This is a genomic window from Paenibacillus sp. XY044 (assembly GCF_002257645.1).
Classification (GTDB): Bacteria; Bacillota; Bacilli; order Paenibacillales; family Paenibacillaceae; genus Paenibacillus_AQ.
On the sequence record NZ_NQMO01000002.1, the window covers coordinates 566,132 to 623,802 of the forward strand.

Below are 57,671 nucleotides of genomic sequence, written 5' to 3' on the forward strand. Positions count from 1 at the left end.
AATTTTTTGGCGTCTTCCTTCACTTTGGAGTTTTCGGAGACGAACATGCCGACGCCTACGCCGCCGACCCAATCGTTAATGCTGCCTTTGCCGCCGTCGATGGTCGGGAATTTAAAGAAGCCGATTTTGTCCTTGAACTCCTGCGGGATGTCCGGATTGGTCGTGTAGTTCGGCACTTCCCACGTTCCCATGGCGTACATCGCGGTTTTTTCGTTCATGAATTCGGATTTGGCCTCATCGTTGGACAGGCCGTTGAAGCCTTTGACGAACGCATTGCTCTTCACCAGATCCTGGGCTTCCTTGGCGGCCTGAATCAGGCTTGGGTCGCTGAACGTGCTGCTGGCCACCGCCTGATCCTGCACGTCCGGGCCGCCAAGCCGGTCGGCCAGATACATATACCAGAAGGAGCCGGTCCAGGCGTCCTTCGACCCTAGCGCGATCGGGGTGACTTTGTTGCCGTTAAGCGTTTTGATGATATTTTTGAATTCGTCGTACGTCTTTGGAGGCTGCAGATTGTATTTGGCAAAAATCTCTTTGTTGTAGTAAACCGGCACGATGTTCAGTTCCACCGGCAGCGCATACGTTTTGCCGTCTACGGCATAAGCTTCCGTCGTTCCCGGGACGAACTTGTCCTTCAAATCGCCTTGGAGCAGGTCGTCGAGCGGAGCGAACATGCTGCCCTTGACGTAGGGCTCCAAAAATCCGGCAGCCCATGTAAAGCCGACATCCGGCAGGCTGTTGGAGGCGGAGAGGACCTTCAGCTTATTTTTGTACTGCTCGTTCTCCAGCACTTCCGTTTCGATTTTGACGTTCGGGTTGGCCTGTTCGTACTCGCCGATGATTTGCTTCACCAGCTTGTTTTGCGCGGAGTTGCTGCCGTCCGGCCACAGGTGCATCATTTTGATCGTGACTTTATCGCCGGATCCGCCGGATGCGCTTCCTCCGCCGGCGGCCGTCTTGCCGTCGTCCGAACTATTCTTGCTTCCGCCGCAGGCAGACAGCACGAGTGTTAACGCCAGCAGCAGCATGGATGCGGATAACCATTTCTTTTTCATAAATGCCCGTTTCCCCCTTCGTTTCATCGCGAGAGATGTATGCGCTTTCCCTCTGAAGCCAAGTGTAGCACTCCGCCTGGGGAGGACATAAGGGCACAGCGTTTGGGTATAGTTCCATTTTATTTGGATGCTGCATGACCGCCTTTGCGGTAGACACCGGGGCTTGCCCCCTCGTAGTCCTTGAAGACTTTGTTAAAATACTTGGTTGTCTGATAGCCGACGCGTTCGGCGATTTCCGCGACCGGCAGCTTCGTCTGCAGCAGGAGTTCCTTGGCTTTCTGGATTCGGAGCCGGGTGACATATTCGATAAAGGTCATCTCCATCTGCTCCTTAAAGAGGACGCTGAAATAGCTGGGGTTCAAATGGACATGATCGGCCACTTCCCGCAGGCCAAAGCCTTGATCCAAATGCTGCGAGACGTACTGCAGCGCTTCTTGGACCGGCTCCGCAAGCGTATTGACGTCCCCGGTGGCCTCAAGGAGCTTGCTGTCCACCATCCGCTGAATCTTGCTCATCCGCGAGCGTTCTTCCTGAACCTGGAGCGCCTTCTCCACGGCATCGAACAGCTTGTCCTTGCGGATCGGCTTGAGCAAATAATTGACGACGCCCAGCTGGATCGCCTGCTGCGCATAATCGAATTCGGCATAACCGGAGATCAGGATAATGGCCGGCTCTAAGGCCGAAGATCTGGATTCCAGCTGCTGCAACAGATTCAGTCCGCTGATCTCCGGCATGCGGATATCGGTAATGAGCAGATCAACCGCTTCGCGTTGCAGCAGATCCAGGGCGTCGCGGCCGTTGTCCGCCGAAATGACGCTGCACGCGCCGTTCCCCCAAGTTTCCAGCATGCGGGTTAATCCTTGTCTCGTACGGGGTTCGTCATCTACGACCAAAATCGTTTTCGATTTAACCATCGTTACATCTCTCCTATCTGGATCCCTGTCTGGATCGGAATGGTTAAGCTCACTCGGGTTCCCTGGTGGATTCGGCTGTCAATGGTCAGCCCGGATTCATCCGGCCGGTCTCCGCCGTAATAGAGCTTGATCCGCTGCTGGACGTTAAAAATGCCCATGCCGGAGCCTTTGGCGGACGGTGTCATTCCGGTCCGGAGCGCGTTGACGATCCGGCGGAGGCTGTCCTCGTCCATGCCTTTTCCGTCGTCGGCCACGGTGACGACCAGATGCATCTGGTCTGCGGACAGGGAGGCGTCGACCGACACCTTGCCCGGGCCGATTCGGCCTTCGACGCCGTGCAGGATGGCGTTCTCCACCAGGGGCTGGATCAGCAGCTTGGGCATCGGGACGGATGCCAATGCCGGCGCCGACGTGATCGACCAGGACAGACGGTCCCCGAGCCGCATCTTCATGATGAGCAGGTAGCGCTCGATATGCTCGAGCTCATCCTCCAGCCGGACCCATTCCGCCTTGCCCGGTCCGGTGATCGTGTAGCGGAACAGGTCAGCCATCGCTACGACATATTCGGCAAGCTCGTCTTCATCCTTTTCCATGAGAGACCAGTATAGCGCCTCAAGCGTGTTGAACAGGAAATGTGGATGAATTTGGGCCTGCAGCGCTTTCAATTCCGTGCGGCTCTGCAAAATTTCTTTCTCGTAGACGAGCCCGATCAGCTCGTTCATATGCCCAACCATTTGGTTGTAAGAGTGATTGAGCTCGTTGATTTCAATCGTGGACGAAATTTGCGCCGTCGGCTTCAGACCGCTGAGCCGGGCGCTGCGCATCGTCTTGATCAGGCGGAAGACCGGGCGCGTGATCAGGGTCGACAGCAGGAAGGACAGCAGGATGAACAAGATGCTGCCGATGCCCGCCGAGACCAGGATCGCGGTGCGCAGCACGGATATGCCGCTCGTGATGGCGCTGATCGGCGTCAGAATCAGCAGCGTCCATCCGGTCAAGGCGGACTGTTGTTTGACGAGCATGTACTTTTGTCCGCCGATGGTGACGACCGCATCGGGCGTATCCACCAGGGGCTTGATACCCCAGGGCATGACCTGGTCGTCGTTCACGGCGATAAGGCTGTAGTTCCGGTCGGCAAGCAGCATCGTTTCGCGGCCGCCATCCCCCCCCAGCGCCTCGTCGATTTGAAAAACCTCCCGGTTCATCCGGATCAGGAGATATCCGCCCGGCCTGAACCATTGGTCCATCAGGCTGACGCTGCGGATGGCCAGCACGGAGTCTGGATTGAGCGGATCGATTCCGATCCAGACGATGCGTCCTTTTTCCTCGCGGGCAGTGTCGATCCATTTCTGGCTGATTCTGCTGTTCAGATCGCCTTCATCCAGCGGGAACAGCCTGCGCTTGCTGCCGCTGTACAGCTCGACCGAGTTGACGCCGTCGGCGTAGGTCTGGACGATTTTGATGCTGTTCAGCAAGGATTGGCGCTCCGAGAATGTCGCGTGTTTGCCTGCCGACTCATCCAGCAGCACCTGCTGTACGTACGTATTGGTGGCAACCTGGGTGGTCAGGGAATCGATTTGATTCAGAACGGCCTCCAGCCTCCCGCTCGCCTGAACGGCCGTTTGTTGAATATGCTTCTCCGCATTGTTTTTCAGCAGCCTGGAGACCGTATCGAAGTTCACGATCCCCACGACCGTTAAAATAATGAGCATCACAAACAGAAAGCCGAAGAGCATTTGGTTCCGGAGCGTGTTGAACCGGTTCAGTTTCGTTCGCATAGGGGTCAACCTTTCTGAACTGATGGTGGTTTGGACGGGGATTGACATAGTTGAAATGTAACCCAACACAGCGGTTCCTGTCATTATCCTTTTTCAGGCGGACATGGGGCAAAGATGCAGGAAAGAGAACGGTTTCTTTTTTGCGGTCCTTTTGCTAAAATCAGGCTTACTTAGAAGGTTATAGAGGATCACCTCCCATACACAACCAAGTGAATGCGCTTACAATGAAGGCGGGGTCAAGGAGGTAAGGAGCGAGCGATATGTTGAACGTTCTTTTGGTGGACGATGAACCGTGGGTGCTTGAGGGTCTCCGGACGATGATCAATTGGAACAAATACGGTTTTCAGGTTTGCGGGGAGGCTCAGAACGGTCCGGACGCCCTCCGGTTCATTCAGGAGTATCATCCGGAGCTGGTAGTGACCGACATCAACATGCCGGTGCTGAGCGGCATTGAACTGATCGAGCAGTCGAATCAGCTGCTTGCCAAACCTCCCAAATTCGTCGTGCTGAGCGGATATGACGATTTTTCGTACGCGCAGGCGGCGATGCGGCAGCGGGTGGCTGAATACCTGCTTAAACCGGTGGATGACGAGGAGATGGGCGAGCTTCTCGTCAAGCTCGGCCGGAAGATCGGCGATGAAATCGAGGCGGAGCATCATCAGGCGAAAAAGGAGCTTTTTGCCGTCAGTCATATGATGAACCGTCTGATTCAGGGAGAGTACGGCGAAGAGATGGAGGAGCAGATCACGCGCTCCCTGAGGCTGGAGGGCAATACAGAACTGCAGTGCTTGCTGATATGGATGGAAAACGTATTCGATACCACTGCGGTAAAAGCGCTGCTTACCCGAGGCTTCGAGGGAGAAACGGGCTGTCTTTTCCAGGACGGGTACGGAAGAATGGGGTTTGTCGTACAGTCCGGCGCCTCAGTTTCGGGCCGCCTGCAGGATGCCGCGATCCAGATTCACCGGGAGCTGTCCGATCAGCTCGACGGGCCAGTTATTATCGCCGTCAGTGAGCCGAAGCGCGGTCTGCGCTCGATCCGGGAATTGTATGCCCAAACGGTGGAGGTCGGGGAGCAGAAGCGCTGCCTGGGAAAAAGCGGGGTGTTCTTCTATCAGGAGTGCATCCGGCCGGTGAGCCGGGAACGGTTCCTGCAACAATTCAAGACGCTTCTGGAGGTGGTGCAGGAAGGGGAATCGGAAGGCATCGCCGCTTGTGTCAAGGATTCCTTCGCCTGGTTTGCCGGTGGTCCGCTGGAGCTGGAATGGGTGAAGACCTATGTGGCGGATATGGAATGGTCCATCTGCGGCCTGATCAAGGATCTGAACGGCGAACCGGCCGCTTGGATGAAGGCGCTGGAAAGGCAGCTTGGCACGCTCGGCGAAATCAGGGATTACCGGGCGCTTCAGGGCTATGTGGAGCGTCTCTGCCTTCAGGCGGGGGCCATTCTCGCCGAACTGAAGCTGAGCAACGAAGGCAATACCATTTACCAGGTCGTGCAATACGTCGACCGCGAATTCCGCGGCAGGCTGCAGCTGCAGGATTTGGCCCGGCATTTTCATATGAACGCGACTTACTTGGGCCAGCTGTTCAAGAAAACAACAGGAAAACCGTTTAACGAATACCTCAATGACAAGCGGATTGAAGAGGCGAAAAGGCTGCTCAAACGCTCCCCGCTTAAAATTTCCGACGTGGCGCTCCAAGTGGGTTACCCGAATACAGACTATTTTATTAACAAATTCAAGCTGAAAACCGGCATGCTGCCTTCAGCCTATAAGCAGGACGCCGGAAATCCGCACGATGGACCGATGGGGGAGCGTAGGAGATGATGCCCAAACGCAAATTCAAACTCAGGAAGATCGTCAACGATATTCCGCTCAATTATAAATTTTTTCTCATTTTTATCGTCGGCGTGCTGCTCCCAGTGATCGTCATCAACCTGGTGGTGACGGACCGCTTGTCGGACCTGATCAAAGCGCGGGAGGAACAGAACCTCGATATCTCGATCGAACGGGCGAGAAAGGACATTCACGATTACATCGACGGCGGGGTGGCGGTCAGCCATGCCTTAAGCAGCGATAAGACGCTGTATGAAATGCTCGACCGGAAATACGCGAGCCAGATCGATTTTTATGACGCCTTTGACGAGCAGCTGCGTAACCGGGTGATCAGCTACATTCCGGTGAACAACCAAATCGAGCGCATCAGCATTTTCACGGATAATCCAACGATCGTCGATGGGGGGAATTACCATGTGATCGATGACGAGGTCCGGGCGAGCGACTGGTATAAATGGTGGAAGAGCTCGCAGAATCCGGTGTTCATCGCGGCGTACCGGGCCAACCAAGCCAACAGCAGCGTGTTTACGGCTCCTTATTTGAGCGTGATCGAGCGGATGGATTATTTTGATAACTACGACCACTATCAGAAGCTGCTGCGAATCGACATCGACCTGAACAAAATCTATGACGTGATCGTACGAGAAAAAGATTACCTGGACCTTTACCTGGTCAATGAGCGGAACCAAATCATTATGTCGGCCCAGAACGGGTACCAGACCGGCACGGCCGATGTGTATCCGGTGTTCAAATTGTCTGCCGAGGACAAGGAACAGGACGTCCATTCCGTCAACATCGGCACCGCCAAATACGTTAAAGGATGGCGTCTGATCGGGGTTACCCAGGGCGTGCGCATTTCCAAGGCGATGAACGAAATGAGAATATACATCGGGATCATCGCAGCCGGGATCACCCTGTTTACGACCGGTTTCATTTTCATCATGCTGAGATCCTACAACTACCGCGTGAAGCGGCTGTCGCGGCATATGCAGAAGGTGACGAATGAGAAGTTCGACCTGATCCAGATTGACGAGGGACGCGACGAAATCGGCGGACTCATCCGCAATTTCAACATGATGACCGGCCGGATCAAGTTCCTGATCAATAACGTCTATAAGCTTGAAATCCAGAAGAAAAACCTGGAGATGGAGCGGGTGCGGGCCGAACTGAACTTTTTGCAGAGCCAGATGAACCCCCATTTTCTGTTCAATACGCTAAATGCGATCCTCGTTGTCTGCACGAAAAACCACTACACGGACGTTACTGACATCGTCAAAAGCCTCTCCAAGCTGCTGCGGCGGCTCCTCAGCTGGAAGGAAGACATCGTGACACTGGAGGAAGAAATCCTGTTTATCGACATGTATCTCAAAATCGAGAAGTTCCGGTTCCGGGACAAATTCGAATACCGCTTCGATATCGATCCGGACGCGCTTCAGTATAAAATCCCCAAAATGAGTATTCAACCGCTCGTGGAAAATGCCTGCAAGCATGGGCTTCAGGCGATCGACGGACAGGGTATCGTGACGGTCAGCGCGTACGTTACCGACGAGCGGCTGCGCATCGTTATCGCGGATAACGGCAAAGGCATGGAGCTGGGACGGCTCAAGGAAATTAAAAAGGCGGTGCAGACCGAAGACGAGACCGGCGCCAACATCGGCATCCGCAATGTGTACCGGAGACTCGAGCTGTATTATCACGATCAGGTGCGTTTTGATATCGTAAGCAGCCCGCAGCAGGGCACGACCGTATTTTTTGAAATTCCGATCAAGTTTCTGAACGGAATGGCAGGCTGATCGATCCGTTATACAGGAGGGGAACCATGGCATTTAAAGTGTTGTTGATCGACGACGAACCCGCCGCATTGGAGGGACTGGAGCTGTGGATCGACTGGGAGGAGCTGGGCTTTGAGATATGCGGCAGCGGGAGCAACGGAGCGGAAGGGCTGCGCATGATCAGGGAGCTTGAGCCGGACCTGGTCATCACCGACGTCCGGATGCCGCTGATGGACGGGCTGGAAATGATCGAGGCGTGGAGCCGGGAGGGGACAAAGCCGGTCAAATTCGCCATCGTCAGCGGGTACGGCGAATTCAAATACGCCCAGAAGGCGCTGCGATATGGTGTCAATGCTTACCTGCTGAAGCCGGTCATTCCGGAGGAGGCGGCTGATCAGATCCGGGACATCCGGCAGGAGCTGGAGCGCGAGCGGGAGGAACGCAGCCTGACGAAGATGGCGTCCTACGAAGAGGCGGTCATGCTGATCAAAGAGCTGCTGGATGGGGGTCCGGACGCCTTGGGCGGCATGGAAGAGGAGGCAAACCGCCTGTCGGATGCCATGCCGGCATGGAACATGTGCCTGGTGCAGGCGGACCCGGAAAACCTTGCCCGGCTGTGGGCTAAGGCTGCCGCTATGGCAGGTAAAGGGGAATACATATTTCTGGTCGATCTGGAGGTGCACGGTTTCGGGATCGTTTACGGTTTGAACCTTGCTGAAGATAACGAGCCGGCGGCAGCCGCGATGGCAGAGGAGCTGCTGGCCGGAGGCATAGGTGACCGACGGGTGTTCATGGCGGTCGGGCAGGCGGAGAGCAGCCTTCTTCGGATCGGCCGCTGCTGCAAGACGGCGAAGAGGGCTATACGGTATGCATTTTACCGTGATCAGAACCCGGGCTTGATCCGATACGATCAGGTGAGGCATTTCAAGTTTGAGGATCATTTCGAACGGCTGGATCTGTTTGAAGAGATGCTTCAAGCCGTATTGCTGCTGGACAAGCCGGCTTTGCAAAAGGCGCTTCAGTCAGCGGATTCCAGCCTGCGGGAGTCTAAGCCGAACCCGGATTTTGTCAAAAAAATCGCCATCCATGTCATGTACCAAATCATGAGCCATATGCGGGAAACCGCCGGCCCGGTGGCGGAGCCCTGGATCGAAAAGTACGACATTCCCCGGATATCCGGAACCGTGATGACGCTGGGTGATGTGATGGACGATTTGCTGTCCTGCGCCGAAGGCTGCATCGATTTGTTCATGCAGGAGCAGCAGCGGCAGTCTCAGGGCATTGCCCAGGAAATTACCGACTATGTCCGGGAGCATTACCGGAAGCCGCTGACGATCCGCAAGCTGGCCGAGGTCTTTTACCTGCATCCGGTTTATCTCGGTCAGCTGCTGCTGAAGAAGAACGGCATCAGCTTCAACGAAATGCTGCATAACCTGCGGATTGAGGAAGCCGTCCGCCTGCTGGAAAACAGCAGGCTGAAGAACAGCGAAATCGCGGAGCGCATCGGATACGGCCATTACGGCCAGTTCCTCAAGCAGTTCGAAGCGAGGCATGCGATGTCCCCCAATGAATACAAAAAAAGGATGTTCTAAAGTTTTGAAGGTGACTCCTTTAATTCCGATATAGTTTCGGCTATGGCAGCGCTTTTACAATAAAGACAGTTACATGAAAAGGCTTACAAAAGGCTTGGTGTGGCTAAAATTTGACGGAGGTGCTTTACATGGGGGGAAGGTTTAAACCGCTGTTTCGACTCGGCATACTCATGGCGATGACGTTCAGCGTGATCCTGTCGGGATGCGGCGGAGGCAAAGATAACAGTACGGACATCGCTGGCAGCGCAACCGGACAGACAGCGACCGATACCGGTAGCGGTAACAGCAGCGGCGACGGAAAAGTGGAGCCGTTTAACGTGAGCGTCTTCATCGGGGAAGCCGGACAGCAGCCCACTCCGGACAACAAGATTTACAAGAAAATCAAAGAAGAGACGGGAGCCACGTTTAATTTTGAATTTTTGGCAGGGGACATTAACCAGAAGCTGGGCGTAATGATCGCCGGCTCCGACTACCCGGATCTGATGACCGGGAACACAAAGCTGACAGCGGCAGGCGCTTATATTCCGCTGGAGGATTTGATCGAGAAGTACGCGCCGAACCTGAAAAAGCATTATGAAGCCTACTGGAACATGATGAAGGACCCGAACGACGGGCACATTTATATTTTGCCGAACTACGGAGTTTTTAACGGCAAGTTGAACAGCACCTGGTACTCTGGTCCGGCGTTCTGGGTTCAGAAGGACGTGCTGGCTGAAGCCGGGTATCCGAAAGTGAAAACGTTGGACGAATACTTCGACCTGATCGCCAAGTACAAGGAGAAGCATCCGACCGTCGACGGCAGCCCGACGATCGGCTTTGAAATTTTGAACTACGACTGGAGAAACTGGGGACTCTTTAACGCGCCGCAGCATCTGATCGGTCATCCGAACGACGGCGGCGTGGTCGTGAACAACGGCGTAGCCGAAATTTTTGCAGATAAGGATTACGCCAAGCAGTATTACCAGAAGCTGAACCAAATGAACCAGACGGGACTGATCGATAAAGAGACGTTCGTACAGAACTATGACCAGTACCTGGCGAAACTGTCCAGCGGCGCGGTGCTCGGCATGTTCGACCAGCACTGGAACTTCCAGAACGCCGAGAACTCCCTGATCACCCAGAAAAAGTTTAACCGGACATATGTGGGCCTTCCGCTCGTGTATGACGAGAGCACGAAGGATTACTACCGCGACCGCGCGCCGCTTAACCTGAACAACGGCTTCGGCATCAGCGTGAACGCTAAGGATCCGGTGAAGATCATTAAGCTGCTGGACACCCTGATCACAGAGGACTGGCAGAAAACATTCACTTGGGGCATCGAGGGCGAGGATTATATCGTCAATGAACAGGGCCGATTCATGAGAACGCAGGAACAGCGCGATAAGCAGTCGGATGGAACATGGAAACTGGCAAATAAGGCCGATTCCCTTTTCGGATTCCTACCGAAAATGGAAGGAAGCTTCAGCGACGGCAACTCCACCGACGCCGCTGCACAGCCGGAAGAATACAAAGCCGGACTGAACGAATACGACAAAAAATTCCTGGAATCCTACGGCTTTGACAGCTACGTCGATTTCTTCAGCGAGCCGCCGGAGAATCCGATCTATTACCCGGCTTGGTCGATCGATTTGGTCGAAGGATCGGAAGCCAAAGTAGCGAACACGAAGCTGAACGATCTGTCCACCAAGTATTTGCCGAAAGCGATTTTGGCGAACCCGTCCGATTTCGATTCGGTATGGAACGAGTATACTTCGCAGATTCACAAGGTTGATGTCAAGGCGTACGAAGGCAAGATCAACGAGCAAATCAAGTGGAGAATCGATAATTGGAGCAAATAAGGGTTCACAGAAAGTGGGAGGCGCGAAAGAGCGCCTTCCGCTTTATAGAAACCCGCTCCGGAAATTGAATATGGTGAGGAGAGCAAACGTATGGCTGTGACTGTTACCAAAAAGAAAGCTGTCCGGAAACCAGAGAAGAAGCGGACGCTGACCTGGGCTGTGCTGAAGAGCCAGCAGCAGTTGATCTGGATGTCCGTGCCTTTGACGCTGTATATTATTCTGTTTGCCTACGTTCCGATCTGGGGCTGGACGATGGCGTTCCAGAACTACAAGCCGGCGCGTTCCTTCAGCCAGCAGGACTGGGTCGGGTTCAAGCAGTTTAAATTTTTGTTTACCGACGATGATTTCATGCGGGTACTGCGCAATACGATCGGCATGAGCTTTATTAATCTGGTGCTTGGCTTTGTGACGGCGATCGTGCTCGCATTGCTGCTGAATGAAATCCGCAAGGTCGTTTGGAAAAGGACCGTACAGACGATTTCCTATCTGCCGCACTTTTTGTCATGGGTCATCGTGACCGGGATTGTGGCTACCTCATTGGCTTTTGACGGCATTATCAACGATGTGCTGATGAAGCTGCATCTGATCAAGGAACCGATTTTATGGCTTAGCGAAGGAAAGTATTTTTGGGGCATCGTTGGTGCCTCCCATGTGTGGAAAGAAGTCGGTTGGAATACGATCATCTATCTGGCCGCCATGGCGTCGATCGATCCCGCGCTGTATGAAGCGGCGGAGATGGACGGAGCCAGCCGCTACCGCAAGATGTTTCATGTGACCCTGCCGGGGATCAAGTCCACGATTGTCATTTTGCTGATTATGTCCATCGGCCATATTTTGGACGCGGGCTTTGAGGTTCAGTACCTGCTCGGCAACGGGCTTGTCGTGGACTGGGCCGAAACGATCGATATTTTTGTCCTGAAATACGGGATCGCTCAAGGAAACTATTCGCTTGCCACCGCCGGCGGGATCTTTAAAACGGTCGTGAGCGTCGCACTGCTTCTGGTGGCGAACTGGACCGCGAAGCGGCTTGGGGAAGAGAGGCTGTTATGAGTATGGAAAATCATCAACTCAGCCCGCGGCAAGCGGCTGGTGTTACGATAAGCAAAGGCATGCGCTCGAGCCGGATCGAACCGGTGTTGTTCAATACGTTTAATGCCATATTTATGATTATTCTTGTCATTGTTACGATGTATCCGTTTTTGAACACGATCGTGGTTTCGTTTAATGCGGGCAACGATACGATCCGCGGCGGCATTTATTTATGGCCGAGACAGTGGACGCTGCAAAACTATAAGGCGGTATTTGCGTCGGGTACGATTTATGACGCGTTTTGGATCTCCGTGGCACGGACCGTGCTGTCCACGGTGCTGAACATCTTTCTGACGACGATGCTGTCGTATACGCTGAGCCGGAAGGAGTACGTATTCCGCAAGCCGATCACCGTCATTTTCGTACTGACGATGTACTTCAGCGCCGGTCTGATCCCCGGGTACTTCCTGATCAAGGACCTGCACCTGCTGAACAGCTTCTGGGTGTACATTTTCCCGTCCATGATCAGCGCGTTCAACATGATCGTCATCCGTACCTATATCGGAACGATTCCGGACAGCCTGGTCGAATCGGCCAAAATCGACGGCGCCGGGGATTTCAAAATCTTCATGCGCATCATTTTTCCGCTGTGTACGCCAGTGCTCGCCACCATCGCGCTGTTCGTGGCCGTCGGCGCGTGGAACTCCTGGTTTGACGCATTTCTCTACACGTCCTCGAAGCAGGAACTTAGTACGCTGCAGTATGAGCTGATGAAGCTGCTGTCGTCGAGTATGAACTCCAACAACAATCCGAACGTGGCGGCCGGTGTCGGCATGACGCAGGAATCGGCGGTATCGATGGTGACGCCGCTCTCGATCCGGGCCGCGGTAACGATTGTGGCTTCGGTCCCGATTCTGGTGGTTTATCCGTTCCTGCAAAAGTATTTTGTGGTCGGGCTGAACGTCGGAAGCGTGAAAGAGTAAGAGATTTGAAATGGGGAGCGGACGTTGGTTGCCCGAAACCCAAGAGAACCCCATAGCGGTCCTTTGATGGCCTTCGAAGCGGTCTTCGCGATGGTCACTGAACTTCACCAAAGTCAAAGTTAACGCCCATATGCAGGAGGGAGTCTGTCATGAATTCAACGGGAACGCGTACGGAGCAGGCGCTGAAGGATCTCCTCGCGCAGCATTTCCGGATCGGGGCGGCGGTCAATCCCCGGACGATCCGGTCCCAGGAGCAGCTGCTGGCACACCATTTTAACAGCATTACTGCGGAAAACGAAATGAAGTTTGTCAGCGTGCACCCGGAGGAAGGCGTGTATACGTTTGAGAACGCCGATCTGCTGGCTGATTTCGCCGGAAAGCACCAGATGGCTATGCGCGGGCATACGCTCGTCTGGCACAATCAGACCCCGGACTGGCTGTTCGAGGACAGTCAGGGACAGCCGGCAAGCAAGGCCTTATTGCTTGGGCGGCTTCGCTCGCATATCGATTCGGTAGTGGGGCGGTACAAGGGCCGCCTCTATGCCTGGGACGTGGTCAACGAGGTCATTGCCGACGAAGGGGAGGCGCTGCTGCGCCCGTCGAAGTGGCTGGACATCGCCGGGCCGGAGTTTATCGCCAGGGCGTTCGAATACGCCCATGATGCCGATCCGGACGCCCTGCTCTTTTACAATGACTACAACGAGTCACATCCTGCCAAGCGGGATAAAATTTACACGCTGGTGAAGTCCTTGCTGGAGCAAGGCGTGCCGATCCACGGCATCGGCCTGCAGGCGCATTGGAACCTCTTCGATCCGTCCCTGGATGATATCCGCACCGCGATCGAGAAGTATGCTTCGCTCGGCCTGCAGTTGCAGCTCACCGAGCTGGACGTGTCGGTTTTCCGCTTCGACGACAGGCGAACCGATCTGGCTTCACCGGAGCCGGGCATGCTCGAGCGTCAGGCGGAGCTGTACGAAGCGGTGTTCCGCCTGCTGAAGGAGTACCGCGACGTCATCAGCGGGGTGACGTTCTGGGGTGCGGCCGACGACTACACGTGGCTGGACGATTTTCCGGTGCGCGGCCGCAAAAACTGGCCGATGCTGTTCGACGCGCAGCACCAGCCGAAGCCGGCGTACGACCGGATCGCCGGGCTGTTTGCGGAATAGCTGGATCGCAGAACGAGTGAAGTAAGTTACCTTACTTTGAAGGGATAAAAGCTCGCAATTTCTTGCAGTCATCAGTTGATACTAATTACAGCAACGTCGTAACTGTTGCCACCATTCTTCACTAATAATTCTGCCTTTTCCGCACTACATATTGCTAGCATTAACACAGCTACCTCGATTAATAAGGCAGTTGGAGTAAAATTCCGCCACACGACATGCTGTACCGTCATATAACTCTACTGCCGTTATGTAGCTGTTACCAAGTAACTGCTGCATCAAAGCAAAAGAGCATCTTCCTATCCAAGGAAGGTGCTCTTTCGCTTTATCATGGAGCATCTACAAGCTCTAGGTCAAAACCAAATCTTACTTACTAACCGTTCCCGCCACCGACACCGTCTGCCGTCTGCGCTCCTGCATATAGACGGCCAGCACGATCAGGAAGGCGAGCCCGACAAGCAGGGCGCCGATCCAAGGCAAGGAGGTGAGGCCCATCTCGTCGATGACCCATCCGCCGAAGAAGGCGCCGAACGCGTTGCCGAGGTTGCCGGCCGAGTGGTTGGAGGTTGAGGCAAGCGCGGGCGCTTCCTGCGCCAGGTTCATGATTTTTACCTGAATGCCCGGCATGACCGCAAACGAAGCAGCCCCCCACAGGAAAATGGTGACGACTGCTCCAACAGGGCTTTTGACGGTAAAGGTGAAAATCGTCAGCAGCACGCAGATGGAGAGGAAGATGCCCAGGAGCGCCGGCATCAGCTTCCAATCGGCGAGCTTGCCGCCCACCATGTTGCCGACCGTGACCCCGATGCCGAACAGGACGAGAATCCAGGTGACGCTGCTTTCATGGAATCCGGTCACCTGCTCGAGCAAAGGCGCGATGTAGGTGAAGACGGCGAACAAGCTGGAGTTGCCGACGGCGCAGGCCAAGAGGATGATCAGCAGCTTGGGCTGGGCTACCGCCCTGAACTGCTTGCCCAGGCTGGCCGACTCATCGCGGCGGATCCGCGGAATGAACAGGACGATGCCGATCAGGGCCACGATCCCCATTATCATGATGGCGCCGAAGGAGGCGCGCCAGCCCAGGTGCTGGCCGACAAAGGTGCCCACCGGTACGCCGATAATGTTGGCGATCGTCAGGCCCGCCATCATGATGGACACGGCACCAGCCCGCTTATGCGGCTTGACGAGGCCTGAAGCGATGACGGCGCCCACGCCAAAGAAGGTACCGTGGCACAGCGCCGTAATCAGGCGGGCCGCCATCAGCACCGTATAGTTCGGTGCAATGACGGCAATGCCGTTGCCGAGAATGAACAGCGCCATCAGCAGGCAGAGCAGCAGCTTCTGCGGAAGCCGGTGGGTCAGAATGGTCAGGATCGGGGCGCCGACCGCCACACCCAGCGCGTAGCTGGTGATCAGCTGCCCGGCTGTGGAAATGCTGACGTTCAGATCCTCGGCTACGTTTGGCAGAATGCCCATGATCACGAATTCGGTCATGCCGATCGCAAAGGCGCCCACCGTCAGCGACAGAAGGGAGACAGGGAAGGGTTCCTTGCCCATTGCCGATGTGCTCGGATGCAAATCTGGTGTAGTAGAAGAATTCATGCTGCAGCTTCAACCTTTCTGGAACCAGACGGTCTCCGTCCGGGTGATATTCTTCCTCCATAGTAACAGGAAAACAAGAAACTTTCAGAAAAAATTTCACGAATGCGGGTCTAATAGGAGGCTGAGATAGGGCAGTAACGGCCGAATCTTTGAAAATAAAATATGACAACAAGTGTTATGGTAAGCGGTTTAATTGGTATTTTTATTGAAAACGGAGTTCTGAAAATTTGCATTTCATTCAACTGAACTTCCTCAAAAACGGAAATTCAGACGAATTTCGACAAAAACATGACATATATATTGACACGAAATCTCAATTCTATTAAAGTTCAATTAATAACATCACTGGAGAAATTATAAGACCAAAGTCGGACACCGATTCGGGTGATTATCCCTAAATGCCGAGTTTGAATCCACTATATTCCACTTTTCTACCAAGATTTTCTCCATAGGTGAAATTAATTAAAATGGAGGACCGTCTCCGATGCAGAAGCACGATCAGGATTATATCCGGAGGAAAAACAGAAGTACGGTGTTTGAGCTGATCCGCAAGCGCTCGCCACTGTCCCGTGCCGAAATCGCCAGACTGACAGGAATGAGTCCCACGACAGTCAGCCGGATCGTTTCTGAGCTGTATCAGCAGGATTTTATGCATGAAATCGAGCAGACGACGACAGGCGTCGGGCGGAAAGCCGTGATGCTGCATGTGAATCCTGGCTCGGTGCTCTCCGTCGGTGTTGAAATCGACCGCAACGGCATCCGGATCGGCATTGTGGATCTGGATGGCAAGGTGGTCCACAACACGCAGGTGATGCGTGATTCCCGTGAAACGCCGGAGGCAACGCTGCAGCGTATCGCCTTGGCCATGGAGGAGCTGATCGAGACGGAGGACATCGACCGCCGCAAGGTCGTCGGTATCGGCGTGGGAATGCCGGGCATCGTCGATTATGCCGGGGGCAGCGTAGTGCTGTCCGCGCAGCTCGGCTGGAAGCAGATCGACATCGCCGCGGAGCTCCGGCGGCTGACCGGATTTGAAGTGGCCGTGGATAACGAGCTGAAGGTCAGAGCCCTGGCTGAGCACCAATATGGCTCGGCGAGAGGATCGAGCCGCTCGGTGCTGATCGGCTTCGGCAGCGGGGTCGGCTCCTCCTTGATCATCGATGGGGAAATCTATCGAGGGGAGACGAACAGTGCCGGGGAAATCGGGCATACGGTGGTAGACCCGGGAGGTCTTCTATGCGAGTGCGGCAAGGTCGGCTGCCTGCAGACCTATATCGCCGAAGCGTCGCTTGTCGAGCAGGCCAACAAAATCAAACCGATCGGCTCGCTGGAGGAATTGTTCCAGGCGAAGAAGGACGGGGAGTTTTGGGCGGCGAGCATTTTGGACCGGGCCATGACATTCGTAGCGGTCACGGTCAGCAACATCGCCTGCGTATACAATCCGGATACAGTGATTCTGACCGGCAAGCTGGTGGAAAGCTTCCCTGAAGTCAGAAACTTCATTTCGGATAAATGCATGGATCAATTCGTGTGGGAGCCGCTGCGCGGAACCTTCCAGATCGTCTACTCAGCGCTGGAGAGCGACGGCGTAGTGATCGGATCGGGCATTCTGGCCCAAAACCTGTTCCTGGACATCGACAGACAGATGGAGCAGGCAGAACAAATTTAACGAAGCGGGTGTTGACGTATGAAATTGGAACCGTTGGTGGAGGAATACCGCGGCGGCGTGCTGGAGAACGTGCATCTCGGCGTGCTGTGCGGCGTATCGGATCAAGGAAAAGTCATCTATGAGGTGGGCGATGCGGAGCATATGACCTTCCTGCGTTCGGCGGCCAAGCCGTTCCAGGCGATTCCGGTCATGAAGCAGAACATCGCGGAAAAATACGGGCTGACGGATGCGGAAGCCGCCATGTTCGCCGCCTCTCACCGGGGCGAAACGTATCATATCGAAGCATTGGAATCCATTATGGCAAAAACCGGTCTCCAAGAAGAGCAGCTGCTGTGCTGCCCGACCTATCCGCTGAACGACGAGCCGAAGTTCGCCCTTATGCGGGAAGGCAAGCCGCCGCGCAAGCTGTATCATAACTGCTCCGGCAAGCACCTCGGCATTCTGGCCGCGGCGAGGGAGATGGGCTTGCCGACCGAGACATACTGGCAGTCGTCGCATCCGCTGCAGCAGGACATTCTCCACACTTTGGCGGACATGGCCGAATATCCGGTCGATCAGATCAAGGTGGGCGTTGATGGCTGCGGATTTCCGATCTTTGCGCTGCCGCTGAAATCGATCGCCACGGCATACCTGAAGCTGGCCTGCCCTGAGCTGATCCGAGATGCCGAGACGCGGGAAGCTGTGCAGCGCATGGTCCACTATATGCACGCGGCGCCGGACAGCATCGCGAGCCATCAATTCATCTGCTCGGAGCTGCTGCGGGACGACAACATCGTCGCCAAGGGAGGAGCCAAAGGCGTTTACTGTTTCTCTTTAATTCGGGAACGCGTCGCTTTTGCGTTGAAAGTAATCGACGGCTCGGAGACGCCATGGCCGATCGCCGTCGCTTCAATACTGGAGCAGATCGGCTACAGCAACAAGGCCACGATTGACCGTCTGTATACGGTGGTCCCGAAGGAAATCAAGAACGACAACCACCTTGTAGTCGGCGAGCGCAGAGCCGCATTTAGCCTGGCAGGTAAGTGAACGCAAGCTTCAATAAGTAATGCTCTCTTTTTTAAAAAACTTCTTCATAACTACGAACCGAGTACTTCGACAGTAACGAAAAGAGGAAGCAGGAGAGACCAAGCACCTGATTGCAATTGACACGCAGTACCGGAAGTTCTTCGAGCATGAATGAGCACAAGAGATTCGGATTCACCCGCGGCTTTCTTCGGAAACGGCGGTGCAATCATACATTCACAAAGGGGACATAAAGGAGTGGGACATGCAATGAAAAGGAAAAAGGTAAGCTTGCTGGCGACGCTGCTCGTCGTATCGGCCATTTTCACAGGATGCTCGTTCAGCGGCGGCGACAGTAAAGGCGCGAGCTCGGGTACGACAGGAGATGCGGGCAGCAGCACGCAAACGGCGTCCAAAGAGCTGAGATTGTCCGTAGAAAGCGAAATTAAAGACCTGAATCAATGGGCGGCATCCGATGACGTATCGTTTACGGTGCTGAACAATATTGGAGAAGGGCTGTATCGCCTCGATCCGAAGAACGAGCCGCAGCCGGCTATGGCGGAAAGCTCGGAGCTGTCCGAAGACAAGCTGACGTATACGTTCAAACTGCGCGCTGACGCCAAATGGAGCGACGGATCGCCGGTAACGGCCGCCGACTTCAAGTTCGCCTGGCTGCGTGAAATGGATCCGAAAACCGGAACCAACGGTTACTCCTTCATCATGACGGACTACATCGTGGGTGCATCCGAGTATGCAGAGGGTGGTTCGGCGGACAAAGTCGGCATCGAAGCCAAGGATGACAAGACGCTGGTCGTTCATTTGAAGCAGCCGACGCCTTACTTCCTGAGACTGACTTCGCTGGCTCCGTACTTCCCGATGAAAGAGGAATTCGTGAAGTCCCAAGGCGAAAGCTATGCGCTGAGCCCGCAAAACATGCTGTTCAACGGTCCTTACACGCTGACTTCGGTCGATGCGGCCAGCGGTGCGGTGCTCGAGAAGAATGCCGGCTACTGGGACGCTGCCAACGTTAAGGTGGACAAAGTGGACCTGAAAGTCATCAAGGAAAAGAGCACGGCGCTGAACGCCTACAAAGCCGGACAGCTTGACCGCGTGCTTCTGCAATCTTCCGATGTCAATGCATCCAAGTCCGACCCTGGATTCGGAACAGGCATCAACTTCAGAACGACGTACCTGCAGTTCAACCTGAAGGCGGACGGCGTCAGCAACATCAACATCCGCAAAGCGCTGGAATACAGCTTCGACTCCAAGCTGCTGGCGGACCAGGTGCTGAACAACGGTTCCAAAGCCGCTACAGGACTGATTCCGGACCAAATGAGCGCAACAGGAGGCAAAAGCTTCCGCGAAATGCAGGGCGACCTGATCACGCCGGATGCGGCAAAAGCCAAATCCTATTGGGAGCAAGGGGTCAAAGAGCTGGGTAATGCGCCTAAAATTACGATGCTCGTAGCGGACACCTCCGAAACGAAGGACGTCGCTACCTTTATGCAGAGCGAGTTCAAGAAAAACCTCGGCATCGACGTGGCCATCGACACCAAAACGGCCAAGGCTCGCGGACAGCTGATGGACAACAGCCAATATCAGATGGCGATTACCGCATGGGGCGCCGATTATGATGATGCCATGACGTATCTGGATCTGTGGGCAAACCACACACCGTACCGCGGTAATTATGAAAATCCGAAATACGACACGCTGATCACTGACGCCAAGAAAGAAACCGACGAAGCAAGACGGATCGACATGCTGCTGACCGCCGAGAAAATTTTGACGGCGGAAGACGTCGTCGTTGTTCCGATCTACTTTGGCGGATACTCCTACCTGCTGAGCGATAAAGTCGAAGGACTGGACTACCATCCATACGGCAACCCGGTTGACTTTAAATATGCAAGCATCAAGTAATGCCGCATCACATGGGCATGTAACAGGAGAGGAGAGAAGCTTGGCTTCTCTCTTTCTCTTTCCTGGATCAAGCTCCGGGACGAAATGAAAAATTTTGAAGGCCCCGCGTATTGGGAGGTGCAACATTGAAACGGTATATCGGCATCCGGATCGTATACTTATTTACGACCTTGTTTATTATTACGACCGCCACCTTTTTCCTGATGAAAGCACTGCCCGGCACTCCGTTCGATGAAGAGAAGCTTCAACAGCTGCCGCAGGAACAAAGACAGATGATTTATGCCAGCTACGGCCTGGACAAGCCGGTTGGCGTGCAGTACGTGAACTATTTAAAAAATATTGTCAAAGGCGATTTGGGAACGTCGTTTTTTTACACCGGACAACCTGTGAAGGACATTATCATGAACCGGATCGGACCTTCGGCCTTGATCGGTCTGCAAGCGGTTCTGCTGGGGCTGGCCATCGGCATGATCCTGGGGATCGTCGCCGCTTACCGGCATAACTCCGGCTGGGACTACGTCACCATGATTATCGCCGTTCTCGGCGTATCGGTGCCCAATTTCGTGCTTGCGGCGCTGCTGCAGTATTTTGTTGGGCTCAAATGGGGACTCCTACCGGTTGCGTTCTGGGAGAGCTATCCCAGCTCCATCCTGCCGTCCATTGCGCTTTGCGTCGGCGTTATCGCCCTGATCGCCCGGTTCGTGCGGACGGAAATGCTGGAGGTGCTTGAGCAGGATTACGTCACGACGGCCAAAGCCAAGGGGCTCGGGTTCGTGCGCATCATGTTCCAGCATGTGATCCGCAACTCGCTCATTTCGGTCATCACGATTCTCGGTCCGATCGTTGTCAATTTACTGACAGGTTCGCTCGTCATTGAGAATATTTTTGGGATTCCGGGGATCGGGAGCCTGTTCGTCGATTCGATCAAAATGAACGATTATTCCACGATTATGGGGATCACGATTTTTTACAGCGCCTTCTACGTGCTGGTTATGCTGATCGTTGATCTGCTGTACGGTCTGGTGGATCCGCGGATCCGTCTGGCATCGGGAAAGGAGTGAGGACATGACGCAAATGGATAACGGGGATGCACTGTTCAAGCCGGCCGCCGTAAGGCCGGACGAACGGGAGAAGATCGCAGGCAAATCATTGACGGCTTTTCAGGACAGCTGGAGGCGGCTGCGTCAAAATAAAGCGGCCATCGTCAGCTTGATCATCCTGATCATCATGCTGCTGCTGGCGATTGTCGGTCCGTGGATCGGACATCACGACTACTACACCACGGATTATAATGCCGTCTATCAGAAACCGAACGCTGATCATTGGTTCGGCACCGATAAATTCGGCCGGGACCAGTGGGCCCGTGTATGGCAGGGAACGCGCGTTTCGCTCCTGATCGCCGTGCTCGCCGCTGCGCTCGACCTCGTCATCGGGGTTGCGTATGGCGCGATCTCTGCGCTGTTCGGCGGAAGAGTCGATAACGTGATGCAGCGGATCGTCGAAATTTTGACCGGGATTCCGAGTCTGATCATTATCATCCTGCTGATGATGGTGATGAAGCCGGGGATCGTGACCATCATGGTGGCGATGTCCATTACGGGCTGGGTCAATATGGCCCGGCTGGTCCGAGCTCACATCATGAAGCTGAAATCGCAGGAATTCGTCCTGGCAGCCCGTACGCTGGGCACGTCCACCGGGCGTATTATTACGAAGCATTTGATTCCGAACACGATCGGCATTATCGTCATCAACACGATGTTTACGATTCCGTCGGCGATCTTTACCGAAGCGTTCCTGAGCTTTATCGGCCTTGGACTTCAGTCGCCGATGTCTTCGCTCGGGGTGCTGATCAACGATGGCTTTGCATCCTTGAATACGCAGGCATATCTGCTGCTGTACCCTTCCATTGTCATCGTCCTCATTATGGTAACGTTCAACATTCTGGGTGACGGGCTGCGGGATGCGCTGGATCCGAGAATGCGGAAATAGGGGGAAGAGAGAATGGACAATTTGCTCGAAGTGCAGGATTTGCAGGTCAGCTTTTTCACATATGCGGGCGAAGTGCAGGCCGTGCGCGGCGTCGGCTTTTCCCTGGGCCGCGGCGAGACGCTGGCGATCGTGGGGGAATCCGGCTCCGGCAAATCGGTTACTTCCAAAAGCATCATGAGGCTGCTGGCGAAGTCCGCGAAAATTAAACACGGCTCGATCCGCTTTGAAGGCAAGGATATCGCGTCGCTGCCGGAAAAGCAGATGCAGGATATCCGGGGGCGGGAAATCTCGATGATCTTTCAGGACCCGATGACGTCGCTGAACCCGACGATGACGATCGGCAAGCAGATCACCGAGGTACTGAAGAAGCACCGCAAGCTCGGCGGCGCGGAAGCCAACCGGCGGGCAGTGGAGCTTCTGGATCAGGTTGGCATCCCGAATCCGGACAAGCGGCTGAAGCAGTACCCGCACCAGCTGTCCGGAGGCATGCGCCAGCGCGTAGTCATCGCGATTGCACTGGCGTGCAACCCGAAGGTGCTGATCGCCGACGAGCCGACGACCGCGCTCGACGTGACGATCCAGGCGCAAATTTTGGAGCTGATGAAGCAGCTCCAGCAGGACCTGGACACGTCCATCGTGCTGATCACGCACGATTTGGGCGTAGTCGCGAACATGGCGTCCCGCGTGGCGGTCATGTACGCCGGCAAAATCGTGGAAACCGGTACGGTGGATGAAATCTTTTACGAAGGCAAGCATCCGTACACCTGGGGGCTGCTTGCTTCCATGCCGAAGCTGCACGAGAAATCGGAAGAGCTGATGGCCATTCCCGGCACGCCGCCGGACCTCAGCGATCCGCCCAAGGGATGTCCGTTTGCGGCTCGCTGTCCGTACGCGATGGAAATTTGCCATGAATATATGCCAGAATATACAGAGCACTCAGAGACGCACCGCGCGGCCTGCTGGCTGCAGGACAGCCGTGCGCCGAAAGTGCAGAGTCCGCTTGCGGGAGGTGATCGGCCATGAAGCACGAGAAGGGGACAAAACCGCTAGTCGAGGTCAAGCATTTGAAGAAGCATTTTGACGTGGGCCGCGGACAGATTCTAAAAGCGGTGGACGACGTCTCGTTCGACATTTATCCGGGGGAGACCTTCGGTCTTGTCGGCGAGTCCGGCTGCGGAAAGTCGACGCTGGGCCGCACGCTGATCCGTCTATATGATGCGACAGAAGGGACGGTCAGCTTTGACGGCGAGGAAGTGCACGGCCGCAAGTCCAATGCCGAGCGGAAGAAACTGAGCCGGAGCATCCAGATGATCTTCCAGGATCCCTACGCGTCGCTGAACCAGCGGATGACGGTGACGGACATCATCGCCGAGGGCATTGACGCCCACGGCATCGCCAAGAACCGCAAGGAGCGCCAGCAGATGGTCTACGACCTGCTGGAAACGGTCGGACTCAACCGGAGCCACGCCGAGCGGTTCCCGCATGAATTCTCCGGCGGCCAGCGCCAGCGGATCGGCATCGCCCGGGCGCTTGCGGTTCATCCGCGGTTCGTGATCGCCGATGAGCCGATTTCGGCGCTGGACGTTTCCATCCAGGCACAGGTCGTGAACCTGATGAAGAAGCTGCAGCAGGAGCTGGGATTGACGTATTTGTTCATCGCCCATGACCTGTCGATGGTGAAGCATATCAGCGACCGCATCGGGGTGATGTACCTCGGAGGCATGGTGGAGCTTACGAGCAGCGACGAGTTGTTCGAGAATCCGCTGCATCCATACACCAAAACGCTGCTTTCGGCGATCCCGATTCCCGATCCGAAGCTGGAGCGCGGCCGGGAGCGCCTGGTGCTGCAGGGTGACCTGCCAAGCCCGATCAATCCGCCGAGCGGATGCCGTTTCCGGACGCGCTGCCCGTTTGCCACGGAGCTGTGCGCTGCGGAAACGCCGGTATGGCAGGAAGCGGAAAAAGGACACTGGGTGGCCTGCCATCTGTATAATCCAAGCAAAAATATGACTTTAAATAAGGAGGGAGCCGGCGCATGAGCTGGTATGAAATGGCCGAAGAGCGGGAAGAGGCCTTGATTGAGGATCTGTCCGGACTTCTGAGAATCGACAGCGTCTATGATCCGGACACCAGCGGCCCCGGGCAGCCGATGGGTCAAGGTGTCGCGGAGGCGCTGCAATATATGCTGGACCTGTGCGCGGCCGAAGGCTTCCGGGTCCGGAACCTGGACGGATATGCAGGTTATGCCGAATACGGTCCCGAATCGGCCGAGCATTATGTGGCCGTTCTGAGCCATCTGGACGTCGTTCCGGCATCCGGGAAATGGACGACCCCTCCGTTCGAGCCGTCTGTCCGGGGCGGCAAAATTTTTGCGCGCGGCGCCGAGGACGACAAAGGTCCGGCAATGGCGGCGTTTTACGGACTCAAAATCGTCAAAGACATGGGGCTTCCGCTAAAGCACCGGATCCGTCTCATTTTTGGAACGGACGAAGAGCGGACAGGGAAGTGCATGCAGAAATATAATGAGCTGGAGCCTGCACCGATTTGCGGATTTACGCCGGATGCCGATTTTCCGATCGTTCGGGCCGAGAAGGGGCAGGTCAATACGAGGCTGCTCTTTAAGCCGATTGAGGACAGCGATTCGTCCGGGTTCGAGTACCGGTTGCGTTTGTTTGCTGCCGGCGAGGTGGCCAACAGCGTACCTGAGGGCGCGCGCGCCGAGGTAGCGGGAGACGCAGGCAGCCTGAATGCGATGCAGAAAGCCTATGAGGATTACTGCGCGTCGGAAGGACTGAAGGGAAGCTTGGAGATCGATGCTGACGGGCAGGCGGCAAGCCTGTCGCTGACCGGTAAGACGGCACATGGCATGGAGCCGCAGCTCGGCATTAACGCGGGTCTTAAGCTGATCCATTTTCTGAAGGAGTTTTCCTTCCCTTCCGGTGCGGAGCATTATCTCCATACGGTCGATACGCTGATGTACGGCGATATCCACGGGCGCGCCTTCGGCATTGCGATGGAAGATAAAATCACCGGACCATTGACGGTCAACGCGGGTTTGCTGCAGTACGATCCGGAAGGCGAATCCTATTTCCACATCAACCTGAGATATCCGGTTTGCGGTAACCATGCGGATATTTTGGAGAACATCGGGGTCCGGGCTTCGGCTTGCGGCCTTGAGATCGAACCGCCGAGCCTGAAACATCCGCACTGCGTGCCAGATGATCATCCGATGATCGAAGCGCTGCAGCGGGTCTATGAGGCGGAGACCGGACAGCCGGCCGAGCTGCTGTCAACCGGCGGCGGAACCTATGCGGCGTATATCGCAAACGGCGTCGCTTTCGGCCCGGTATTTCCGGGCATGGCCAATTCGGCACATCAACGGAACGAACATATCGACATCGATGCACTGATTCGCTCGACGGCCATCTACGCCCGGGCGATGCATGAGCTGGCCAATCTGAACCTATAATCTGCGGCTTAACCAAAATTCTTGTAAAGGAATGTACAGCGGATGGAATTGATATCAGGAACAGGGCAACCGGCGGATGTAACGATCTATCCGGTGTTTGAGGACAGCGAAGGCGAAGCCTCCGGGCTCACCCTTCGCGAAGGGATGGGCAGCCGCGGTGCTGTCCATTGGTTTTACGGCCGCCATGGGGAGCAGGATATCCTCGTCGTCGGTCTGGGCAGCCGGGACAAATTCGGTATGGAGGCGCTGCGGGAAGCCGCCGGCGGGGCTGGCCGAGAAATCCGCAAGGCGTCCTTAAGAACCGCGTCGATCGACGGTACGGCCCTCCGTGAGGCTTTTGGAGAAGGCGAATGGCCTGAGCAGGCGGCCGTAGCCTGGGTCGAAGGATGGCATCTTGGCACGTATGTGTTCGATAAATATACATCGCGCCACAAGAAGGCGCAGGTGGATTGGATTCGGATCGAGTCCGCCGCCGAGCGAAGCTATGCGGAGGCGGCCTGGCTTGGACGCGCTCGGGCCGAAGCGGTCGCCTTGGCCCGGGACCTGTGCAACGAGGCACCGAATGATCTTCATCCGGTCAGCTTCGTGCAGCGGATCAAGACGGTCTTCGCCGGCAGGAACGTGAAGCTTCACATATACCAGGGCGAGGAGCTGAAGCAGCGGCAGATGAACGGCCTGCTGGCCGTCGGAAGCGGGAGCAAGCATCCACCGGCCATGGTGGAAATCGAATATCTGGGCGATTCAAACGCCCCGCATCTGGCGCTGATCGGCAAGGGGATCACGTTTGACATGGGCGGCATGAACCTGAAGGTTGCCCGGGATCTGAGCGACGCCCGCTTCGATATGGGCGGAGCCGCGGCTGTTATCGGCGCGATGGACCTGCTCACCCGGCTGGAAGTAAAGGCGAGAATCACGGCGCTGATTCCGATCGCAGAAAACGTGCCGGATGCGGACGCCATCCTGCCGTCGCATGTGATCCGCTATCCGAACGGATTGTCCGTGCAGGTGGTTAATACGGATGCCGAAGGCCGGCTGATCCTGGCCGACGCCATCCTGCATGCCACCCGGAGCGGGGCCGAGCGGATCATCGACATCGCGACGCTGACCGGTGCGGTCGGACACGCGCTGGGACTGCGGGTGGCCGGCATATGGGGCGACGCCGGGTTTGCCGAGCAGCTGATGCGGATCGGCAGCAAGAACGGTGACCCGATTTGGCGCCTACCGCTCGTCGATGAGGATGAAGAGCTCTTGAGCAGCCCGTACGCCGACTTGGCCAACCTGGCCTCAAGCCCCTACGGGGGAGCCAATATGGCGGCCCTGTTCCTGCGGCGGTTTGTGCCCTCTAAGGCGCGCTGGTGCCATATCGACATGGCCAATACGTCCCAAGTCCCCGCGGACCGGGGGTATAAAGCTGCAGGGGCTACCGGTTACGGAGTCCGGCTGCTGGCCGATTTCGTGACGGAACAGGCCAATTCTGGAAATGGAGGCACTGCGGAGTGAAGCTGGAAGTAATCGCAACCAATTTGTACGACGCGCTCGTCGCCGAGAATGCGGGAGCGGACCGCCTGGAGCTGGTGACGGGCATTATAGAAGGCGGATTGACGCCGGGTCCGGGAATGATCCGCAAGGTCGTCGGCTTGATGGGCATCCCGGTCCATGTCATGGTCCGGCCGCACAGCCAGTCGTTCGTCTACGACCAATACGACCTGCTGACGATGCGCGAGGATATTGCCTTTATCAAAGAGTGCGGAGCGGCGGGGATCGTGCTTGGAACGCTTAAGCCGGACCGCACGATCGATACCGAAGCGCTGGAGATGCTGCTGAAGGAGGCTGACGGCCTGAACGTCACGTTCCACCGGGCATTCGACGAGATCGACGATCAGATCGGCGCGCTCCGGACGTTGTCGGCATATCCGCAGATTAACCGGATTCTGACTTCCGGAGGGCCGCGGCCAGCGCCGGAGTCGACGGACCGCATCAAAGCGCTGGTCGAGGCATCGGCCGGAACCGGTATCCGTATCTTGGCTGGATACGGTTTGACGGTGCCGGGGCTTTCGGAGTTCGCCCAGAAGACGGGCGTGCCGGAGGTGCATTTCGGTTCGGCGCTGAGAGCGGAAGGGAATTACCTGCTGCCTCTTGATTCCGAACGGGTGAAGACGGCGGCGCAGACGGTGAAATCCATCGCAATGTCAGCAGGGTAACAACAAAATACTCGATTACTGTGGTGAAATCATTGGACAAACAACCTAAGATGATCGTCGGGGTTGATCTCGGCGGAACGAAAATCGCAACAGGGCTTTTGGACGCCAGCGGACGGATGCTGGCCCGAAGCCAGAAGGCGACCGCAGGGCTGAAAAGCTCGGATGAGGTCATTCAGGCGATCGTAGATACGATAACGGAAGTGAGTGGAGAACACGAAATCGCCGGTGTCGGCCTAGCCTCTCCGGGGGCGGTCGACACCCGCCGGGGGATCATCCGCAACGGGGTGAACCTGCCCGGATGGAACGGCATTTCGCTGCAGGCGGAGCTGGAGAAGCGGCTGCAGGTGCCGGCCAAGCTGATCAATGACGCGAACGCGGCGGCATGGGGAGAATACGTGTACGGAGCAGGCCGCGGAGCGCAAAGCATGGTGTATGTCACGCTGAGCACCGGTATCGGCTCGGGGCTGGTTCTTGACGGAAGGCTGTACCTGGGAACCAGCTCCTTCGCCGGCGAACTTGGCCATACGGTGGTCGACCCGAACGGGGCGCTGTGCGGCTGCGGACAACGGGGCTGCTGGGAGACTTATGCCTCCGGGACGGCCATTGCCCGCCAGGCGTCCGAGGCGGCAGCCGCGGCGCCGGAAGGCATGACGCAGATGACCGCGCTGGCCGAGGCGGAAGGCGTGCCGCTGGGCGCCAAGCATGTGTTTCAAGCTGCGGCTATGAACGACAAGCTGGCCCAAGAGACGCTGGAGCAGGTCATTCATTACACGGGCCTGGGGCTGATGAACATCATTCACAGCTTCAATCCGGATTGCATCGTCATTGGCGGCGGCGTCAGCCGCGCCGGGGATGCTTTCTTCGGGCCGTTGCGCGAGAAAACCGGGGAGCTGGTCATGGAGCCTTACAAGGGCTCCTACGCCATTAAGCCTGCGGAGCTCAAGGACGATGTGGGCATTATCGGAGCGGCAGCTCTGTTCGTGGAATAAACGGCTGAATAATGAAACGCAATCTTGGTAATCATGCGTATATTTTAGATCAGGCAAAATTGATATGAGCTAAAAAGGGCAAATCCATAGCATCTCTATGGATTTGCCCTTTTTTGGGTTCAGTTGTTGAGTTCGAAAATGCTGCTTTGATCCTATTTGGGGGCGCTGATTTGCAATTTTTCATCAAATTAATGATTGAATATTTCAATGTATTGCAATATAATGCCAATAGAAACAACCGCTATACTATCAATATTATGAGATCGGGGTGGATATTCATTGGCACAGACACAAGGCGTACTGACGTATCCAGAGATCGGCGGACAATCCGAAGCGCTTGCGGCTGCCTGGAAGCAGCTCGAGGCGCAGCAGGAATGGATCTCCCAATTTATCGGCAATCCTTCGTTCGATGAAGTTATTTTTATCGGGTCAGGAACTTCCTATTATTTGGCGCAGACCGCCGCGTCCACGTTCCGCAAATGGACGGGACGAAGCGGTGCAGCCTATCCGTCCTCGGAAATCTTTTTGTTCCGGGAGCAGGCGGTACCCCCAGGAAAACGTGTACTGCTCGTTGGGATCTCCCGTTCGGGAGAATCGACCGAAGTCATTCTCGCGCTCGAATCGGTAAAAGATTTGCAGGATTGGACGATCTGCAGCATTACCTGCGATGAGGAGAGCACGATGGCGAAGCTCGCTCCATACTTGTTGTCGCCGCTCGGCAAGGAGAAAAGCACCGTCATGACGAAGTCTTTTAGCAGTATGACCTTTATGCTTCAAGCGTCGATGGCGCGTGCCGCCGGCCGGACCGAGCAGCTGAAGGAACTTCAGGAAGCCGCGGAGCTCAGCGCTGGCGTGGTGGCCAAGGCGGACGAAACCGCCAAGGAGCTGATTTCCGGTCATCCGGAGCTAAATAAATTTATATACTTAGGCATGGGAGCCTATTATGGACTTGCCCAGGAAGCCTGCCTGAAGATCAAGGAAATGTCCTGCGTATGGACGGAAAGCTTCGGTACGATGGAATTCCGGCACGGGCCGAAATCGGTCGTCGAGCCGGGAACGCTGGTCTGCCTGCTGCTGTCGGAAACCGCAAGGGACTATGAGATCAAGGTAGCGCAGGAAATGAAAGACTACGGCGCGCATGTCGTCATCATTACTGCGGACAAGGGTGAAGACACCGGCTTTGCCGACCTCGTGTTCGAGATCGAGGGCCGCGAGCTGTCCGATGAGGCGAGAGCGGTGCTGTACATGCCGCTGGTTCAATATATCGGGTATTACACGGCACTGCGGGAGGGGAGAAATCCGGACAGCCCGCGGAATTTGACCCAGGTGGTCAAAATTTGACATAAGGAGAGAATGGCTTTGAGTGAACGAAATGGATCGAAAGAAGAACGCCGGGAACAGATATTGGACTACATCCTGCAGCACGGCTCTATTTCCCTTCAGGAGGTGACGTCGCGGTTCAAGTGCTCTGAGGCTACGGCACGCAGGGATTTGGAGGCGCTTGAGAAATCGGGGCGGGTTATCCGCACGATGGGCGGAGGCGCCAAATCCGCGGGAATCACGGCCGGAAGGGAGATTCCATTTCACGAGAAGCAGAACAAGCTCTATCAGGAAAAGGAAAAAATCGCCGCCATGGCGGCTTCCCTCGTGGAAGAAGGGGACGTGGTCGGCCTGACGGGCGGAACCACGACGTATCTGATTGCGAGGGCACTCAAAAACCGCCGCAATATTACGGTGGTGACCAATGCCGTCAATATTGCGATGGAGCTGTCGGAGAACGAAGATCTTCAGGTCGTGCTGACCGGCGGCATGCTGCGCAGCAAAAACTTCGAGCTGTGCGGCCCGCTCGCCGAGCGGACGCTGGAGGCGATCAACATTCACACGATGTTTATGGGGATCGACGGTTTTTCGGCGGAACAGGGGGCAAGCACCTACTCTGAGCTTGAAGCGAATACGGCGATGCTCATGATGAAGCGGACCAACCGTACCATCGCCGTGTTTGACCATACGAAGCACGGCCGCAATTCCCTGTTCCAGGTGGCGCCGGTGGCGGCGCTGCACGGAATCATTACGGATGAGGATCCCGGAGAGGAGCTCCGCGGCCGGTTGAAAGAAACCGGAGTGCAGGTGCATGTCGCGCATTAACATTCTGTGAAATAAGGGCAGGTGCTCAGCATGGAAGTGTTTGCGGGAGTCGATGTCGGCGGAACGAACATCGTATGCGGTCTGGTATCTTCCGCCGGACAAGTGGTTCATAAGCTGAAGCGGCCGACGGAAGCCGGACGCGGTCCGGATGCGGTACTGGAGAAAATCGCCGCAATGATCGAGGAGGCGGTCGCCTCGTACCGCGGGGAGGACGGCCAGCCTGTAACCGTCGCGGCAGCGGGAGTCGGACTGCCGGGGCTGGTCGATCCCGAGGAAGGCATCGCCAAGTTCGCCGGCAATCTCGGCTGGCGCGACCTTCCGGCCGCCAGCCGCCTGAAGGCGAAGCTGCAGATGCCGGTATTTATCGATAACGATGTCAGAACGTATGTGTTTGGCGAGGCGCTGTATGGAGCCGGTGCAGGCACCGGCCATGTCATTGGCGTGACGATCGGAACGGGTATTGCCTCTGCCATGGTGAATGAGGGGAAGCTGTTTTACGGCTTCCGCCATATGTCCGGGGAGCTGGGGCATATCGTCATGGAGGGGCTGAGCGATCCTTGCCCCTGCGGCCTGACGGGCTGCCTGGAGACATATGCTTCCGCTTCCGGGATGGTGCGGCAGGCCCGAAAATCGATCGAGGCCGGAGAGCCGACCGTGCTCAGCGACTGGTTTCCGGGCGACCGCATCTCGGAACTGACCGCCGCGGATTTGTCGCGGGCGTACGATCAGGGAGATCCGTTGGCCGTCTCCATTCTGGAGCGGGCGGGTTCGCTGCTCGGACGGGCGTTGTCCTACGCCGTTTCGCTGAACAGCCCGGAGATGATCATTATCGGCGGCGGCGGGGCGCTGGCGGGGGAGCGGATTATCAAGCCGCTGGAGCGGGAACTGATGAGCCGGATCCTGCCCGATTACCGCGACCAGCTCAAGATCGTTACCGCCATGTACAACGACGATGCCGGCGTAACCGGGAGCGCCATGTACGCCAAGCATAAATATACCGTATTGACCGAATTAACACAGGACAGCAAGGCATAACAAACGGGAAGGGGAAAACACCATGTCACTCGTTTCGTCTACGTCTTTACTGCAAGAAGCAAGGGCCAAACAGTACGCCATCGGGGCATTTAACGTGCATACGCTGGAAATGCTGCAGGCCGTGGTCGAAGCGGCCGAAGAAGCACAGTCGCCGCTCATTATCCAGTCAACGGTCGGAACCGTCAAGCACTTGGGAGCTGAGTATATCGCTGCGGCTGCCCGTGTGGCGGCGGACCACGCCAGCGTGCCTATCGCACTTCATTTGGATCATTGCAACGATTTTTCCGTCATTATCAGCTGTATCCGGGCGGGGTATACGTCCGTCATGATCGATGCGTCCCATTCCCCTTTTGAGGAAAATGTGGCCATGACCCAGAAGGTGGTCGAAGCCGCCAACGCCGTTGGCATCAACGTGGAGGCGGAGCTTGGCAAGGTCGGCGGCGTGGAGGACGACATCATCGTTGATGAGCGCGACGCCCTGCTCGCCGATCCGAAGGAATGCGCCGAATTCGTGGAGCGCACCGGCGTGCATACGCTCGCCCCTGCGATCGGCACCGCCCACGGCATCTACAAGGGAACGCCGAATATCGATTTCGACCGGATCGGGCGCATTGCCGAAGCCGTTGATGTTCCGCTCGTCCTGCATGGAGGCTCCGGCATTCCGGAGGAGCAGGTGAAGCGGGCGGTCAGTCTCGGCATGGCCAAAATGAACGTGGCTACCGAACTGCGCATCCTGTTCTCCGACGCCATCAAACACGTCTTTGCCGAGAATCCGGAAGAGAACGATCCGCGGAAATACATGGTTCCCGCCAAGAAAGCGCTGAAGGCGGCCGTGATTGAGAAAATGCGGCTGTGCGGATGCGCCGGACGAGCGGGAGACTTTTAAACGAAAGTCAATCGCAGAACAAACGAAACAAGCCTGCTTAGGCCCGGAGATCGGGGAAGCAGGCTTTTTTGAGTTTCTGGGATTATAAGGTAATGTTTCAGCTAGGCTGCAAAATGAAGTTGCTGCAAGAAGCTCCAACAGCATGAGGCAGTCTTCTATGAGTGTACGTCGACTACGGTTCCGGAGTCACGCTGGTGGAGGAGGCAGTCCCCGGGTTCCGCAAAAATTCCAGAAACATCCGCTTCAGCAGAGCCAGCTGGACGTCCGCGCTGACAATGGACTCAAACATCACGATGCTGCGCTGCAGCGACAGCTTTTTCGAGAAAATGCCGAACGCATTGACCACGGTGGACAGGGTTTCCTCCATGGGGAGATCCGAGCGCACCGATCCGTCCCGGATGCAGCTGGCAATGATTTCGGCGAACGCTTCGGAAACCTTGCGGTGGACGTCATTGTACCGCTGAATATCCTCCAGCGGCTCGGCCTGCTGGGCGGCATAGCTCTCAAACGCCTCAAGGAACCGGCTGCGGCTGCTCGATTCAGGCAGTTGGAGATTCAGGAAATGATCCAGCAGTGCCTCGAGTTTTTCGATGCCCGTCACCGGTTTGGCGGCAATCGTCCGAAACGCCTCTTCCTCCAGGCTGATCATATGCGTGGCGACCGCGACGATCAGCTTGTCTTTCTTGGGAAAATAACGGAACACCGTGGCAATGCCTACGTTGTCTTCCGCAGCGATATCCCGCATCGTCGCCTTGTCGATCCCTTTGCGGTTAAAGACCCGCTCCGCCGCCTCTATAATGCTGCTCTCGCGAGCCTTTTTACCTTCCAGCCGTTCCTGTTCCCATCTTGTCTTCGGATCCATAATTGTGAGTCAACTCGCCTTCCGGATGTAAAGATAAAATCGTAAAAATGCTATCAAAACCGCCCGGAGAAGTCAACGCGGTCCAGGTATATAGAGGATTGCCGGGGGAAGGATTGTGGGGAAAAACAAACGGTGATATAATTGATATTGTCATGATAGTCACACTATCATGTCCTTCGATTTTACAAGGTGACGCCCGCCAAACAGGGTACGGATGTTACCGTTGTCGTTATCATAATAGATTCAATAGGGGAAGGGAGTCTTAACAATATGGGCAGAGTACAAGGGAAAATAGCGATCGTTACCGGAGCAGCCGGGGGCATGGGCAAGGCGGATGCCGTCCTGCTGGCACAGGAAGGGGCAAAGGTGGTCGTTACCGACATTCAGGAGGACAAAATCCAGGCCGTCGTGGAGGAGATCAAACAGCAGGGCGGAGAGGCCATCGGCTTCCGTCATAACGTAACCTCCGAGGAGGAATGGCAGCATATCGTGGACGAAACGGTCAAAACGTTCGGCACGATCGACGTCCTCGTCAACAATGCCGGCATCTCGCTTGCCAAATCGTTGGTGGACACGTCTATGCAGGATTGGGACAAGGTCATGTCCATCAACCTGACCGGCGGCTTTCTCGGTTTGAAGTATGTTATCCCGGTCATGCAGCGCGGGGGCGGAGGCTCCATCATCAACATTTCTTCGATCGCCGGGCTGACGGGTAGCAACGGAGCAGGGCCTTACACCGCAAGCAAGGGCGCCGTCCGGATGCTGACCAAGGCGGTGGCCGTGGATTACGGCAAGGATAACATCCGCTGCAATTCGATCCATCCGGGGTACATTGAAACTCCGATGACGGAAGGATTGTTTGCCAATGACCAGATGACTGGCTGGTTCCGTTCCAAAACGCCGCTGCCTCGCCTGGGCAAACCGGAGAACATTGCGGCCGGCGTGCTGTTCTTGGCATCCGACGAGTCTTCCTTTATTACCGGAGCAGAGATCGCCATCGACGGTGGCGTATCCGCAACCTGATTTTTTGATCTGACAAATAAATAAGCATGGAATGAAGCGTAAAAGAAGCCTTCCGGGTGGTACACCGGAGGGCTTTTTTGGCTTTTTTGAATGTACATCCAAAGACTTTTTCTTCTTTTGCTCCGCAACCTTCGGAGCCTTCCTGACGTTAGATAGGAAAATATAAAAATTTTTCCATTTCTGAGGAGGAATGAAGTATGCGTACATGGGGGTCATGGCTTGCTGCATTCATATTAGTCATTCTTTTGGTGACCGGCTGCTCGTCCGGGAGCTCGCAGGACAAAGCCGGCAGCGGCGACGGCGGGACCGTTGAAAGCGCCGCCGCTTCGGATCAGGCGGCGAATACCGCTGCGGTTCAGGTCGAGCAGGGCTCAGCGGCATCGACGGCTGAGCAGAAGTCGTCGTTGGCGACGGAGGCTGAGCATGCACAGGCTGATGCCATCAAGGCGTCGGAGGTAGATTCCGCGCCGGATGCGGGATTCACCGCTCAGGATGTGGCCGGCGGGTTAAACAAGAAGCTCATCTATAAGGCGCATCTGGTGATGGAAATTCAGGATTATGCCCAGGCACAGACCGAAGTGAGAAATATGGTGACGCTGTCGGGCGGTTATATCGTCAATTTTTCCGAAACGGATTCGGCCAGTGAACGGGGTGGAACCTTCATCCTCAAGGTGCCTGCATCGGGCTTTTCGTCCTTTCTGAACCGGCTTGAGCAGATGAAGCATGACTCCCTCCAGCGCAGCATTGAAGGCCAGGACGTGTCCGAGGAATACGTGGATTTGCAGGCAAGGCTCAAAGCCAAGCAGATTATGGAAGAGCAGTATATCGCTTTTATGAAAAAGGCCACGAAGACCAGTGACCTCGTGTCGTTTGCGAAAGAGCTTGAGAGAGTTCAGGAAGAAATCGAGCAGATCAAAGGCCGCATGCGCTATATCGATCAGAATGTGGCTTATTCCACCGTGGAGCTGCGCATCTACCAGCCCGAGAAGACGCTGCCCAAAGCCGAACCCGATCGGCAGCAGGCACCCCTAGGTAAGCGGGCGGGTGATGCTCTTCAGGGAAGCATGGACGTGCTGACGCAGATGGGGCAGTGGATCATCGTCATCCTGTCAGGGGCCGTTCCTGTCCTGATTCTTGCTGCGATTGTGCTCTTTATCGTTTGGATCGTCCGCAGAGGTGGGAAGCAGCGGCGTGCTGATGCCGCCGAGCGGAGGAAAGCGTGGAGAGAGGAACAGCAAAAGATGGCAGGACCCAATGAAGCGGAGCAGGAAGGCACGGATCATACCCATACGGTTCGAAGCGGGTCTGATCCAAAGGAACCGGATTCCGACTCCGACGCGGACTCCGTCCCCCATAAATAACGTTATCCGTGGAGGGAAAGAATTGAGCCGGGCGCACTTGGTTGCGCCCGGTATCTTTTTGGGTATATACCTCTTGATATTGACGCAAGATGAAATCAATTGATTTAACGAAAGCGTTGCACTATGATGAGAAGGAGAGTGCTGTCATGTTATATACAGCCGATCACACGAACCAAATCGCGGCATTTACCGGCAAGCTGTTAAGGGACAGGTTTGGCAAAGGTCCGGAGTCGGTGCATGTATCCGTCGGAAACTACGGGATCGCACTCCACATCCGCAATTTTATCGGACCTGTCGAGCGGTTCCTTTTAAACAAAGAAGAAGAGAAGGCGTTTCGGTATACCCGCGAACTGCTGATGGAGTCTCTGCTTCCCGAATTGAAGGCGTATCTGGAGAAGGAAATGGACATCCGCCTGGAAGAGGTTTACTATGACTGGGGATTACATAACGCTTCGGGGATCATTGTCGGGCTTACGACCGCCCAAACCATCGAAGCCGAGGATTATGCGGGGCGTGATGAGCTACATAACGAAATCGTCCGGGTAACCGGCATTGTCCAGAAGGTTCCCCGGAAAGTGTACTCTTGGTGGATGAATTCCAAAACCTTAATTGTCGTTCGGGAAGGATTATTGCTTCTGATCGAGAAGGAATTAATTCATACCGGATTTGATGAAGTGCTGCGGACAACGAAGCGAAAGCTCGAGAAGCGACATTTTGAGGAAGATACCCAGCTGGGTCAAATTCTCGGCCGAAAGATGGCCAATTTATACGTGGACTGGGATTTTGATAAGGATAAAAGCGTGATTGCCTGCACATTCCAGGATTAGGCGGTCACCGGGCGGTAATGGGTCAGACATGGATCGATCATGAGCTGAACATGAGCCAAAGAAGGAGCTGGAACGCTCCTTCTTTGGCTTTTTTTCATGGTAGGAGGTTTAATGATGAAGAGCAATTATCACATTTTATGCGTGGAGGACAACGGAATAAACATGGCTCTCATGCGGCATATTTTCAAAAAAATTCCTAACGCCACCATGTGGGAGGCAAGTACCGGGGAGGAAGCCGTAGAACTCGCCACGGCCAGATGCCCTGATCTGATCATCATGGATATTCAGCTGCCCGGAATGAATGGATACGATGCTCTGGCGTACCTTCAGGCCAACGAGAAGACACGGGCCATCCCGGTGGTGGCCGTCAGTTCTTATGCAATGGAGGCGGATATCGCCAAAGGGAAACAGGCAGGTTTTATCGAATATATTACGAAACCGTTCCACATTAAGTACTTTATTCAGGTGATCGATTCCATTCTCCGGCGACGGCCATTTTGAAAAAACCACATAACTTTGCATCGGGTGTGGCATATTACGTTATAGCTTGTAGTGTCCATAAACCAATGCAGGGGGAAATTTCAAGATGAAGCGTTTTGCGTTTGCTGCGGTTGCCGCATTGTTACTGTGCTGCGGTTTTTTCCCAGAGAAAGCTGCTGCGGACAGCCCATTTCATTTCGGCTTTAAAAAAAGCAGGAACGGTCAGCTTCCTTCCATCAACGAAGAAGGCTTTAAGGACATTCTGCAAAAGAACGGCGCGATTTTTCTGGGGGATACATCGCAGAAAGAGCTGTATCTGACGTTTGATAACGGATATGAAAACGGGTTCACGCCTAGAATTTTGGACGTTTTGAAAGAGAAGAAGGTGCCGGCGATCTTTTTCCTGACAGGACATTATGTGAAGGACAAGCCGGAATTGGTAACCCGGATGGTCACTGAGGGCCATCTGGTGGGCAATCACTCTTGGACGCATCCGGATATGACCCAGATTTCCGACGCTCAGCTCAGGGAAGAGCTGGATAAGGTCAAGCAGAGCGTTGCCGGAACTACCCGCCAGAAGGCGATGGCTTATGTCCGTCCTCCCCGGGGAATTTTCAGCGATCGTACGCTTGCAGCATCACGTACCGAAGGTTATACGACGGTATTCTGGTCCGTTGCTTATAAAGACTGGGATGTGAACGACCAAAGAGGAGGCGAGTATGCCTACCGTCAAGTGATGGCGCAGCTGCATCCGGGAGCGGTCATCCTGCTGCACTCGATTTCGAAGGATAACACGGAGGCGCTTGCCCGGATTATCGACGATGCCCGTAAGCAGGGCTACGAGTTCAAGAGCTTGGATCAACTGAAGCGGCCAACTTACTAATCTGATATGAAGACGCCAGGCCAAGATGGCTCGGCGTTTTTTTGTGCTCCGCGGCAGCGGTTTTGGCAAATATTTGTATTTTGTTGTTGATAAAGCACGAATATATGAAACCTTCCCCCCTGATTTCGCGTCTATTCTACGTGGGACTTAGGACCCGAGTTTAAGAGATGGGGGAAGTGACATGGAGCGCGCATCGCTGCCCAAACGTTCAACCGTAAGAAACCAACGGCCCGCTCCCAAGGGGACCAAGAAACGGAAAAAGAAAAAGGGAGGGTTCCTCCGGTTCAGTATACGCCTCTTCTGGAGCCTCGTCCTGATCGGCGGCGCGGCGGCAGCTTGGCTGTTTCTGACGGTATCCGGCAATCATTTTCGTTATCTGGTGGCAGATACGCTCATTACGACCCAGCACCGTTACTTGGCCAAATATATCATCGGACAGGATGAGCTCAACCGGCGCGTGACAGAATACAACAAGCGTTTTGAAGCCATGGGCGTCGAAAAAGACACGCATCAAATCAAGCTGCCGGTGCCGACGGCCTCTGCCGAAGCCGGCAAGGAGACCGAGAAACCGCAGCCACTGGTGGAGATTGAGGAAGTTTCGGGCAAAGGTTATCACGGCTATGTGATGACCGTTCACGATCCGAAAAAAATCCGCCTGGGCGTTCCCGCAAAGCGCGGCAAGGGCGAGAAAGTATCGAGCATGGTCAAGCGTTACGGCGCGATCGCCGGCGTGAACGGAGGCGGATTCGCCGATCCGAACTGGAAAGGGAACGGCTTCAAGCCGATCGGAATCGTTATATCGCAGGGAAAGCTGTATTATAATGGATTGGGAAAAAATGCGACGACCCAGGTTGTAGGCATCGACCGGGATGGTAAAATGATCGCCGGCAACTATTCGCTGAAGGAATTGGACCGAATGGGGGTTCAGGAAGCGGTAACCTTTCAGCCGCGGATCATCGTCAACGGCAAAGGCCTCATTAAGAATGCCGCCGAAGGCTGGGGCATCGCACCGCGAACTGCCATGGGGCAGCGTGAGGACGGGGCCATCCTGTTCGTCATCATCGACGGAAGACAGCCGACTTACAGCGTCGGGGCCAATTTGTACGATGTCCAGCAGATCATGCTGAAGCATGGGGCCGTGATCGCCGCCAATCTGGACGGGGGGTCCTCTACCGTGCTGGTCAAAGACAATGAGATTGTAAACAAACCGTCGTCGGAATATGGAGAGCGGTATTTGCCCACCTCTTTTCTGGTGTTTGAGCATCCAGAGCAGGCGGACATTCCGAATATTTGGGCGGGTCTCAACCCGAAGGATATCGATCCGTCTAAGAAATAAGAAAACGTCTATATCTAAAAGAAAAAAAGCCTGAATTCAGGCTTTTTTGGAGTAAATGATTCCGATCGTTTTGGCACCGCAGTGAGAGGAAATGACACAGCCGGCATCCGAGAGGGCAACCTCGCGGGCGCCGGTTTTTTCTTCAAGCAGCTTTTTGATCGCTTCCGCGTCCTCGGCCGCCATGGAATGGGTGACGAAGATGAGGTCGTTGTCCATCTCGCCCTTCTTGTCCAGCGCATTGTTCACCATCTGCTCGAGCGCTTTTTCCCGCTTACCGCGGACCTTGTAAGCCGGGGTCATTTTCCCGTCGATCACCTTGATGACCGGCCGGATTTTGAGCAGGCTGCTCATGAAATTCTGCATGCCGGAGCAGCGTCCGCCTTTGTACAGGTATTCCAGCGAATCGATGACGAATTCGGTCTCTACGAGCGGCTTGACGGACTCGACGATGGCGGCGATTTCACGGGCGCTTTTCCCCTGTTCTGCCGCGGCCACCGCTTTCATGACCAGCAGTCCGATTCCGGTGGTCAGGTTCCGCGAATCCACGACCGTAATCCGTCCTTCCGGAAACTCCTCGCCCGCGATGAGCGCATTCTGATAAGTCGAGGATAGCTCGGACGACAGGCTGATGTAGACGATATCCCGTCCTTCTTCCACAAACGGGGTGAAAGCCGCGATAAAATCGGACGGAGACGGAGCAGCCGTCTTGGGAAGGCTGCCCGTTTGCTCCACTTTGGCATACAACTCGGGTGTCGTTAAGTCGACTCCATCCCTGTAATTTTGGTCTCCGAACGTAACGTACAGCGGAATAATGCCGATGTCACGGGCTTTCACCCAATCGGCAGGCAGGTCGCACGTACTGTCGGCGAATATTTTGACATGGGACATATGATCACCTTTTCTTCTATTAGACTGCTGGAATGCAAAAGAGATCGCTAGACGGCGACAGAGGTCATGAAGTATATAAAGAACAAGCCAATAATGAGCACGATGACGGCATTCACAATAAGCCCGATGATGGCAAAGATCTTTTTGCGGTTTTTAATGGCCGTACCGACAATGCCCAGAATCGTTCCGACCACGTTGACAAGTACTAGTGCGATCATCAGCAGACCGACGACGCCGAGTCCAAGGACCGCATTGGAATTCGGAGCATCCAGCATGCCCTCTTCCAGATAAGGGGCCATAATGGCGCCTGCTGCTGCGGCACTGACGATGTAACCCAGCAAACTGACCAGGCCCATGATAAAGGAAGCGATGCCGGGCCCGGAGTGCTTCAGCGCAGCAGGGGGAACGAACGGAGCCTGAGGCGAATAGGGCCCCGGGTTCTGCTGGAATCCGTCCGGCTGGTGCGGAGGCTGGTTTGAATCCATGAAATCACTCTCTCCTTCAAATCGATAGATATGCTTCTTACTTTTCCATAAGATCCCGTAAAAATCAAGTTGATTTGGGGAGTCGTGAGCTATGGTGGTGGAAAAGGTTACGTCCGATCGGTTAAAATAGGTAACAGTTTGGTAGTAGATAAGGAACATCTAAAGGAGTTGTCGATGTGCAGCGCAAATTTATATTGACCGGCGCCCTGATGGCGATGCTGTCCGTGGTGATCGGAGCATTCGGGGCCCACATGCTGGAACCCATCGTCGGGGAGTCGGCGATGAAGGTATATGAAACCGGGGTTCAGTATCATATGGCGCACGCCTTGGGGATCTTACTGATCGGGATCGTCGCCGGGTTATGGGGGGATTCGCGCAAGCTGGCCTGGGCCGGATGGCTGCTGCTGGCGGGAATCATTCTGTTTTCCGGAAGCCTGTATGTTCTGGCCATTACGGGGATCAAAATCCTTGGCGCCATTACGCCGCTTGGCGGCGTCGCCTTCATCATCGGATGGATCTGCCTGATTGCGGAAGCCGTATCGCGCAGACAAGCTTGACCCGTCCTCTTATCGGAAAAAGTACAGAAGAAAGCCCGCCTTCGGCTTAGTCAGCCGGGGCGGGCTTGTTTTAGTAGAAAGTAAAAGCTTCGGAGAAACCTAGATAACCTCATCCACTTCGTTCAGCTTAAAGGTATAGACCTGTTTCTCATCCACGTGATATACGTTCAGCATCTGATGTTCCTCATCAAAATTAAGGATTCGGCACGGCATATGAATATGCTGCCCGCCCCGGTTGGCCGTCAGCCGGATCAGCCGGTTGTCGCGGATATAAACCTGAATCCAATCATAGATTTCCGAACCGCCATGCACCGGGTTTCGGGGCGACTGGCCTTTCGTGCCTTTCCCCGCAGCCGCTGTACGCAGTTCCGGCTCCTTGATCGGAGAAGGGAGAACGGACGGACGGGAAGGCTCCTCTTTGGATAGGAGAGATTTGCGCTTGTCCTGAAGCATCGATTCAATCAGCCGCCCCAGTTCAATCCCCGATTTGATGCGAAAATCCGCAATATGCCCGTTACCGTTCAGCATGCCTAGGAGTTCTTGCAGTGCCAGGGCATTAGAGGGACTTTTCACTAAGATGTCGACGTTGAACAGAAAACCCGATTCGTCATTTGATTGATTGTTGTCCATGGATCCCCCAAATTATACGTTCAAAAAGTATATGAAAGTGACTAAATAATATCATGAATGCGAATAGAATCATAGTCCTAATGTCGGAGTGGACAGCAACTTTGTTCCTATTTATTGAGACGCATTTTCGTCTGGACGTCCGCACAGTCAACCCATTCCCAGGGCGAATACAATGATGCTGGATGGATATCACGCCTAGGAGGTGTACAGCTGAATGGTGACCATGGTGCCGATTACCGTCGGGGAGTACAGTTTTGTCGGTGTAGAGGTCAAGCTGCCCAAGACGACGCTGCTCACAATCAATTCGCCGAAAGGGTACATTATGTGCGGGGCGCTGGATGTGGGACTGCTTAACACCAGACTTTCAGAGCGAAAAATCATTGCAGGCCGGGCCGTCGGCGTCAAGACGCTTCAGGAGCTGCTAGAAGCGCCGCTGGAGTCGGTGACGACCGAGGCCGAGGCGCTCGGAATCGTTGCGGGCATGCCCGGGCATGAAGCTCTGTTGAAAATGGTGTAGTGGCCTCACGACGCAGACTTGAACGCAATAAGAAAGCCAGCCCGAACAGGGCTGGCTGCGCCGGTAGCAGAGCGGCCGCTCAGGACGCAATGCCCGAACGAAGCCCAATCGGCAGGTGTCCATTAAGCTTGAAAAAGGGCCGCGAGGTGCTCGGCGAACGGTGCCTTGACGATTCCCTTTTCCGTGATGATGGCAGTTACATATTCGTGAGGTGTGACGTCAAACGCCGGGTTGTAGACTTGGATGCCTTCGGGAGCGGTTCGTTTCCCGAAGCCCTCGGTAACTTCCGCAGCCGGCCGTTCCTCGATCGGGATGCTTTCCCCTGTAGGCGTATTCAGATCGATCGTCGACAACGGGCAGGCGACGTAGAACGGAATGCCGTGAGCTTTGGCCAGTACGGCGAGGCTGTAGGTGCCGATCTTGTTGGCGACGTCGCCGTTGGCGGCCACCCGGTCGGTGCCGACGATCACCGCCTGCACCCATCCTTTGGCCATGACCATGCCTGCCATGTTATCGCAGAGCAGCGTCACGTCGATTCCGGCCTGCTGCAGCTCGAAGGCCGTCAGCCGTGCGCCCTGCAGCACCGGGCGCGTCTCATCGGCATACACTTTCAGGTGTATGCCCTGCTCCTGGGCCAAATACATCGGCGCGGTCGCCGTTCCGTATTTGGCCGTAGCCAGCCCGCCCGCATTGCAGTGGGTGAGCACGCCCATTCCGTCCCGGAACAGGGGCAGTGCATTCTCCCCGATGCGGCGGCACACTTCCTCGTCTTCCGCTTGAATCGCGTTCGCCTCGGCGAGAAGGGCTTTGTTCAGGTCGGCAACGCTGCCTCCCCGGCCGGCCAATTCATGCGCTTTCCCTTTCATCCGGTCCAGCGCCCAGAACAGATTGACCGCTGTCGGCCGGGACGTGGCCAGATAGGCGCTGACCTTGACGACATGGTCGTCCCAAGCGGCGGCATTGCCGCCTTCATATTGGCGCGCCCCGAGCACCACGCCGTAAGCGGCGGCGATGCCGATGGCCGGCGCGCCCCGGACCTTCATCGCATGGATCGATTCCCACACGTCTTCCGGCGTGAACAAATCCAGATAGACGATAGTGTCCGGAAGCAGGCGCTGATCCAGGAGGATCAGCCGGTCGCCGCCCCATTGGACGGAAGTCAGCGGCTCGCTGCGTCGTTGTGTCTTTTCTTGGTTGTCGTTATTCATTGTGAAGCTCCTTTAAGCGGCTCGGCTTCTATCACCAGCCGCACAATATCTTCGCCGGATTGAATGCTCCGGTTGCCCAGAACGAGCTGTTTGCCAATGGCCAGCGCCGTACGCTGCGCCTTCTTCCGCAGCTTCACGTCTGCGATGGTATCAATGTCGGCCACATGGGACAGGCCGACGATGCGCCGGATCATTTTGCAGCCGGCGAATCCGCAGGCATCGCGCAGCACCTTGGCCACATAGGCGTCCTGGTAACCGGGAGCTTTCGCTAACGGGTCCTTGGCATCCTCATCCCACAGCTTGCGGAAGCGGATTTCGAATTCGGACCATACGTCCGAAACCATGCGGAGGAGACGCTCTTGATTGCCGAGAACCTCCGATTCGTTGGTATCCCAGCCCGGCCGCGAAGCAAAGTTCAGGAGCAGGTTGCCGATGATGGCACCGAGGTCAAAGCCCATCGGTCCGTAATAGGCAAACTCGGGATCGATCACTTTGGTCGACTCCGGCGTGACGAAAATGCTGCCGGTATGCAGGTCGCCGTGAAGCAGTGCTTCGGTCCGGGTCAGGAAGGCTTCCCGGAGCAAGGCGACTTCCAGGTGGAGCTTGCCGTTCTCTCTCAGCTCCTTCGCCTCATCCTCCAGGTAGTCCGGGTAGTTGTTGTTATCGGACAACCGGTATGGATCGTCAAAGATCAAATCCTCGGTAATTTTGCACAGATCGGGGTTGATGAACTTTCGTACCTGTTCTTTCTTTTCCTGCGGGTTCAGGAACAGATCCGAAGTATAAAACAGCGTTCTGGCCGTGAATTCGCCGATATGGCGGGCAAACAGGGGATAGGCTTGTCCTTCGATCAGTCCTTTGCGCATAATCGTGTGGTCGCTCAGGTCTTCCATGACGGTAATCGCCAAGTCATCGTCGTAGGAGAACACCTGCGGCGCCAGCCCAGGGCACAGACGGTACTGCACTTGAAGCGCTTCGCGTTCAATGCGCGCCCGGTCCAGGGACAGCGGCCAGGATTCCCCGACCACCTTCGCATAAGGAAGGGCTTGTTTGACAATGATACTTGTATCGCTGTTCCGGTCCGTAATATGGAACACTAAGTTCAGGTTGCCGTCACCGATTTCTTTGCACTCCAGCTGCGCATCGGGCGCAAAATGACCCGGAATGCCGCGGACGAGAGAAATGGCGTCTTGGACGGTGAGCGGGTGATATGTGGACATGGAAGTCACCTCCGTATAATAAGGAAACCGAATAAAGCCAACTTGTTCACTTGGTTATAAAACAGTATATCGGATTGCCGACCTCTTTTGAATCTTTTTTTCAGAGGAAACGCATGAAAACGGGGGTCCTGCCATTTATGGGCAGTTGTTTCGTGCGGCGGGTTGAAGGGTAAGATAAGGGCAGGGAGGCACGCAGCCCAGATTCGTCTCGTGAGAGCCTCCCCATACTTAGACGAAAACTCCAGCTGGACTCCGAAGGTGCCGATTTATGCGGCAATCGAGGAGAGAAGGCCATATACTTAAAAAAGGAAGGGATTATTCATGGCAAAAACGTCATCCAAATCGAAAACATCCACTTTGGAACAAATCCTGAATCAGCAGGTAGCGAACCTGAACGTCCTGTATGTCAAAATCCATAACTACCATTGGTATGTAAAGGGTGAGCATTTCTTTACCCTCCACGTTAAATTCGAAGAGCTGTACGACGATATTACGCTGAAAATGGACGAAGTGGCCGAACGGCTGCTTACGATTAAAGGAAGTCCGGCTGCGACGATGAAGGAGTACTTGGACATAGCGACAATTCAGGAAGCTTCGGGCAATGAAGACCAGCGCAAAATGGTACAGACCCTGATTGAGGACTTTGCCACCGTCGCCGAGGAAATGAGCGAAGGAATCAGCCTGGCGGAAGAAGCCGGCGACCATCCGACGGGCGATATGTTTATCAAGATCAAGAGCGATCTCGAAAAGCATATGTGGATGCTCCGTTCTTACCTGGGATAAGGGAGACCTCTTTCACGGAAGGAAGAAGCAAACCAAGTGCGCTGGCCGCCAGCGCACTTTTGCTGTCCCGGTTGAACTGCTGACGGCATAATGTATAAGACCGCGTTGCTCTTTTTAACGAATAAGACATGAATCGGATGGACGGGAAATGGAGAAAAGGGATCCGGTCTCAGGTGGCTTTTCCCGGTTATGCTTCCGAGCGTCTGCGCGGTTGTGAGGATCCTCCATGCTGCTGTTCCTAGGATCATTGGGTTGACCCCGAAATATCGCAGGGTGTTCACGAAACGCCAGCCGGTGACGACGACGATGGCTCCGTTGCCGGATGCTGCAGAATTCCCGCGAATTCCGTTTGTAATGAACAGCATCCATGGAAATAATTAGATAATAAAAGGAAACAGGCTTGGCTGCAACCGTGGCGAAGCCTGTTTCCTTAACGAAACGCCAGGTTCATTCCGGGTGGCGGTTGATATGATTCGCCATTTATTATAAAATTGTGATAATCATTGAGAATCAATTTAGATTCATTATAAATTGATAATAATGATTGATTGAAATCGGGGAGCGCGTCCCTGTTGAAATAGACTTTCTGATTTCGGCAAAACATTTAACGGAGGGAAAACGAATATGGCTACTAATTTCACCATTGAAGGACTTAAAGCGACAATCGAAGGCAAGGAAATCCTGAAAGGGATCAACCTGGAGATGAAGGGCGGAGAAATCCACGCCATCATGGGACCTAACGGTACCGGTAAAAGTACGCTTGCTTCGGCTTTGATGGGACATCCTAAATACGAAGTAACAGACGGCAGCGTCACTCTGAACGGCGAAGACGTTCTGGAAATGGGCGTTGACGAGCGTGCGCGCGCCGGCTTGTTCTTGGCTATGCAGTACCCAAGCGAAATTACAGGCGTGACCAATTCCGACTTCCTGCGCAGCGCCATTAACGCGCGCCGTGAAGAGGGGAATGAAATTTCGCTGATTCGTTTCATCCGTCAAATGGAAGCGAAGATGAAAGAACTGGATATGAACCCTGAGTTTGCCCATCGTTATTTGAACGAAGGCTTCTCCGGCGGTGAGAAGAAACGTAACGAAATTTTGCAAATGATGATGATTGAGCCAAGCATTGTTGTTCTGGACGAAATCGACTCCGGTTTGGATATCGACGCTTTGAAAATTGTAGCCAGCGGTGTAAACGCCATGCGCAGCGAAGACCGCGGTTTCCTGATTATTACCCACTATCAGCGCCTGCTTAACTATGTGAAGCCTGATTTTGTACATGTTATGATGCAAGGACGGATCGTGAAATCCGGTGGTCCTGAACTGGCAGAGCGCCTGGAAGCAGAAGGTTATGATTGGGTGAAAGAGGAACTCGGCATCGAAGACGAAACTGTAGGTCAAGAAGCGTAAACAAGAGCGGAAGGAGGAGAACGAAGATGACAACACAAACCATTCTTCCGGTTAACGCTGAAGGCCTGAGCGCGCTGTCGAAGAACAGCAGCGAGCCGGCCTGGCTCACGGAAAATCGTCTGAAAGCACTGGAACTCGCGGCAACCCTCGAGTTGCCTAAACTTGAAAAAACGAGAATCGAACGTTGGGACATTCAAAACTACGGAAGCTACAAATCCGTAAGCCCGATTTCTTCCCTGGCTGAGGCTCCTGAATCGATTCGGGAACTGATCAAGGACCAGGAAGCGGGCAACCTGATCATCCAGCGCAATTCCGGAACCGTATATACGAAGCTGTCGCCAGAGCTGGCTGCCCAAGGCGTCATTTTCACCGATCTTGCGACTGCAGTGAAGGAGCATGAGGATCTCGTTAAAGCTCACTTGCATACGGCCGTTACAGCGGATGAGAGCTCCGTCGCAGCACTGCATGCCGCATTGTGGAACGGCGGGGTGTTCCTGTATGTTCCAAAAAACGTGGAGGTAACCGCACCGCTGCAGGCCGTGCTGCTGACAGATGACGAGGAAGCGACCTTTGCTCCTCATATTCTGGTCATCGCCGATACGAACAGCTCGGTGACCTATGTAGATAACTATGTATCCGGTACATCCGATAAACCGGTCACTCATAACGGGGCCGTGGAAGTATTCGCCAAATCAGGAGCGAAGATCCGGTTTGCGACCATTCACCAATTGGGCACGAACGTGACGGACATCAGCTACCGCCGTGCTGTCATCGAGAACGACGCGTCCATGGAATGGATCGTCGGCGAAATGAACAGCGGCGATACCGCCAGCGATACTTACACGATTCTGAAAGGAAACGGGTCTACGTCCGATTCCAAAATCATTGCCGTCGGTTCCGGCTCTCAGAAGCTGAACTACACGACTCGTGCGAACCACTTCGGCAAGAGCTCCGAGAGCCAAATGATTACCCGTGCCGTCATGCGTGAAGAAGCACAGGCGATCATCAACGGCATTACCAAAATCGAGAAGGGTGCAACCAAGTCCGACGGACAGCAGACGGAGAAAGTGCTGATGCTGAGCCCGAAAGCACGCGGTGATGCCAACCCGATCCTGCTGATCGACGAGGATGACGTTAAGGCAGGTCATGCTGCTTCCGTCGGTCAGGTCAACCCTGAACAAATTTACTACCTGATGTCCCGGGGGATCTCCCGCGAAGTTGCCGAATCCCTGATCATCTACGGATTCCTGGCGCCGGTCGTATCTCAGATTCCGCTTGAAGGCCTGCGCACGCAGCTTCAATCGGTGATCGAAGGGAAGTTAGGACAATGAACCGCGATATTCTCGAGCAGTTCCCCATCCTGAATCAGGAAATAAACGGCCACCCGTTGGTATATCTTGATAATGCGGCGACTTCCCAGAAACCGCTCGCTGTGATCGAGGCTGTCAAACGGTATTACGAGCTTGACAACGCCAACGTGCACCGCGGGGTGCACACGCTTGGAAGCCGCGCAACGGATGCTTATGAAGGCGCGCGCGAGAAGGTAGCTAAGTTCATTAACGCCAAGAGCACGAAGGAAATTATTTTTACGCGGGGAACGACGACGGCCCTGAACCTGGTGGCTTCCTCGTTCGGGCGCTCGATCTGCAAGGAAGGCGATGAAATCGTCCTGACCCCGCTGGAGCACCACAGTAATCTAATTCCTTGGCAGCAGGTGGCAAAAGCCACCGGTGCCACGTTGAAATATGTTAAACTACAAGAAGACGGTTCAGTCACTTTGGCCGAAGTCGAGAAAGTCGTAACCGAGAAGACCAAGATCATCGCGATGGGCTATGTGTCCAACGTCATGGGCGTGGTTAACCCGGTAAAGGAAGTCGCCGAGCTGGCTCACCGCCAAGGCGCATATATGGTTGTGGACGGCGCCCAGAGCACCCCTCACATGAAGGTGGATGTTCAGGATCTGGACTGTGACTTCTACGCCTTCTCCGGCCACAAGATGTGCGGTCCTACCGGCATCGGTGTACTGTACGGCAAAAAGGCGCTGCTCGAATCCATGGAACCGGTGGAATTCGGTGGTGAAATGATTGACGATGTCGGACTATACGACGCTTCCTGGAAGGAGCTGCCCTGGAAGTTTGAAGGGGGCACCCCGATTATCGCCGGAGCGGTCGGGCTGGCTGCAGCCATCGATTTTCTCGAGGGAATCGGCCTTGATCAAATCGAGGAGCATGAGCAGAAGCTCGCGAAGTATGCGATCGAGCGGTTATCGGAAATTGAAGGCCTGAAGCTTTATGGTCCGCGTGTACGTAAAGTGGGCCTGGTAACCTTCAATTTGGGAGATGTGCATCCGCATGACGTGGCTACGGTTCTGGATGCCAGCGGGGTTGCTATCCGCGCAGGACACCATTGCTGCCAGCCGCTCATGCGTTGGCTTGAGGCCAGTGCCACCGCCCGTGCAAGCTTTTATCTATATAATACCGAACAAGATGTAGATCGTCTGATCAGCGCCTTAATCCAGACAAAGGAGTATTTTGGATGATGGAACTTGACGACTTGTACCGGCGTGTCATAATGGATCATTATAAAAACCCTCGCAATCGGGGCAAATTTGAAAATGAAGCCGTGACGGTGGATTTGAACAACCCGACTTGCGGCGATAAAATTTCGCTTCAGCTTATTGTCGATAACGGCATCGTCAAGGATGCCAAATATACAGGCGAGGGCTGCTCCATCAGCATGTCCTCGGCTTCGATGATGACCGAAGCGGTTAAAGGCAAAACATTCGAAGAGGCGAAGGAACTGGCTTCGCGCTTTTCGTCGCTGATGCAGGGTGAGGACGTTCACTTTGACGATTACGAAGATATCGAAGCCCTGTCCGGCGTTAACAAGTTCCCGGCCCGCATTAAATGCGCAACGCTCGCTTGGAATGCACTGCGGAAAGGTATTGACGAGGAACGCATTAACCACTAAAGATAGGGAGGCTGAATACTCATGGCCAAAAAAGCGCCTGAAATAGAAGAGTATAAATACGGATTCCGCGACGAGCATAAAGCGGTATTCCAAACCGGTAAAGGACTTACCCGTGAGATTGTAACCGAAATTTCCAAAATCAAAAACGAGCCGGAATGGATGCTTGAGTTCCGTCTGAAATCTTTGGAGCAGTTCGAGAAAATGGCGATGCCCCGCTGGGGCGGCGACCTGGATGAACTGGACTTCAACGATATCCAATACTACGTAAGACCTTCCGAGAAGCAGGGGAAGACGTGGGAAGAGGTACCGGCCGAGATCAAAGAAACCTTTGACAAACTCGGTATTCCGGAAGCCGAGCAGAAATTCCTTGCCGGTGTATCCGCCCAGTATGAATCTGAAGTTGTGTATCACAACATGCAGAAAGACCTGGAAGACCAAGGGGTTATCTTCATGGATACCGACACGGCGCTTAAAGAGCATCCTGAAATTTTCAGAGAGCACTTTGCGTCCGTCGTTCCTCCAACCGATAACAAATTCGCTGCGCTGAACAGTGCGGTATGGTCCGGCGGAAGCTTCATTTACGTTCCAAAAGGCGTAAAATGTGAAATCCCGCTGCAGGCTTACTTCCGGATCAACTCCGAGAACATGGGCCAATTCGAACGCACGCTGATCATTGCGGACGAAGACAGCTTCGTGCACTACGTCGAAGGCTGTACCGCTCCGATCTACAGCACGAACTCGCTGCACAGTGCGGTCGTTGAGATCATCTGTAAGAAAAACGCACGCGTGCGTTACACGACGATCCAAAACTGGGCACCGAACATCTACAACCTCGTTACCAAGCGGGCGGTAGCTGAAGAGAACGCCACGATGGAATGGGTAGACGGCAACATCGGCTCCAAGCTGACGATGAAATATCCGGCAGTGCTGCTGAAAGGACGCGGCGCGAAAGGCATGGTGCTGTCCATTGCGGTTGCAGGCAAAGGCCAGCATCAGGATGCAGGCGCCAAAATGATCCATCTGGCTCCGGATACGACGTCCACGATCGTATCGAAGTCGATCAGTAAGCACGGCGGCAAGGTAACTTACCGCGGTCTCGCTTCCTTCGGACGCAACGCGGAAGGCGCGAAAGCCAACATCAAGTGCGATACGCTGATTCTGGATAACGAGTCCACTTCGGATACGATTCCGTACAACGAGATCAAGAACGACAACATCGTTCTGGAGCACGAAGCGACGGTATCCAAGGTGTCGGAAGATCAGCTCTTCTATCTGATGAGCCGCGGACTCTCTGAAGCTGAAGCAACGCAAATGATCGTTATGGGCTTCATTGAGCCGTTCACGAAGGAACTTCCAATGGAATACGCGGTCGAAATGAACCGTCTCATCAAATTCGAGATGGAAGGCTCCATCGGTTAATATTCAGCAAGCAAACAAGCAAAGCGTGTTCCGCGTAAGCCGTTTCGGCGGCTTCTCGGGACACGCTTTTTTTAGATAAAAGAAAGTATTAGCTTTGGAGACTGTGGAGTCCTTATATCGCATGAAAATCTTCTGATAAACCCGGTCTGTTTTCTATGAAAGTACGTCGATTATGGTCACAGACAAAAAAGAAGCCTTCAGGCGAAGGCTTCTTTCTTTGGTTGAATTTACATATAAATTTGATCAATGGCAATATTCCGGTCAGAGGACAGATCGATGAACCGGTCCTCCGTCTTTACGAGCGGACGGAAAAAATCCGCCGGATTGGTCATGATAATGGTGCCGGTTTCCCCCGAAGTCAGGGATACCCGCTTGCCGATAAAGTTCGGGAGCATATGGCTGATAAACGCCTGCGTTGCCCGGGCGCTCAGTTTCCCGAAGCTGAGGCTGTACAGTTCGCGAAGAACGGTCAACAGTTCCTGCTTCGTCTGATACACCCGGTTCGTGGTCATCGCACTGAATACATCTGCCACGGCAGTTATACGCGAGAAAGGATGTACTTCAAGCTCGCCAGATTGGTGAGGATAACCGCTTCCGTCGTCGCGTTCATGATGCTGCAGGGCGACCAGCGCGGGAATTTCGTCGTTGGTGGAGCTTCGAATGATATCGTATCCGTAAAGGGTGTGACGCTTCATTTCTTCAAATTCTTCAGATGTAAGCTTGCCGGGTTTGTACAACAGCTCGGCGGGTACGAGGCATTTGCCGATGTCGTGCAGAAAACCTGCCTTCCCGGCGGCGTAGGCCTCCTCGGGCGCATACCCGAGCCAGGTAGATATGTAGTAGGAAAGAATGCCGACCTGAACGGAATGTTGGTATGTATATTCGTCTTCCGGATTGATGGACAAGAGGAGGGAGACAACGTCTGTATGGGTGCTGAGCCGGTCCACCAGCGGCTCCATAATGTCATTGACGACTGTCGTATTGATCCGGCCTGCCGAAAGGGCTTCCAGATACAGCGACTCAAATCCGTCCACAGCTTGTCCAACCTGTTCATCCATCTTCGAAGCAGATTGGCTGGAAAAGAGCGGTTGTGCAGCGTTTGGGTCATCCGGGCGGGAGGGATCAACCTCCACATAAGCGATGCCATGCTGAATCAGCTTGCTGATCTCCTCAAGCTTCAGTTCCTTTCCTTTGTGGAGCACATGGAGCCCGATATCGTTAAACGTATCGGCCTGAAGCCGATCACCGGGCCTTAATTCCGTGACATGAACTCTCAAAACTGATGGTCACCTCATTGTTCAGATTGGAACCCATTGTATGAAATCTATCTTAGCAAGAAAAATATGGATTATCAATGAAGTATTCCTAGACCGAAGGGGGTAGTGTTGGGTCCCAAGGCCCCTTTTGATGCCCCTTCCATTCCGATCCGTCCTCCCAAATTTCCTTCTTCCAAATGGGCACGGACTGTTTGAGCTTTTCGATCGCGTACCGGCTCGCTTCGTAACAATCCCCCCGGTGTCCGGTCGATACTGCGATGATGACGCTGATCTCTTTCACATCGACCTTACCGATCCGGTGCGAAATCGCGCAGCGCGTACCCGGCCAGCGATCGGCGATTTCCCGGCCGATCCCTTCAAGCTGGGCCAGCGCCATCGGAATATACGCGTCGTATTCCAAGTGAACGGTACGCTGATCACCGGTCATTTCCCGGGTTGTCCCGACAAAAGACAACGTGGCGCCATGGTTGTCGTCAAGCACCTTGGACGTCACCTCATCAACGGACAGCGGCTGGCCGGTAATGCAGTATAAGCCGTCCGCTGACGCTTCCCGTACCGCCGCGCTGCCATCTCCGCCCGATACAGGCGGAATCAGGGCGACTTCATCGCCTTCCGTAATAAGCGCGTCACCTGGCGCATAATTCTGATTAACGGCAACAAAAGAAACGGAGATCTGCGCGGCAGCCTCCGGGTACAATTCGGTCAGCTTTTGTTTCAAGTCGTCGGCTGTAACGGATTCCTCTTCGACGGTAAAGGGCAAAACAGAGGTTTGCAGGCGTTCTGCGAGGCCGGCAAACAATCGAATATTAAGCTGCATTTCTTTCTCTCCTCAGGCGTGTTGTTCATGTCTCCAATATACCATATCCACCTTGAAAATGTTATGCTTATCCCTAGGAGCATTTGGGCCACAGAAGACAAGAACAGTGAAAGGGGAGGTCACCCAATCATGCTGCAGAACCAGGCAAAATCGATTACAATCCTGCATACGAATGATATACACAGCCACTTTGAAACGGTCAGTTCCATTGCAGCGCTGGCTGCCGCCGAACGCGCTCAGGCGGCGGAGAGTCCTCTTTTACTGGTGGATATAGGAGATCATATGGATCGGACGGCTGTCGAAACCGAGGGGACGATGGGCCAAACGAACATCGACATATTGAATTTAACGGGATATGAGGCTGTGACGATCGGCAACAATGAGGGGTTGACGTTTACTCCGGACGTGCTGGAGCGGCTCTATGCGGGCCTGCAGTCCCCGGTCATTTGCTGCAACATCCATGAGCAGCTTAGTTCGGCACCTCCTGCATGGATGAAGAAAAGCGTCATTCTGGACAAGGAGGGGATTCGGATCGGTCTGACGGCAGCTACGGCTCCGTTCGCTGACTTCTACAAGCTGCTCGGGTGGGATGCCCTGGAGCCGCTGCAGGCTTTGCAGGAGCAGGTGGAGGTGCTGCGTCCGAAGGCCGACATCGTGATCGTTCTATCCCATCTCGGGTTGTCTACCGATCGGCTTATGGCCGAACGTATTTCCGGCATTGACCTGATCCTCGGCGGCCATACCCATCACCTGCTGGAAGAACCGCTGCGGATCGGCAACACGGTGCTGTGTGCTGCAGGTAAGTACGGTCAATACGTCGGTAAGGTCGTCATGGCCAAGCAGGATGACGGCAGCTTCCGCGTGGTCGAGGGAGGGTGTCGGCCGATCGATACCGACCTTTTGGATGAAACGGTGTCCCGGGCCCTCGGAATTCACCGCGAGCGGGCCGAAGAAGCGCTCACAGAGACTGTCGCGGTTACGGACCGGCCGCTGCCCCTGACACATACGGGAGAGTCGCCGTTCGGTAATTTGCTGGCGCAGTCAGTCCGCCAGTTTACCGGCGCGGAGCTGTCGCTTGTCAACACGGGACAGCTGCTGGGCGATTTGCCGGAAGGGGAAATTACGGCAGGACTGCTCCATGAGCTCTGTCCATCCCCGATTAATCCTTGCATTGTCAGCCTCAAAGGGGAGCTTATCCGGCAAACCCTGGAAGAGAGCCTTCTTTCCGAATATTGGAGCAAGGAAATCCGGGGTTTCGGATTCCGTGGCAACGTGCTCGGCAATATTGCGGTGGACGGAATTGAAGTCTTGTACGATACAAGCCGCATCCCTTATGATAGGATTGTTCAAATTTCGCTTCAGGGGATTCCGCTGCAGGACGACCGGATGTACAGCGTTGGAACGTTGGACATGTTTACGTTTGGGACCGGATACGAGCAGATCTCGCGAGGGAAAGATCCGAAATATTTGCTCCCCGAGTTTTTGCGGGACCTGCTGAGACTTGAGCTCCAGCGGCCTGGAAGTCTGGATACCTGCGGCAAGAACCGCTGGATCGAGGTTGTTTAAGAAGGACCAGAGGAGGAAGAAATGGATACCATTACTGCAATAATCTTGGGGATTGTGGAGGGGGTTACGGAATTTATTCCGGTCTCTTCGACGGGGCACATGATATTGACGTCCAAGCTCTTGGGCTATGACGAGCAGGACCCCATTATGAAAACTTTTGAAATCGTCATTCAACTGGGGGCCATTCTGGCGATTGCCCTCGTCTATTGGAGACGGATTCTGGATCTGCTGGGCATCAAGCGGACCATGCCCGAATCCGGGAGCCTGCATTCCGGCAAGAAGCTGAATCTGCTGCATGTCATCATCGGGATTGCCCCCGCACTGATCGTGGCCTTTTTTGCCAGAGATTTTATCAAAAGCCTGTTCAGCGCAAACACTGTGATCTGGGCGCTGATCGTTGGCGGGATCTTCATGATTTTTGCCGAGTGGTTTAACAAATCCAAAGCCAGAATCACCGCCGAAACGATGGATGACCTGTCGTACAAGCAGGTGCTGATGATTGGGCTTTATCAAATTTTATCCGTCTTATGGCCGGGATTTTCGCGTTCGGGATCCACGATTTCCGGGGGTATGCTGAGCGGGGCAAGCTACAAGGCGTCGGCCGATTTCTCGTTTCTGATCGCTATTCCAATTATGTGTGCGGCTTCAGGCTACGAGATGCTGGATTCGTACAAGTATATGACTAAGGATACGATCGGCATGTTCGCCATCGGGTTTATCGTGGCTTTTGTCGTGGCCTATGTGGTTGTGCTCGCGTTTATGAAATTGATTCAAAAAATCCGTCTGACCCATTTCGCGATTTACCGGTTTGTGCTTGCCGCCGTGTTCTGGTTGTTTGTCATGCGCTGATATAAGGATACGAATTCGAAGGAAATCGAAGGACGAATCCGCAGTAGCGTAGATGAGCTCTACATAGGATGGCAGGGGAAACTAGGTAAACGGACCTTGGGAGGAAAAACAGGGCGGCCGTGATTTTAGGCAGGAGTGGATCGTGTTGCGTTTGGTACCCGTTCCGATGCTTCAGCAGGGAATGAAAATCGGCAAAAAGATATACAGCGACGAGGGAGTGGTTCTTCTCGCGGAAGGCGTGGAGCTCACCACCTCGCTGATCAGACGCCTGCAAAAGCTGGACATCGGTTATATTTATGTGGAAGATCACCTGACGGAAGGCATCGATATCCCCGAAATGCTCCGGGAGGAAACGAGGCGTCAGGCCCTCCAGAATATCCGCGTCAATTTTCAGCGGTTATCCGAAGCCTCCCCGATTACGGGAGGTTATCACCATCTCGGGAAGCAGTTCTCCAAGGTCATGGAGTCCATTCTTGAGGATGTCAGCTCCCAAGAAGATTGCATGATCATGTTGATGGACATGAACACCGCAGATCATTATTTATATAAGCATTCCTTAAATGTGTGCGTATATTCGCTTGTACTGGGGATTGCGGGTGGTTATACGCAGGACCAGCTGATGGTGCTGGGATTGGGTTCGCTGCTGCATGATATCGGGAAAACCCAAATTCCCCAAAAAGTGCTGTTCAAGCCGCAAAAGCTGGATGATGAGGAGTTCCGCCTCATGCAGGCGCATGCTCAAATCGGCTTTAAAATACTGAAAGACGAGCCGAATATTCCGCTCCTTGCCGCGCATTGTGCTTTTCAGCATCACGAAAGGCTTAACGGCTCAGGCTACCCGAGAGGGATCAAGGGTGACGATATTCACGAGTACGCTCAGTGGGTGGCACTTGCCGACTCCTACGATGCGATGACCTCGCACAGGGTATACCGGCCAGCCATGCTGCCGCATCAAGCGGCCGAAGTGCTGTACGGCGGGGCAGGTACCCTGTACGATCAGAAGAAGCTGGAGCTGTTCCGCGACAAGGTTGCGATCTATCCGCCCGGCTTGTCGGTCAAGCTGAGCACCGGGGAGACGGGAGTGGTGTCGAAAATTCATGCCCATATGCCCCATCGTCCCGTGGTCCGCATCTTGCAGGACCCGGAAGGAGTGCCGCTGCAGGCACCCCGAGAGGTGGACCTGTCCCAGTCGCTCTCCGTCATTATTGACGGCGTTCTCGGAGATTAGAAAGAGCAAAGCAGAATTACGATGTGTTGTAACCGGAAGACAGATCCATAAGCGAGCGGTATCAGGCGGTAACATGCGGTGAATCTCCATTCTCCCGCTGTCCGCGCGAACCGGCGGTTTATGGGTCTTTTTTCTTCTTGTCCCGGCATACCTATTCACACGGAGAGATTTTTCCCGCTTCATGGTATGATAGAGGGAATGACATCCTG

Annotated in this window: 51 protein-coding genes (1 of these 51 cut by a window edge); 39 read left to right on the forward strand and 12 right to left on the reverse strand. The window is 54.8% G+C overall.

The annotated features are described in order from the left end of the window. The 3 genes from CJP46_RS11000 to CJP46_RS11010 form a co-directional block, all read right to left on the reverse strand. Positions 1 to 1,055: the 5' portion of an extracellular solute-binding protein gene (locus CJP46_RS11000; RefSeq protein WP_094595637.1), read on the reverse strand. 283 nt of this gene lie to the left of the window's left edge; the window shows 1,055 of its 1,338 coding nt (coding positions 1–1,055); its start codon is at positions 1,053 to 1,055; the stop codon falls past the left edge of the window. Positions 1,056 to 1,174: 119 nt separating this feature from the next. Beyond that, complete coding sequence (locus tag CJP46_RS11005) at positions 1,175 to 1,969, reverse strand: response regulator transcription factor (RefSeq protein ID WP_094595638.1); 795 nt, start codon at positions 1,967 to 1,969, stop codon at positions 1,175 to 1,177. 2 nt (positions 1,970 to 1,971) lie between these two features. Next, positions 1,972 to 3,747, reverse strand: coding sequence for a sensor histidine kinase (locus CJP46_RS11010; RefSeq protein WP_094595639.1), 1,776 nt, complete (start codon positions 3,745 to 3,747; stop codon positions 1,972 to 1,974). 260 nt (positions 3,748 to 4,007) lie between these two features. On the opposite strand from CJP46_RS11010, the gene CJP46_RS11015 reads away from it, so the two are divergent. The 7 genes from CJP46_RS11015 to CJP46_RS11045 all read left to right on the forward strand — a co-directional run bounded on the left by CJP46_RS11015 (position 4,008) and on the right by CJP46_RS11045 (position 13,965). Beyond that, on the forward strand, positions 4,008 to 5,576 hold the full coding sequence (locus CJP46_RS11015; protein WP_094595640.1) for a response regulator: 1,569 nt from the start codon (positions 4,008 to 4,010) through the stop codon (positions 5,574 to 5,576). Then, positions 5,576 to 7,378 carry a sensor histidine kinase gene (locus CJP46_RS11020; RefSeq protein WP_094596139.1) on the forward strand — a complete coding sequence of 601 codons (1,803 nt, stop codon included), beginning with the start codon at positions 5,576 to 5,578 and terminating at the stop codon, positions 7,376 to 7,378. The genes CJP46_RS11015 and CJP46_RS11020 overlap by 1 nt, the downstream gene beginning before the upstream one ends. 26 nt (positions 7,379 to 7,404) lie before the next feature. Beyond that, a complete protein-coding gene (locus CJP46_RS11025) occupies positions 7,405 to 8,949 on the forward strand; it encodes a response regulator transcription factor (RefSeq protein WP_094595641.1) in 1,545 nt (514 codons plus the stop codon). Positions 8,950 to 9,077: 128 nt separating this feature from the next. After that, a complete protein-coding gene (locus CJP46_RS11030; protein ID WP_094595642.1) occupies positions 9,078 to 10,787 on the forward strand; it encodes an ABC transporter substrate-binding protein in 1,710 nt (569 codons plus the stop codon). A 90-nt stretch (positions 10,788 to 10,877) separates the two neighbouring features. Continuing rightward, entirely contained in the window at positions 10,878 to 11,837 is a 960-nt protein-coding gene (locus tag CJP46_RS11035; protein WP_094595643.1) for an ABC transporter permease, read from the forward strand. A 2-nt stretch (positions 11,838 to 11,839) separates the two neighbouring features. Then, positions 11,840 to 12,799, forward strand: a complete 960-nt coding sequence (locus CJP46_RS11040; protein ID WP_094595644.1) for a carbohydrate ABC transporter permease — start codon at positions 11,840 to 11,842, stop codon at positions 12,797 to 12,799. Between the two features lie 149 nt (positions 12,800 to 12,948). Next, on the forward strand, positions 12,949 to 13,965 hold the full coding sequence (locus CJP46_RS11045) for an endo-1,4-beta-xylanase (protein WP_094595645.1): 1,017 nt from the start codon (positions 12,949 to 12,951) through the stop codon (positions 13,963 to 13,965). Between the two features lie 363 nt (positions 13,966 to 14,328). Here CJP46_RS11045 and CJP46_RS11050 read toward each other — a convergent pair whose 3' ends face one another. After that, entirely contained in the window at positions 14,329 to 15,564 is a 1,236-nt protein-coding gene (locus tag CJP46_RS11050) for an MFS transporter (RefSeq protein ID WP_373557978.1), read from the reverse strand. A gap of 484 nt (positions 15,565 to 16,048) precedes the next feature. On the opposite strand from CJP46_RS11050, the gene CJP46_RS11055 reads away from it, so the two are divergent. The 15 genes from CJP46_RS11055 to fba all read left to right on the forward strand — a co-directional run bounded on the left by CJP46_RS11055 (position 16,049) and on the right by fba (position 32,869). Continuing rightward, positions 16,049 to 17,233: an ROK family transcriptional regulator gene (locus tag CJP46_RS11055; RefSeq protein ID WP_094595647.1), complete on the forward strand. Its 1,185-nt coding sequence runs from the start codon at positions 16,049 to 16,051 to the stop codon at positions 17,231 to 17,233. Positions 17,234 to 17,251: 18 nt separating this feature from the next. Further along, positions 17,252 to 18,259 carry an asparaginase gene (locus CJP46_RS11060; protein ID WP_094595648.1) on the forward strand — a complete coding sequence of 336 codons (1,008 nt, stop codon included), beginning with the start codon at positions 17,252 to 17,254 and terminating at the stop codon, positions 18,257 to 18,259. A 246-nt stretch (positions 18,260 to 18,505) separates the two neighbouring features. Continuing rightward, on the forward strand, positions 18,506 to 20,155 hold the full coding sequence (locus CJP46_RS11065; RefSeq protein ID WP_094595649.1) for a peptide ABC transporter substrate-binding protein: 1,650 nt from the start codon (positions 18,506 to 18,508) through the stop codon (positions 20,153 to 20,155). 125 nt (positions 20,156 to 20,280) lie between these two features. Beyond that, the gene (locus CJP46_RS11070; protein WP_094595650.1) at positions 20,281 to 21,216 is read left to right on the forward strand and encodes an ABC transporter permease; all 936 of its coding nucleotides are present in this window, start codon (positions 20,281 to 20,283) and stop codon (positions 21,214 to 21,216) included. Positions 21,217 to 21,229: 13 nt separating this feature from the next. Further along, a complete protein-coding gene (locus tag CJP46_RS11075) occupies positions 21,230 to 22,144 on the forward strand; it encodes an ABC transporter permease (RefSeq protein WP_256992334.1) in 915 nt (304 codons plus the stop codon). A 12-nt stretch (positions 22,145 to 22,156) separates the two neighbouring features. Then, positions 22,157 to 23,167 carry an ABC transporter ATP-binding protein gene (locus CJP46_RS11080; protein ID WP_094595652.1) on the forward strand — a complete coding sequence of 337 codons (1,011 nt, stop codon included), beginning with the start codon at positions 22,157 to 22,159 and terminating at the stop codon, positions 23,165 to 23,167. Continuing rightward, positions 23,164 to 24,183, forward strand: a complete 1,020-nt coding sequence (locus CJP46_RS11085) for an ABC transporter ATP-binding protein (RefSeq protein WP_094595653.1) — start codon at positions 23,164 to 23,166, stop codon at positions 24,181 to 24,183. The genes CJP46_RS11080 and CJP46_RS11085 overlap by 4 nt, the downstream gene beginning before the upstream one ends. Further along, entirely contained in the window at positions 24,180 to 25,613 is a 1,434-nt protein-coding gene (gene pepV / locus CJP46_RS11090; protein WP_094595654.1) for a dipeptidase PepV, read from the forward strand. Before CJP46_RS11085 ends, pepV begins: the two co-directional genes overlap by 4 nt. 42 nt (positions 25,614 to 25,655) lie before the next feature. Beyond that, on the forward strand, positions 25,656 to 27,113 hold the full coding sequence (locus CJP46_RS11095; protein ID WP_094595655.1) for a leucyl aminopeptidase family protein: 1,458 nt from the start codon (positions 25,656 to 25,658) through the stop codon (positions 27,111 to 27,113). Next, the gene (locus tag CJP46_RS11100) at positions 27,110 to 27,814 is read left to right on the forward strand and encodes a copper homeostasis protein CutC (protein WP_094595656.1); all 705 of its coding nucleotides are present in this window, start codon (positions 27,110 to 27,112) and stop codon (positions 27,812 to 27,814) included. The genes CJP46_RS11095 and CJP46_RS11100 overlap by 4 nt, the downstream gene beginning before the upstream one ends. 32 nt (positions 27,815 to 27,846) lie before the next feature. Continuing rightward, a complete protein-coding gene (locus CJP46_RS11105; RefSeq protein WP_373557979.1) occupies positions 27,847 to 28,803 on the forward strand; it encodes an ROK family protein in 957 nt (318 codons plus the stop codon). A gap of 279 nt (positions 28,804 to 29,082) precedes the next feature. Next, positions 29,083 to 30,144 (forward strand): SIS domain-containing protein, encoded by a 1,062-nt coding sequence (locus CJP46_RS11110; protein WP_094595658.1) that lies wholly within the window; start codon positions 29,083 to 29,085, stop codon positions 30,142 to 30,144. An 18-nt stretch (positions 30,145 to 30,162) separates the two neighbouring features. Beyond that, entirely contained in the window at positions 30,163 to 30,948 is a 786-nt protein-coding gene (locus CJP46_RS11115) for a DeoR/GlpR family DNA-binding transcription regulator (protein WP_256992298.1), read from the forward strand. A gap of 30 nt (positions 30,949 to 30,978) precedes the next feature. Next, on the forward strand, positions 30,979 to 31,983 hold the full coding sequence (locus CJP46_RS11120) for an ROK family protein (protein WP_094595660.1): 1,005 nt from the start codon (positions 30,979 to 30,981) through the stop codon (positions 31,981 to 31,983). Between the two features lie 22 nt (positions 31,984 to 32,005). Then, positions 32,006 to 32,869, forward strand: coding sequence for a class II fructose-1,6-bisphosphate aldolase (gene fba, locus CJP46_RS11125; RefSeq protein ID WP_094595661.1), 864 nt, complete (start codon positions 32,006 to 32,008; stop codon positions 32,867 to 32,869). A 172-nt stretch (positions 32,870 to 33,041) separates the two neighbouring features. Here fba and CJP46_RS11130 read toward each other — a convergent pair whose 3' ends face one another. After that, on the reverse strand, positions 33,042 to 33,731 hold the full coding sequence (locus CJP46_RS11130; protein ID WP_094595662.1) for a TetR/AcrR family transcriptional regulator: 690 nt from the start codon (positions 33,729 to 33,731) through the stop codon (positions 33,042 to 33,044). A 270-nt stretch (positions 33,732 to 34,001) separates the two neighbouring features. On the opposite strand from CJP46_RS11130, the gene CJP46_RS11135 reads away from it, so the two are divergent. From CJP46_RS11135 to CJP46_RS11160, 6 genes are all read left to right on the forward strand, one after another. After that, positions 34,002 to 34,754 carry an SDR family NAD(P)-dependent oxidoreductase gene (locus CJP46_RS11135; RefSeq protein WP_094595663.1) on the forward strand — a complete coding sequence of 251 codons (753 nt, stop codon included), beginning with the start codon at positions 34,002 to 34,004 and terminating at the stop codon, positions 34,752 to 34,754. 197 nt (positions 34,755 to 34,951) lie between these two features. Further along, positions 34,952 to 36,115, forward strand: coding sequence for a DUF4349 domain-containing protein (locus CJP46_RS11140; RefSeq protein WP_094595664.1), 1,164 nt, complete (start codon positions 34,952 to 34,954; stop codon positions 36,113 to 36,115). Between the two features lie 146 nt (positions 36,116 to 36,261). Beyond that, on the forward strand, positions 36,262 to 36,942 hold the full coding sequence (locus CJP46_RS11145; protein ID WP_094595665.1) for a Na-translocating system protein MpsC family protein: 681 nt from the start codon (positions 36,262 to 36,264) through the stop codon (positions 36,940 to 36,942). Positions 36,943 to 37,053: 111 nt separating this feature from the next. After that, positions 37,054 to 37,443 carry a response regulator gene (locus tag CJP46_RS11150; protein WP_179281127.1) on the forward strand — a complete coding sequence of 130 codons (390 nt, stop codon included), beginning with the start codon at positions 37,054 to 37,056 and terminating at the stop codon, positions 37,441 to 37,443. Positions 37,444 to 37,528: 85 nt separating this feature from the next. Next, the gene (gene pdaA / locus CJP46_RS11155; protein ID WP_094595667.1) at positions 37,529 to 38,305 is read left to right on the forward strand and encodes a delta-lactam-biosynthetic de-N-acetylase; all 777 of its coding nucleotides are present in this window, start codon (positions 37,529 to 37,531) and stop codon (positions 38,303 to 38,305) included. A 181-nt stretch (positions 38,306 to 38,486) separates the two neighbouring features. Further along, the gene (locus CJP46_RS11160; protein WP_094595668.1) at positions 38,487 to 39,641 is read left to right on the forward strand and encodes a phosphodiester glycosidase family protein; all 1,155 of its coding nucleotides are present in this window, start codon (positions 38,487 to 38,489) and stop codon (positions 39,639 to 39,641) included. A gap of 36 nt (positions 39,642 to 39,677) precedes the next feature. Here CJP46_RS11160 and CJP46_RS11165 read toward each other — a convergent pair whose 3' ends face one another. Both CJP46_RS11165 and CJP46_RS11170 read right to left on the reverse strand, forming a co-directional pair. Continuing rightward, positions 39,678 to 40,529: a DegV family protein gene (locus CJP46_RS11165; protein WP_094595669.1), complete on the reverse strand. Its 852-nt coding sequence runs from the start codon at positions 40,527 to 40,529 to the stop codon at positions 39,678 to 39,680. 47 nt (positions 40,530 to 40,576) lie between these two features. After that, positions 40,577 to 41,014, reverse strand: a complete 438-nt coding sequence (locus CJP46_RS11170; protein ID WP_094595670.1) for a hypothetical protein — start codon at positions 41,012 to 41,014, stop codon at positions 40,577 to 40,579. Between the two features lie 176 nt (positions 41,015 to 41,190). Here CJP46_RS11170 and CJP46_RS11175 point away from each other — a divergent pair, with 176 nt between their 5' ends. Then, on the forward strand, positions 41,191 to 41,571 hold the full coding sequence (locus CJP46_RS11175) for a DUF423 domain-containing protein (RefSeq protein ID WP_094595671.1): 381 nt from the start codon (positions 41,191 to 41,193) through the stop codon (positions 41,569 to 41,571). A gap of 99 nt (positions 41,572 to 41,670) precedes the next feature. On the opposite strand, the gene CJP46_RS11180 is transcribed toward CJP46_RS11175, so the two are convergent. After that, a complete protein-coding gene (locus CJP46_RS11180; RefSeq protein WP_094595672.1) occupies positions 41,671 to 42,201 on the reverse strand; it encodes a hypothetical protein in 531 nt (176 codons plus the stop codon). 214 nt (positions 42,202 to 42,415) lie between these two features. Here CJP46_RS11180 and CJP46_RS11185 point away from each other — a divergent pair, with 214 nt between their 5' ends. Then, positions 42,416 to 42,718: a YunC family protein gene (locus CJP46_RS11185; protein ID WP_094595673.1), complete on the forward strand. Its 303-nt coding sequence runs from the start codon at positions 42,416 to 42,418 to the stop codon at positions 42,716 to 42,718. 122 nt (positions 42,719 to 42,840) lie between these two features. Here CJP46_RS11185 and mtnA read toward each other — a convergent pair whose 3' ends face one another. Next, positions 42,841 to 43,926, reverse strand: a complete 1,086-nt coding sequence (mtnA, locus tag CJP46_RS11190; protein ID WP_094595674.1) for an S-methyl-5-thioribose-1-phosphate isomerase — start codon at positions 43,924 to 43,926, stop codon at positions 42,841 to 42,843. Further along, on the reverse strand, positions 43,923 to 45,146 hold the full coding sequence (gene mtnK / locus CJP46_RS11195; RefSeq protein ID WP_094595675.1) for an S-methyl-5-thioribose kinase: 1,224 nt from the start codon (positions 45,144 to 45,146) through the stop codon (positions 43,923 to 43,925). Before mtnK ends, mtnA begins: the two co-directional genes overlap by 4 nt. 321 nt (positions 45,147 to 45,467) lie before the next feature. Between mtnK and CJP46_RS11200 the strand changes: the two genes are divergently transcribed. The 6 genes from CJP46_RS11200 (at position 45,468) to sufB (ending at position 51,725) form a co-directional block, all read left to right on the forward strand. After that, the gene (locus CJP46_RS11200) at positions 45,468 to 45,929 is read left to right on the forward strand and encodes a Dps family protein (protein WP_094595676.1); all 462 of its coding nucleotides are present in this window, start codon (positions 45,468 to 45,470) and stop codon (positions 45,927 to 45,929) included. 624 nt (positions 45,930 to 46,553) lie between these two features. Continuing rightward, positions 46,554 to 47,336 carry a Fe-S cluster assembly ATPase SufC gene (gene sufC, locus CJP46_RS11210; protein ID WP_094595678.1) on the forward strand — a complete coding sequence of 261 codons (783 nt, stop codon included), beginning with the start codon at positions 46,554 to 46,556 and terminating at the stop codon, positions 47,334 to 47,336. 26 nt (positions 47,337 to 47,362) lie between these two features. After that, entirely contained in the window at positions 47,363 to 48,667 is a 1,305-nt protein-coding gene (gene sufD / locus CJP46_RS11215; protein ID WP_094595679.1) for a Fe-S cluster assembly protein SufD, read from the forward strand. After that, positions 48,664 to 49,875: a cysteine desulfurase gene (locus tag CJP46_RS11220; RefSeq protein WP_094595680.1), complete on the forward strand. Its 1,212-nt coding sequence runs from the start codon at positions 48,664 to 48,666 to the stop codon at positions 49,873 to 49,875. The genes sufD and CJP46_RS11220 overlap by 4 nt, the downstream gene beginning before the upstream one ends. Next, the gene (gene sufU / locus CJP46_RS11225; protein ID WP_094596140.1) at positions 49,875 to 50,306 is read left to right on the forward strand and encodes a Fe-S cluster assembly sulfur transfer protein SufU; all 432 of its coding nucleotides are present in this window, start codon (positions 49,875 to 49,877) and stop codon (positions 50,304 to 50,306) included. Before CJP46_RS11220 ends, sufU begins: the two co-directional genes overlap by 1 nt. A gap of 21 nt (positions 50,307 to 50,327) precedes the next feature. After that, positions 50,328 to 51,725 (forward strand): Fe-S cluster assembly protein SufB, encoded by a 1,398-nt coding sequence (gene sufB / locus CJP46_RS11230; protein ID WP_094595681.1) that lies wholly within the window; start codon positions 50,328 to 50,330, stop codon positions 51,723 to 51,725. Between the two features lie 227 nt (positions 51,726 to 51,952). Here sufB and CJP46_RS11235 read toward each other — a convergent pair whose 3' ends face one another. Continuing rightward, positions 51,953 to 53,002 (reverse strand): HD-GYP domain-containing protein, encoded by a 1,050-nt coding sequence (locus CJP46_RS11235; protein ID WP_094595682.1) that lies wholly within the window; start codon positions 53,000 to 53,002, stop codon positions 51,953 to 51,955. Between the two features lie 88 nt (positions 53,003 to 53,090). Then, positions 53,091 to 53,819 carry a molybdopterin converting factor subunit 1 gene (gene moaD, locus CJP46_RS11240; protein ID WP_094595683.1) on the reverse strand — a complete coding sequence of 243 codons (729 nt, stop codon included), beginning with the start codon at positions 53,817 to 53,819 and terminating at the stop codon, positions 53,091 to 53,093. A gap of 129 nt (positions 53,820 to 53,948) precedes the next feature. Here moaD and CJP46_RS11245 point away from each other — a divergent pair, with 129 nt between their 5' ends. The 3 genes from CJP46_RS11245 (at position 53,949) to CJP46_RS11255 (ending at position 57,462) form a co-directional block, all read left to right on the forward strand. Then, a complete protein-coding gene (locus CJP46_RS11245; RefSeq protein ID WP_179281128.1) occupies positions 53,949 to 55,385 on the forward strand; it encodes a bifunctional metallophosphatase/5'-nucleotidase in 1,437 nt (478 codons plus the stop codon). Between the two features lie 21 nt (positions 55,386 to 55,406). Continuing rightward, positions 55,407 to 56,234 (forward strand): undecaprenyl-diphosphate phosphatase, encoded by an 828-nt coding sequence (locus CJP46_RS11250; protein ID WP_094595684.1) that lies wholly within the window; start codon positions 55,407 to 55,409, stop codon positions 56,232 to 56,234. 145 nt (positions 56,235 to 56,379) lie between these two features. After that, positions 56,380 to 57,462, forward strand: coding sequence for an HD-GYP domain-containing protein (locus CJP46_RS11255; protein ID WP_094595685.1), 1,083 nt, complete (start codon positions 56,380 to 56,382; stop codon positions 57,460 to 57,462). Positions 57,463 to 57,671 lie beyond the last annotated feature (209 nt).

Bases quoted from the DNA above. Each gene is read 5' to 3' on its own strand.
- CJP46_RS11005 (WP_094595638.1), bottom strand. From the start codon at position 1,969: ATGGTTAAATCGAAAACGATTTTGGTCGTAGATGACGAACCCCGTACG.
- CJP46_RS11010 (WP_094595639.1), bottom strand. From the start codon at position 3,747: ATGCGAACGAAACTGAACCGGTTCAACACGCTCCGGAACCAAATGCTC.
- CJP46_RS11015 (WP_094595640.1), top strand. From the start codon at position 4,008: ATGTTGAACGTTCTTTTGGTGGACGATGAACCGTGGGTGCTTGAGGGT.
- CJP46_RS11020 (WP_094596139.1), top strand. From the start codon at position 5,576: ATGCCCAAACGCAAATTCAAACTCAGGAAGATCGTCAACGATATTCCG.
- CJP46_RS11025 (WP_094595641.1), top strand. From the start codon at position 7,405: ATGGCATTTAAAGTGTTGTTGATCGACGACGAACCCGCCGCATTGGAG.
- CJP46_RS11030 (WP_094595642.1), top strand. From the start codon at position 9,078: ATGGGGGGAAGGTTTAAACCGCTGTTTCGACTCGGCATACTCATGGCG.
- CJP46_RS11035 (WP_094595643.1), top strand. From the start codon at position 10,878: ATGGCTGTGACTGTTACCAAAAAGAAAGCTGTCCGGAAACCAGAGAAG.
- CJP46_RS11040 (WP_094595644.1), top strand. From the start codon at position 11,840: ATGGAAAATCATCAACTCAGCCCGCGGCAAGCGGCTGGTGTTACGATA.
- CJP46_RS11045 (WP_094595645.1), top strand. From the start codon at position 12,949: ATGAATTCAACGGGAACGCGTACGGAGCAGGCGCTGAAGGATCTCCTC.
- CJP46_RS11050 (WP_373557978.1), bottom strand. From the start codon at position 15,564: ATGAATTCTTCTACTACACCAGATTTGCATCCGAGCACATCGGCAATG.
- CJP46_RS11055 (WP_094595647.1), top strand. From the start codon at position 16,049: ATGCAGAAGCACGATCAGGATTATATCCGGAGGAAAAACAGAAGTACG.
- CJP46_RS11060 (WP_094595648.1), top strand. From the start codon at position 17,252: ATGAAATTGGAACCGTTGGTGGAGGAATACCGCGGCGGCGTGCTGGAG.
- CJP46_RS11065 (WP_094595649.1), top strand. From the start codon at position 18,506: ATGAAAAGGAAAAAGGTAAGCTTGCTGGCGACGCTGCTCGTCGTATCG.
- CJP46_RS11075 (WP_256992334.1), top strand. From the start codon at position 21,230: ATGGATAACGGGGATGCACTGTTCAAGCCGGCCGCCGTAAGGCCGGAC.
- CJP46_RS11080 (WP_094595652.1), top strand. From the start codon at position 22,157: ATGGACAATTTGCTCGAAGTGCAGGATTTGCAGGTCAGCTTTTTCACA.
- CJP46_RS11085 (WP_094595653.1), top strand. From the start codon at position 23,164: ATGAAGCACGAGAAGGGGACAAAACCGCTAGTCGAGGTCAAGCATTTG.
- pepV (WP_094595654.1), top strand. From the start codon at position 24,180: ATGAGCTGGTATGAAATGGCCGAAGAGCGGGAAGAGGCCTTGATTGAG.
- CJP46_RS11095 (WP_094595655.1), top strand. From the start codon at position 25,656: ATGGAATTGATATCAGGAACAGGGCAACCGGCGGATGTAACGATCTAT.
- CJP46_RS11120 (WP_094595660.1), top strand. From the start codon at position 30,979: ATGGAAGTGTTTGCGGGAGTCGATGTCGGCGGAACGAACATCGTATGC.
- fba (WP_094595661.1), top strand. From the start codon at position 32,006: ATGTCACTCGTTTCGTCTACGTCTTTACTGCAAGAAGCAAGGGCCAAA.
- CJP46_RS11130 (WP_094595662.1), bottom strand. From the start codon at position 33,731: ATGGATCCGAAGACAAGATGGGAACAGGAACGGCTGGAAGGTAAAAAG.
- CJP46_RS11135 (WP_094595663.1), top strand. From the start codon at position 34,002: ATGGGCAGAGTACAAGGGAAAATAGCGATCGTTACCGGAGCAGCCGGG.
- CJP46_RS11140 (WP_094595664.1), top strand. From the start codon at position 34,952: ATGCGTACATGGGGGTCATGGCTTGCTGCATTCATATTAGTCATTCTT.
- CJP46_RS11145 (WP_094595665.1), top strand. From the start codon at position 36,262: ATGTTATATACAGCCGATCACACGAACCAAATCGCGGCATTTACCGGC.
- CJP46_RS11150 (WP_179281127.1), top strand. From the start codon at position 37,054: ATGATGAAGAGCAATTATCACATTTTATGCGTGGAGGACAACGGAATA.
- pdaA (WP_094595667.1), top strand. From the start codon at position 37,529: ATGAAGCGTTTTGCGTTTGCTGCGGTTGCCGCATTGTTACTGTGCTGC.
- CJP46_RS11160 (WP_094595668.1), top strand. From the start codon at position 38,487: ATGGAGCGCGCATCGCTGCCCAAACGTTCAACCGTAAGAAACCAACGG.
- CJP46_RS11165 (WP_094595669.1), bottom strand. From the start codon at position 40,529: ATGTCCCATGTCAAAATATTCGCCGACAGTACGTGCGACCTGCCTGCC.
- CJP46_RS11170 (WP_094595670.1), bottom strand. From the start codon at position 41,014: ATGGATTCAAACCAGCCTCCGCACCAGCCGGACGGATTCCAGCAGAAC.
- CJP46_RS11180 (WP_094595672.1), bottom strand. From the start codon at position 42,201: ATGGACAACAATCAATCAAATGACGAATCGGGTTTTCTGTTCAACGTC.
- CJP46_RS11185 (WP_094595673.1), top strand. From the start codon at position 42,416: ATGGTGACCATGGTGCCGATTACCGTCGGGGAGTACAGTTTTGTCGGT.
- mtnA (WP_094595674.1), bottom strand. From the start codon at position 43,926: ATGAATAACGACAACCAAGAAAAGACACAACGACGCAGCGAGCCGCTG.
- mtnK (WP_094595675.1), bottom strand. From the start codon at position 45,146: ATGTCCACATATCACCCGCTCACCGTCCAAGACGCCATTTCTCTCGTC.
- CJP46_RS11200 (WP_094595676.1), top strand. From the start codon at position 45,468: ATGGCAAAAACGTCATCCAAATCGAAAACATCCACTTTGGAACAAATC.
- sufC (WP_094595678.1), top strand. From the start codon at position 46,554: ATGGCTACTAATTTCACCATTGAAGGACTTAAAGCGACAATCGAAGGC.
- sufD (WP_094595679.1), top strand. From the start codon at position 47,363: ATGACAACACAAACCATTCTTCCGGTTAACGCTGAAGGCCTGAGCGCG.
- CJP46_RS11220 (WP_094595680.1), top strand. From the start codon at position 48,664: ATGAACCGCGATATTCTCGAGCAGTTCCCCATCCTGAATCAGGAAATA.
- sufU (WP_094596140.1), top strand. From the start codon at position 49,875: ATGGAACTTGACGACTTGTACCGGCGTGTCATAATGGATCATTATAAA.
- sufB (WP_094595681.1), top strand. From the start codon at position 50,328: ATGGCCAAAAAAGCGCCTGAAATAGAAGAGTATAAATACGGATTCCGC.
- moaD (WP_094595683.1), bottom strand. From the start codon at position 53,819: ATGCAGCTTAATATTCGATTGTTTGCCGGCCTCGCAGAACGCCTGCAA.
- CJP46_RS11245 (WP_179281128.1), top strand. From the start codon at position 53,949: ATGCTGCAGAACCAGGCAAAATCGATTACAATCCTGCATACGAATGAT.
- CJP46_RS11250 (WP_094595684.1), top strand. From the start codon at position 55,407: ATGGATACCATTACTGCAATAATCTTGGGGATTGTGGAGGGGGTTACG.